At 40.9% G+C, this 57,671-nt stretch carries 50 protein-coding genes and 1 pseudogene (1 of these 51 running past the window's edge); 28 read left to right on the forward strand and 23 right to left on the reverse strand.

Features of this window, described 5'->3' with window-relative positions; genetic code table 11:
* The first annotated feature begins 86 nt into the window (after positions 1-86).
* Together G563_RS0106900 and G563_RS0106905 are read left to right on the forward strand one after the other, a co-directional pair.
* Positions 87-2,405: an FdhF/YdeP family oxidoreductase gene (locus G563_RS0106900; protein WP_028664672.1), complete on the forward strand. Its 2,319-nt coding sequence runs from the start codon at positions 87-89 to the stop codon at positions 2,403-2,405.
* A 245-nt stretch (positions 2,406-2,650) separates the two neighbouring features.
* On the forward strand, positions 2,651-6,394 hold the full coding sequence (locus G563_RS0106905) for a putative Ig domain-containing protein (protein ID WP_028664673.1): 3,744 nt from the start codon (positions 2,651-2,653) through the stop codon (positions 6,392-6,394).
* Positions 6,395-6,563: 169 nt separating this feature from the next.
* Here the strand turns inward: G563_RS0106905 and G563_RS0106910 are convergent, their stop codons facing one another.
* From G563_RS0106910 to G563_RS0106930, 5 genes are all read right to left on the reverse strand, one after another.
* Positions 6,564-7,469: a sugar phosphate isomerase/epimerase family protein gene (locus tag G563_RS0106910; protein ID WP_028664674.1), complete on the reverse strand. Its 906-nt coding sequence runs from the start codon at positions 7,467-7,469 to the stop codon at positions 6,564-6,566.
* Positions 7,470-7,552: 83 nt separating this feature from the next.
* Complete coding sequence (locus G563_RS0106915) at positions 7,553-8,836, reverse strand: Gfo/Idh/MocA family protein (protein ID WP_028664675.1); 1,284 nt, start codon at positions 8,834-8,836, stop codon at positions 7,553-7,555.
* 323 nt (positions 8,837-9,159) lie between these two features.
* Positions 9,160-9,999: a helix-turn-helix domain-containing protein gene (locus G563_RS0106920; protein ID WP_028664676.1), complete on the reverse strand. Its 840-nt coding sequence runs from the start codon at positions 9,997-9,999 to the stop codon at positions 9,160-9,162.
* Positions 10,000-10,016: 17 nt separating this feature from the next.
* Entirely contained in the window at positions 10,017-10,562 is a 546-nt protein-coding gene (locus G563_RS0106925) for a cupin domain-containing protein (RefSeq protein WP_028664677.1), read from the reverse strand.
* A gap of 136 nt (positions 10,563-10,698) precedes the next feature.
* Positions 10,699-12,126, reverse strand: coding sequence for an alanine/glycine:cation symporter family protein (locus tag G563_RS0106930; protein ID WP_028664678.1), 1,428 nt, complete (start codon positions 12,124-12,126; stop codon positions 10,699-10,701).
* Between the two features lie 73 nt (positions 12,127-12,199).
* Here G563_RS0106930 and G563_RS0106935 point away from each other — a divergent pair, with 73 nt between their 5' ends.
* Complete coding sequence (locus G563_RS0106935) at positions 12,200-14,635, forward strand: PDZ domain-containing protein (protein ID WP_229598451.1); 2,436 nt, start codon at positions 12,200-12,202, stop codon at positions 14,633-14,635.
* Between the two features lie 49 nt (positions 14,636-14,684).
* Complete coding sequence (locus G563_RS0106940; protein WP_169579730.1) at positions 14,685-16,628, forward strand: tetratricopeptide repeat-containing sensor histidine kinase; 1,944 nt, start codon at positions 14,685-14,687, stop codon at positions 16,626-16,628.
* A 34-nt stretch (positions 16,629-16,662) separates the two neighbouring features.
* On the opposite strand, the gene G563_RS0106945 is transcribed toward G563_RS0106940, so the two are convergent.
* From G563_RS0106945 to G563_RS0106965, 5 genes are all read right to left on the reverse strand, one after another.
* Positions 16,663-18,363 carry a T3SS effector HopA1 family protein gene (locus G563_RS0106945; RefSeq protein WP_028664681.1) on the reverse strand — a complete coding sequence of 567 codons (1,701 nt, stop codon included), beginning with the start codon at positions 18,361-18,363 and terminating at the stop codon, positions 16,663-16,665.
* Positions 18,360-19,418, reverse strand: a complete 1,059-nt coding sequence (locus tag G563_RS0106950; protein ID WP_028664682.1) for a phosphotransferase family protein — start codon at positions 19,416-19,418, stop codon at positions 18,360-18,362. Before G563_RS0106950 ends, G563_RS0106945 begins: the two co-directional genes overlap by 4 nt.
* Positions 19,418-19,834: a hypothetical protein gene (locus tag G563_RS0106955; protein WP_028664683.1), complete on the reverse strand. Its 417-nt coding sequence runs from the start codon at positions 19,832-19,834 to the stop codon at positions 19,418-19,420. Before G563_RS0106955 ends, G563_RS0106950 begins: the two co-directional genes overlap by 1 nt.
* Positions 19,835-20,025: 191 nt before the next feature.
* Positions 20,026-20,823, reverse strand: coding sequence for a queuosine precursor transporter (locus tag G563_RS0106960; RefSeq protein ID WP_028664684.1), 798 nt, complete (start codon positions 20,821-20,823; stop codon positions 20,026-20,028).
* 16 nt (positions 20,824-20,839) lie between these two features.
* Positions 20,840-22,837 (reverse strand): thioredoxin domain-containing protein, encoded by a 1,998-nt coding sequence (locus G563_RS0106965; protein ID WP_028664685.1) that lies wholly within the window; start codon positions 22,835-22,837, stop codon positions 20,840-20,842.
* A 207-nt stretch (positions 22,838-23,044) separates the two neighbouring features.
* On the opposite strand from G563_RS0106965, the gene G563_RS0106970 reads away from it, so the two are divergent.
* Genes G563_RS0106970 through G563_RS0106980 form a run of 3 tightly spaced genes read left to right on the forward strand, consistent with a single transcriptional unit; the run spans position 23,045 to position 24,399 of the window.
* Positions 23,045-23,470 carry a DoxX family protein gene (locus G563_RS0106970; protein ID WP_037326077.1) on the forward strand — a complete coding sequence of 142 codons (426 nt, stop codon included), beginning with the start codon at positions 23,045-23,047 and terminating at the stop codon, positions 23,468-23,470.
* Between the two features lie 4 nt (positions 23,471-23,474).
* A complete protein-coding gene (locus G563_RS0106975) occupies positions 23,475-23,957 on the forward strand; it encodes a glutathione peroxidase (protein WP_028664687.1) in 483 nt (160 codons plus the stop codon).
* Position 23,958: 1 nt separating this feature from the next.
* Positions 23,959-24,399, forward strand: a complete 441-nt coding sequence (locus G563_RS0106980; RefSeq protein ID WP_028664688.1) for a MarR family winged helix-turn-helix transcriptional regulator — start codon at positions 23,959-23,961, stop codon at positions 24,397-24,399.
* Between the two features lie 28 nt (positions 24,400-24,427).
* Here G563_RS0106980 and G563_RS0106985 read toward each other — a convergent pair whose 3' ends face one another.
* Complete coding sequence (locus G563_RS0106985) at positions 24,428-24,745, reverse strand: winged helix-turn-helix transcriptional regulator (RefSeq protein WP_028664689.1); 318 nt, start codon at positions 24,743-24,745, stop codon at positions 24,428-24,430.
* Positions 24,746-24,998: 253 nt separating this feature from the next.
* Between G563_RS0106985 and G563_RS0106990 the strand changes: the two genes are divergently transcribed.
* Both G563_RS0106990 and aac(6') read left to right on the forward strand, forming a co-directional pair.
* Positions 24,999-25,919 carry a DsbA family protein gene (locus tag G563_RS0106990; RefSeq protein ID WP_028664690.1) on the forward strand — a complete coding sequence of 307 codons (921 nt, stop codon included), beginning with the start codon at positions 24,999-25,001 and terminating at the stop codon, positions 25,917-25,919.
* 64 nt (positions 25,920-25,983) lie between these two features.
* On the forward strand, positions 25,984-26,433 hold the full coding sequence (gene aac(6') / locus G563_RS0106995; protein ID WP_028664691.1) for an aminoglycoside 6'-N-acetyltransferase: 450 nt from the start codon (positions 25,984-25,986) through the stop codon (positions 26,431-26,433).
* Here the strand turns inward: aac(6') and G563_RS0107000 are convergent.
* Both G563_RS0107000 and G563_RS33905 read right to left on the reverse strand, forming a co-directional pair.
* Positions 26,428-26,925 (reverse strand): GNAT family N-acetyltransferase, encoded by a 498-nt coding sequence (locus G563_RS0107000; protein WP_028664692.1) that lies wholly within the window; start codon positions 26,923-26,925, stop codon positions 26,428-26,430. The genes aac(6') and G563_RS0107000 overlap by 6 nt on opposite strands.
* Positions 26,926-26,993: 68 nt before the next feature.
* Positions 26,994-28,184 carry a PQQ-dependent sugar dehydrogenase gene (locus G563_RS33905; RefSeq protein WP_037326080.1) on the reverse strand — a complete coding sequence of 397 codons (1,191 nt, stop codon included), beginning with the start codon at positions 28,182-28,184 and terminating at the stop codon, positions 26,994-26,996.
* A 167-nt stretch (positions 28,185-28,351) separates the two neighbouring features.
* On the opposite strand from G563_RS33905, the pseudogene G563_RS0107010 reads away from it, so the two are divergent.
* Positions 28,352-29,479 (forward strand): annotated as a pseudogene (locus G563_RS0107010) (NAD(P)/FAD-dependent oxidoreductase); the annotation flags it as partial.
* 92 nt (positions 29,480-29,571) lie between these two features.
* Here the strand turns inward: G563_RS0107010 and G563_RS0107015 are convergent.
* Positions 29,572-30,876, reverse strand: a complete 1,305-nt coding sequence (locus G563_RS0107015) for an SUMF1/EgtB/PvdO family nonheme iron enzyme (protein ID WP_028664694.1) — start codon at positions 30,874-30,876, stop codon at positions 29,572-29,574.
* Between the two features lie 337 nt (positions 30,877-31,213).
* Between G563_RS0107015 and G563_RS0107020 the strand changes: the two genes are divergently transcribed.
* A complete protein-coding gene (locus G563_RS0107020; protein WP_157585127.1) occupies positions 31,214-32,611 on the forward strand; it encodes a hypothetical protein in 1,398 nt (465 codons plus the stop codon).
* Here the strand turns inward: G563_RS0107020 and G563_RS0107025 are convergent.
* Both G563_RS0107025 and ruvC read right to left on the reverse strand, forming a co-directional pair.
* Entirely contained in the window at positions 32,589-33,599 is a 1,011-nt protein-coding gene (locus G563_RS0107025; protein WP_028664696.1) for a WD40/YVTN/BNR-like repeat-containing protein, read from the reverse strand. The two genes, G563_RS0107020 and G563_RS0107025, sit on opposite strands and share 23 nt — an antisense overlap.
* 145 nt (positions 33,600-33,744) lie before the next feature.
* On the reverse strand, positions 33,745-34,335 hold the full coding sequence (ruvC, locus tag G563_RS0107030) for a crossover junction endodeoxyribonuclease RuvC (RefSeq protein WP_028664801.1): 591 nt from the start codon (positions 34,333-34,335) through the stop codon (positions 33,745-33,747).
* A gap of 52 nt (positions 34,336-34,387) precedes the next feature.
* Here ruvC and G563_RS0107035 point away from each other — a divergent pair, with 52 nt between their 5' ends.
* The 3 genes from G563_RS0107035 to G563_RS33910 are packed head-to-tail and all read left to right on the forward strand — an operon-like array spanning position 34,388 to position 37,217.
* The gene (locus G563_RS0107035; RefSeq protein WP_169579731.1) at positions 34,388-35,347 is read left to right on the forward strand and encodes a lysylphosphatidylglycerol synthase domain-containing protein; all 960 of its coding nucleotides are present in this window, start codon (positions 34,388-34,390) and stop codon (positions 35,345-35,347) included.
* Between the two features lie 12 nt (positions 35,348-35,359).
* Positions 35,360-36,493, forward strand: a complete 1,134-nt coding sequence (locus tag G563_RS0107040) for a glycosyltransferase (RefSeq protein WP_028664698.1) — start codon at positions 35,360-35,362, stop codon at positions 36,491-36,493.
* A 34-nt stretch (positions 36,494-36,527) separates the two neighbouring features.
* Positions 36,528-37,217, forward strand: a complete 690-nt coding sequence (locus G563_RS33910) for a polysaccharide deacetylase family protein (protein ID WP_051210807.1) — start codon at positions 36,528-36,530, stop codon at positions 37,215-37,217.
* 28 nt (positions 37,218-37,245) lie between these two features.
* Here the strand turns inward: G563_RS33910 and G563_RS0107050 are convergent, their stop codons facing one another.
* Positions 37,246-38,970, reverse strand: coding sequence for a GMC oxidoreductase (locus tag G563_RS0107050; RefSeq protein ID WP_028664699.1), 1,725 nt, complete (start codon positions 38,968-38,970; stop codon positions 37,246-37,248).
* A 143-nt stretch (positions 38,971-39,113) separates the two neighbouring features.
* Here G563_RS0107050 and G563_RS0107055 point away from each other — a divergent pair, with 143 nt between their 5' ends.
* The 6 genes from G563_RS0107055 to G563_RS33915 all read left to right on the forward strand — a co-directional run bounded on the left by G563_RS0107055 (position 39,114) and on the right by G563_RS33915 (position 44,183).
* Positions 39,114-39,962, forward strand: coding sequence for an AAA family ATPase (locus G563_RS0107055; protein ID WP_028664700.1), 849 nt, complete (start codon positions 39,114-39,116; stop codon positions 39,960-39,962).
* A 13-nt stretch (positions 39,963-39,975) separates the two neighbouring features.
* Complete coding sequence (locus G563_RS0107060) at positions 39,976-41,184, forward strand: vWA domain-containing protein (protein ID WP_028664701.1); 1,209 nt, start codon at positions 39,976-39,978, stop codon at positions 41,182-41,184.
* Between the two features lie 56 nt (positions 41,185-41,240).
* Positions 41,241-41,945 carry a 16S rRNA (uracil(1498)-N(3))-methyltransferase gene (locus G563_RS0107065; protein ID WP_028664702.1) on the forward strand — a complete coding sequence of 235 codons (705 nt, stop codon included), beginning with the start codon at positions 41,241-41,243 and terminating at the stop codon, positions 41,943-41,945.
* Between the two features lie 127 nt (positions 41,946-42,072).
* On the forward strand, positions 42,073-42,477 hold the full coding sequence (locus G563_RS0107070; RefSeq protein WP_028664703.1) for a LytR/AlgR family response regulator transcription factor: 405 nt from the start codon (positions 42,073-42,075) through the stop codon (positions 42,475-42,477).
* Positions 42,478-42,577: 100 nt separating this feature from the next.
* Positions 42,578-43,249: a DUF4159 domain-containing protein gene (locus G563_RS0107075; protein ID WP_028664704.1), complete on the forward strand. Its 672-nt coding sequence runs from the start codon at positions 42,578-42,580 to the stop codon at positions 43,247-43,249.
* 136 nt (positions 43,250-43,385) lie between these two features.
* A complete protein-coding gene (locus tag G563_RS33915) occupies positions 43,386-44,183 on the forward strand; it encodes an acyl-CoA desaturase (protein WP_051210808.1) in 798 nt (265 codons plus the stop codon).
* A gap of 72 nt (positions 44,184-44,255) precedes the next feature.
* Here G563_RS33915 and G563_RS0107085 read toward each other — a convergent pair whose 3' ends face one another.
* Entirely contained in the window at positions 44,256-44,786 is a 531-nt protein-coding gene (locus G563_RS0107085; RefSeq protein ID WP_028664705.1) for a 5' nucleotidase, NT5C type, read from the reverse strand.
* 148 nt (positions 44,787-44,934) lie between these two features.
* Between G563_RS0107085 and G563_RS0107090 the strand changes: the two genes are divergently transcribed.
* Entirely contained in the window at positions 44,935-46,773 is a 1,839-nt protein-coding gene (locus tag G563_RS0107090; RefSeq protein ID WP_084650787.1) for a T9SS type B sorting domain-containing protein, read from the forward strand.
* 58 nt (positions 46,774-46,831) lie between these two features.
* Here the strand turns inward: G563_RS0107090 and sucC are convergent, their stop codons facing one another.
* Positions 46,832-48,055: an ADP-forming succinate--CoA ligase subunit beta gene (gene sucC, locus G563_RS0107095; protein ID WP_028664707.1), complete on the reverse strand. Its 1,224-nt coding sequence runs from the start codon at positions 48,053-48,055 to the stop codon at positions 46,832-46,834.
* A gap of 301 nt (positions 48,056-48,356) precedes the next feature.
* Between sucC and G563_RS0107100 the strand changes: the two genes are divergently transcribed.
* Positions 48,357-49,070, forward strand: coding sequence for a DUF1361 domain-containing protein (locus tag G563_RS0107100; RefSeq protein ID WP_028664708.1), 714 nt, complete (start codon positions 48,357-48,359; stop codon positions 49,068-49,070).
* A 6-nt stretch (positions 49,071-49,076) separates the two neighbouring features.
* Here G563_RS0107100 and G563_RS0107105 read toward each other — a convergent pair whose 3' ends face one another.
* Positions 49,077-49,856, reverse strand: coding sequence for a class I SAM-dependent methyltransferase (locus tag G563_RS0107105; RefSeq protein WP_028664709.1), 780 nt, complete (start codon positions 49,854-49,856; stop codon positions 49,077-49,079).
* A gap of 323 nt (positions 49,857-50,179) precedes the next feature.
* The gene (locus G563_RS0107110) at positions 50,180-50,899 is read right to left on the reverse strand and encodes a GntR family transcriptional regulator (RefSeq protein ID WP_028664710.1); all 720 of its coding nucleotides are present in this window, start codon (positions 50,897-50,899) and stop codon (positions 50,180-50,182) included.
* Between the two features lie 96 nt (positions 50,900-50,995).
* Between G563_RS0107110 and nuoK the strand changes: the two genes are divergently transcribed.
* The 3 genes from nuoK to G563_RS0107125 all read left to right on the forward strand — a co-directional run bounded on the left by nuoK (position 50,996) and on the right by G563_RS0107125 (position 53,498).
* Positions 50,996-51,310, forward strand: a complete 315-nt coding sequence (gene nuoK / locus G563_RS0107115) for an NADH-quinone oxidoreductase subunit NuoK (protein WP_028664711.1) — start codon at positions 50,996-50,998, stop codon at positions 51,308-51,310.
* Between the two features lie 84 nt (positions 51,311-51,394).
* Positions 51,395-52,684: a GWxTD domain-containing protein gene (locus G563_RS0107120; RefSeq protein ID WP_028664712.1), complete on the forward strand. Its 1,290-nt coding sequence runs from the start codon at positions 51,395-51,397 to the stop codon at positions 52,682-52,684.
* A gap of 7 nt (positions 52,685-52,691) precedes the next feature.
* Entirely contained in the window at positions 52,692-53,498 is an 807-nt protein-coding gene (locus tag G563_RS0107125; protein WP_028664713.1) for a sugar phosphate isomerase/epimerase family protein, read from the forward strand.
* 81 nt (positions 53,499-53,579) lie between these two features.
* Here the strand turns inward: G563_RS0107125 and sppA are convergent, their stop codons facing one another.
* On the reverse strand, positions 53,580-55,337 hold the full coding sequence (gene sppA / locus G563_RS0107130) for a signal peptide peptidase SppA (protein ID WP_028664714.1): 1,758 nt from the start codon (positions 55,335-55,337) through the stop codon (positions 53,580-53,582).
* Between the two features lie 311 nt (positions 55,338-55,648).
* Here sppA and G563_RS38415 point away from each other — a divergent pair, with 311 nt between their 5' ends.
* The 3 genes from G563_RS38415 (at position 55,649) to G563_RS0107145 (ending at position 57,573) form a co-directional block, all read left to right on the forward strand.
* On the forward strand, positions 55,649-55,963 hold the full coding sequence (locus G563_RS38415) for a hypothetical protein (RefSeq protein ID WP_169579732.1): 315 nt from the start codon (positions 55,649-55,651) through the stop codon (positions 55,961-55,963).
* On the forward strand, positions 55,942-56,604 hold the full coding sequence (locus G563_RS0107140; RefSeq protein WP_028664716.1) for an ATP-binding cassette domain-containing protein: 663 nt from the start codon (positions 55,942-55,944) through the stop codon (positions 56,602-56,604). Before G563_RS38415 ends, G563_RS0107140 begins: the two co-directional genes overlap by 22 nt.
* 162 nt (positions 56,605-56,766) lie before the next feature.
* On the forward strand, positions 56,767-57,573 hold the full coding sequence (locus tag G563_RS0107145) for an enoyl-ACP reductase FabI (RefSeq protein ID WP_028664717.1): 807 nt from the start codon (positions 56,767-56,769) through the stop codon (positions 57,571-57,573).
* Between the two features lie 73 nt (positions 57,574-57,646).
* On the opposite strand, the gene G563_RS0107150 is transcribed toward G563_RS0107145, so the two are convergent.
* On the reverse strand, positions 57,647-57,671 hold the end of the coding sequence (locus G563_RS0107150) for a 3-keto-disaccharide hydrolase (RefSeq protein WP_028664718.1). Its footprint extends 671 nt past the window's final position; the window shows 25 of its 696 coding nt (coding positions 672-696); its start codon lies beyond the right edge, outside the window; the stop codon is at positions 57,647-57,649.

Genomic DNA, 57,671 nt, shown 5'->3' on the forward strand with positions numbered 1-57,671 from the left:
AGTTGTTTGTCATTACATTGACCAAAAATAACGCTTTTAGCACTTTTTAACCCTAATTTGCCCTGTCGGGCTTAATATATTTTCAGATGAAAAAAATAGAAACAACCCATACAGAGCTTACTCCCGAGGAGTTTACGGGGCTTAGTACCGAAGCCCCTAAAGAGGTAGCGGTAGGATTGCCCGCAGTGGTTAGTTCTTTTAAGCATGTATTGGGTGAGATGAATATTGGTCGTGGGATGAAAGCATTGCTCAACCTCAACCAAAAAGATGGCTTTGATTGTCCGAGTTGTGCTTGGCCCGACCCCGATGATGAGCGGTCTGCTATTGCCGAATATTGTGAAAATGGTGCAAAAGCCGTAGCCGAAGAAGCTACCACAAAACGCCTGACTGAAGACTTTTTTGCCCAACATTCTATTGATGAGCTAGGTACATGGAGTGACTATGAGCTAAGTCAGCGGGGGAGGATTGCGCAGCCTATGTACAAACCTAAGGGCGCAAGCCACTATGAACCTATAAGTTGGGAAGGAGTATTCAAGAAAATAGCTACCCATTTAAATCAATTGCCTTCTCCTGATGAAGCTATTTTTTATACATCTGGACGAACCAGTAATGAGGCGGCTTTTTTGTATCAACTTTTTGTAAGGGAATTTGGGACAAATAATCTTCCAGATTGCTCCAATATGTGCCACGAGTCGAGTGGGGTAGCCCTCAAAGATACGGTGGGTATTGGCAAAGGTTCGGTCAAATTGGAAGATTTTTATAAAAGTGATTTGATTATCATTGCCGGCCAAAATCCGGGTACGAATCACCCTCGGATGCTCTCGGCGCTGGAGAAAGCTAAAAAGAGTGGGGCCAAAATAATATCGGTCAATCCGCTTCGCGAAACGGGCCTTGTTGCATTTAGTAATCCTCAAACGGCTGCGGGCTTGCTAGGAAAAAAAACACCCCTCTCTGATTTGTTTTTGCAAGTGAGACTCAATGGCGACGTGCCGCTTTTCAAAGCGATTTTAAAACTTCTTCGTGAAGCCGAATTAGAAGGCCGCGAAGTATTTGATTGGGCGTTTATCCGCGAGAAAACGGCTGGAATCGAAGACCTCTTAGAAGATTTGAAAAATTATGATTTGGGGCAGTTGGTACAAGATGCAGGACTGAGTTTGGCCGAAATTAAGGAGGCGGTGGAAATGATTATTGCTTCCCAAAATATCATCATCTGCTGGGCAATGGGCCTGACACAGCACAAAAACGCGGTTGATAATATTCAAGAAGTGGTAAATTTACTCTTACTAAAAGGCTCTATTGGGAAGCCTGGTGCGGGCACTTGCCCCGTACGCGGGCATAGCAATGTGCAAGGCGACCGTACGATGGGAATTTGGGAAATGCCACCCAAAGAATTTTTAGATAGTCTTCAAAAAAGATTCGGTTTTGAGCCTCCTACCAAGCATGGATACAATGTGGTCGATGCCATCAAAGCCATGCACGAAGGTAAAGCTAAGGTGTTTTTTGCGATGGGTGGGAATTTTTTGTCGGCTACCCCTGATACGGTTTATACCGCACAAGCCCTAAGAAATTGCTCACTGACAGCCCACGTATCAACTAAGCTCAACCGTAGCCACTTAGTAACTGGCGAAGAAGCACTCATTTTGCCCTGCTTGGGTCGTACTGACCGCGATATTCAAAATGGTGAGGTGCAATTTGTAACTGTCGAAAACTCAATGGGTGTAGTGCATCAGTCTAAAGGGAATCTAAGTCCTATTTCTGAGCGTATGCTGAGCGAGCCAGACATCGTGCGTCGATTGGCAAAAGCTACGCTTGGGGCTAAGTCTAGAGTGGAGTGGGATAGGCTTTTATCACATTATGATCACATTAGAGAGGCGATAGAGCAAACCATTCCCGGATTTGAAAATTATAACGAACGAGTAAGAGTGCCAGGAGGATTTTACTTACCCAATGGTGCCAGGGAGGGAGACTTTAAAACTACTACAGGCAAGGCCAATTTTACTGTGAATCGGTATACCCCTTTTGTTCTTTCTTCAGATGAATATTTGATGATGACCATCAGAAGTCATGACCAGTATAATACTACCATATATGGTCTGAATGACCGCTATCGCGGTATTCAAAATGAGCGACGTGTGGTAATGATGAATGAAAAAGACATGGAGAAAGCAGACCTAAAAGCAGGTGATGTGGTGGATTTGTACAATTATAGTGGGCGGCACAAACGCGTGGCCCACAAGTTTATCATTGTGCCTTATTCTATTCCAGAGAAATGCCTTGCTACCTATTTCCCGGAGACCAATGCTTTGGTACCCATAGATAGCTATGCCGATAAAAGTATGACCCCAACCTCCAAAACGGTCGTGGTTCAAATTAAAAAAGCCCCTAAATTCAAAAAGATATTCTAAAATAATAACGTTAATGAACCTTTTCAAAAACTATGCCATCGGGTTTAAAACCTATTGAAAATAGTGAAAATCTTTTTTTAAGGTTTTCCTAAAAGGTTAAATTGGTTTTGTAATTAACATATATTCAGGGTGTTAAGCCGTTTAATAACTTTTTGAGAGTTATTAAACGGCTTTTTTCGTGTCTCTTGCATGGTTTTTGACAATGAATAGGCAAAAGCCCCTTTATTCAAAAAACATATTCTAAAATGGTTCAACGTTTAGTACTCTCTTGGGTGCTTGCGTGGGTTATGTCTATCGTAGCCTTCGCAAACTCGCACCCCTTTCACACCCCTGTAAGTAATCCTTCATTAACAGACGAAAATCAACGTTATTTATGTATCGCTCTCCTCAATACCACCGAAGGTGCGGAGTTTGGATTAGACGTAATTCGGGAAGGTGCAAAAAAAGGTTGTAATGCAGTCATGGTGACTGTTAGGTGGGATGTAGTATATTATACTCCCAGTAGTTCGGCCAATTGGGCTCAATACGACAATCAGATTAGATTAGCCAAAGAGCTAGGACTCAAGGTATTCCTTCGGATTCACTTGGCGCGTTGTTGTAATCGAAACGAAGGATATTGGGAAGAGTCAGAATCGGCACGTGACGAGCGTGGAAACACCCTCAAAGAAATCTTCAGTATGTCGCACGAGCCATCGCTTCAAAAAGCCCTTGGGTTTGTGAGAGAAGTATGTCAGCGATATAATTCTGATCAGCAAAACGGCCATATCCTTTGCCTTGCGGCTACTACTACTACTACCCAAGAGTCTGGTTATCACTACGAAAACTCCGCAAATGGGGGAAATTATACGGCTATGTATGATTATAGCCCAAGCATGATTACTGGCTATCGGGAGTGGTTGCTACAACGCTACGGAAGTCTTAGCAAAATTAATAGTGAATGGAAATCTGACTACAACAATGTAAATGATATTCAGCCTGTTAATTCATCATACCCTCACTCAGAAAATAAAAGATGGTCAGATTGGTACGTATTTAGGCATAATGCACTCAAAAAGTTTTTGGATGGAGTGAGCAGTTCTGCTAAAGGTGTGAATGGTTCTTATAAGGTTATTAATGACTTTGGGTCAGTGCACGATGGTTTGAGCTTCCGGAGAGCTACTTTTGCTTTCAAAGATTTGGCCCGTAATACGGATGGTACCAAAATCAATGATTCTCAATATTTCTCCCATTATTTTAGTGCGGATGTACTGCGTAGTAATATGGGGACAGGCAAATGGATTATGAATGAAGCTTTCCGCGAGCCGGGTCTTTCTCAATATGGTATGCAACTCATGCTTAGTGAGCATTTTGAGCGCGGTTGTAAATTGGTCAATATCGTTGCTAATAATACAGATGATATCAATTGGTATTCACCAGGTATTACATGGGTACTCAACAATTGGCTTAACAAACCCATGACCCCCATTGTACCAGTCCAATCTATGATTGTGAAGTTGTCGGAATTGGTTCGGACAGGTGGGTATCCCCAAGCGGGATATTCGAGTCGATGGGATGAAAAAAAGAAAGATGGTCCCGTAGAAGTACGCTTAGTAGAAGATTTATTGGGCGAGCCTGAGGTCAATCAGCCTCCCGTTGTAAACTCTCCTTTGCCCAACTATACCTTCACGGCAGGGTTTGATGCTTCTTATACGATTCCTGATAATGCTTTTAAAGACCCCGACGGTAGTATTGAGTTTTATCAAGTAAATGGTTTGCCCAATGGCTTATATTTTGAAAATAATACTATAAAGGGAAGTTCATCTGAAAGAGGAATCTATCAAATTACGGTCAAAGCTACAGACTTGTATGATGCTTCTGTAACTACAACGTTTACATTGACTATTACGGATCCTATTGTTTCTAAAGTGAATCTTTATAAAGCTGGCAATTTCCAGACCCGTGTTTTGCTCAAAGAACTCAAAAACGGTGATACACTCAATCTTAAAGAACACACATATCCACTTAATTTTTTTGCTGATGCAGGTTCGAATATGGAAGCCGTGGTAATGAAACTAGCAGGCCCTGTGAGTCGTAATCAAACAGAAACAGATAAACCTTTTGGACTTTATGGCGACAACGACGGAATTAATCTCAAAGTAGGTAGCTATGAGCTTACAGTAGAGGCGTATAGCTCCCAAAATATATCGTCTTTAACGGCATTGGGAAAAACTTCCCTTAAGTTTGTGGTGATTGATAAAGAATTAAATATAGCGCCTAGGATTGTGAATCCTGTGGCTGAACCACAAGCGGCTATTGGCCGTGCTTTTGACTGGAATTTTCCAAGCAATGTTTTCCAAGATGTTGATGGAAGTATTGTTAAATTAGTTTTTACGAATCTTCCTGCTGGATTGAAAGCTGTAGATTGGAAGATTAGTGGTACACCTACGCAAATAGGGACTTTCAGAGTCACCGTGGAGGCGATCGACAATCTTGGGGCCTCAGCCAAAACTACCTTCAACATTAAAGTAGCGGCTTATAATCAGGCTCCTACAGTAGTGAGTACTATCCCCGATCAGTCGGTCTTGATTCAGCAACCTTACGAATATACCATACCTCTTACTTTGTTTAAGGATGAAGATGGATATATAGTAAGGATTATCGCGGTCAATACGCCTCCAGGGATTAGTTTTCAAAATGGAAAACTTAAAGGTGTACCTACCTCAAGCGGCATCTATCAAATTGGGATTCGGGCCATTGACAATGAAGGTGCTTGGGGAGAGTTTTCATTTCGACTTACTGTGAAGGGAGCTGAAAGCAACCAGCCGCCTATCGTGGTGAGCACTATCCCAGACCAAAAAACAGTGGTAGGTAGAACCTTTACTTATACCATACCCGCTGTTGCTTTCAAAGACCCCGATGGAGGAGCGATACGTTTTGAAGCCCAAAATCTACCTATTGGTTTAACATTGAAAGATGGCATCGTCAGTGGAGTTCCTTCTACTGCTGGCGAGTTTAAGACTACAATCAGAGCCATTGACAACTTAGGTGCTAGTGTTCAGACTTCTTTTACGATAGGGGTAACTTTGACCAATGGTAATATTCCTCCTACGATTGTGACGGCTTTGGCTGACCAAAATGCCGTGGTAGGACAAGAATTCCATTTCTTCATTCCACTTACTTCTTTTCGGGATCCTGATGGGGCACTATCATCTATTGTGGTTCGTAATTTGCCACAAGGGCTTGTATATCAGGGAGGAGAAATTACGGGAGTGCCTGAGTTGACGGGTAACTATACTGTTCTTGTCAAGGTTTTTGATAATCAGGGAGCTTCTGTGGATGCCTATGTAGTTATCAAAATCACTAATCCCGTAGGAAGTGTAGCATTCAATTTTGGTTTGTACAAAGCGGGCGGCTCTATGTCGCGGCGTCTGATACGTACGATTCAAGATAATGACAAAATCTCTATGAGCGAATTGCCTTCTTTTATCAATATTTTTGCCGAAGGCAATACCGTTATAGACCGGATTGTCTTTGAAATGAAAGGCCCCATTAATGTTAATTTTACTGATGCTACTTCGCCTTTTGCTGTATTTGACGACAACGGAGGCTTTGGCACAGCACTAGGAGTGTACAATTTGAAAGTGAGAGCTATTAAAAACAACCAAACAATTGGCGAAAAAGCGATTACTTTCGAAATCACGAAAGGGTCAGGCGGTGGTGGTAGCGATTTTACTAATGCCGAAAGTGAGCTTTGGGCACCTTACCCCAATCCATTCACTGAATCTATTACATTGAATATCCCTTCTGAATACGAGCCTTCGGATACTCATTTTTCATTGATAAGTCTTATCGGCGAAAGGCGACCGGTACCAGATGTGCTTTGGTTGGGTCAAAAAGCCGTGCTGAATGTATCTTCTTTGCGCTTGCCTCAAGGGATATACTTCTTACAAGTAAATAACAACAACTTTAATTTTGTACATAAAACCCTCAAATTGGTAAAAGTACAATGATTCTAAAAATCCTATTTATTGAATAACAAGGGGACAGTAGTACAAAAAAACTCGCATCAAACGACGCGAGTTTTTTTAATTTACTTCACTTATAGTAATAATGCAAAACAGGCTTCCCAAGTTTTATGCAGAAAGCTTGGAAGGGCTTGCTTCAAAACTTGTTTACATTTTACATTGCTTTGAAAATGCCGTCCATTTTTTGACTAATGACTTCGAGGCGTTTTCGGTCGCCGCCAGGTACTTCTGCCGATGCCCATCCCGAATAACCGATTTTGGCAAGGGCTTTGTTGACCACGGGCCAGTTGCAGTCGCCTTCCATGAGTTCTACATTAAACCCTTTCCATAAGCCTTCGTCTTGTTGTTTTTTACGGCTATATTCTTTGATGTCTATTTTCATGATACGCTTACCGAGGGTTTCAATCCAATGCTCCGGCCAGCCATATCGTAGCACATTGCCCACGTCAAAATACCATCCTACCAAAGGGTGGTTGATTTCGTCTACATAGCGAGCCGCTTCTACGGGGCTGATGAGGAAATTGTTCCAGACATTTTCGAGGGCGATTTTAATGCCTGTTTTTTCAGCTACTGGTATCAATTTACGGATTTCGGCTTGGGAGCGTTCATAAGCTTCTTGATAGCTAGTAGATTCGTTCACAACGCCTGGTACCAAAAGGACAGTAGTGCCACCGTATAGTTTACAGTCATGGAGTGCTTTTTCCATGGCTTTTGAGCAAGCTTCTCTCACTTTAGGATCGGCGCTTGATAAAGGTGATTTCCAGTGCATCGAGTTGACTACTCCCGGAAGTTCGAGGCCCGTTTTATCACGAGCGGCTAGTATTTCTTTGATGTCGTATTCGTTGGGGCAATCAAACTCTACTCCATCAAAGCCAAGGTCTCTCAAAAGCATGAATTTGTCAAGTATCGAAAGGTTTTCGTTGACCATTCCAAATTTCAGGCTTTTTTTAATCAGTGGCTGAGCCACGGGCGCTTCGGTGATTTTGGCCGTAGCATCTACGCCAATCACCGCCGCTGAAGTGGCTAGTACGGTATTCTTTATAAATGTTCGTCTTTGCATGGGAAAGAAAAATCAAAATGCCCGTTAGCAATGATTGTTTTTTGAAACAAGGCAGTGCTTAACGGGCAAGAAGGAATTTAATATTAATAAAAAGGAGTAAAGCCAGGCCGTGCCACTTCTACTTTAGGAGCGACCATATCAAAACTTACGGAATCAGGGCCAAGTTTTTCGTTAGATTTCATGGCCTCTTCCCAAGTAATTTTCTTTCCAGTATAGGCTGCCATCCGACCCATGATTGCAATCATCGTACTGTTGGCCATCCATTCGCCGTTGTTGATAGGCTTGCTGTTGCGGATAGAAGCAAACAGTTCGTTGTGCTCTGTTTGATACATATCGTTTTGAGGACCTGAATATTCCCACGGATTTTGTCCTTCAATTTTGTGAGTAGGGCGTGAGCAGTTGGCCATCGCTCTTCCTTTGGTTCCGAAAGTTTCTACCAAGTAGCTACGCTCGCAGTTTTCTTGTTGGCGAGAGAAATGGAATCCTTTGGCTCCGTTAGGATAATCGTAGGTAATAGCAAAGTGGTCAAAAATATGACCAAACAAAGGGTCAACACGTACTTGACGTCCACCAGTACCTACAGCACTTACAGGAAGCACATCTCCCATTGCCCACGACATCATATCGAGGCTGTGCACGGCTTGCTCTACGATATGGTCACCTGCGAGCCATGTATAGTACATCCAGTTGCGGAGTTGAAACTCCATATCGGTCCAGCCTTCTTGGCGCGCAAAAGACCAAGCTCCACCAGTGTTGTAAGTATTGTAAATACTCATTACTTCGCCAATCGCACCTTCGTTGATTTTTCCAAACACCGCACGTTTGGGCTCATGAAAACGCCAGCAGAAGCCCGAGACAAGCGAAAGATTTTTTTGTTTGGCGAGTTGAGCTAGCTCGATTACTTTTCTTACGCCAGGAGCGTCTACTGCTACGGGTTTTTCACAAAATACGTGTTTGCCTGCTTTGATAGCGGCTTCGAGGTGTTGGGGGCGGAAAAATGGAGGAGTAGCCAATAGCACTACATCCACGCCCGAGTCAATCACTTTTTGGTAGGCATCAAAGCCTAAAAATTTGTGGCCATCGTCCACTTTTACTTTGTCTCCGTGTACCTTTTTGAGACCTTCGAGACAAGTATCAAATCTTTCAGGGAAAATATCACCAAGTGCGTGTAATACAACGTTTGGGTCAGCCTTGAGTGCTTGCATTGCCGCTCCAGAGCCTCTGCCTCCACAACCTACCAAACCCACTTTGAGGGTTTCGCTGTTGGTACCTGCAAAAGCCTTGTTAGGAACAATAATAGAAGGAAGTGCAGTGCCTGCTAAAGCAGCACCGGCTAATTTTAACACATCGCGACGTGAGGTGTGCATATTGGTTGTAGTTTAAAGGATTTAGAATGGAGTAAATATAGGAAAAAACCAATAATTTTACCCAGAAAAAATCCGACGCCATTATTTGGTATTTTTCTACTTTCACCCAAATATCCTATTATTTTTTAATATATATTCAATATATAACCATTTTTTTTAAAAAGTTTTCGATATGTGGCCTTTTTCATGAATTAATCAAGGATTTACAATATTCTATAATTTATCTATATTATTAGTGGATTTTTTTCTCTTCTTATAGCATAATTATTGTTTGTCTAAGAGTGAGCTTCCAATAACTCACAAAACGAAAATAATGCTCCTCATTAAGTTTCAATCTTCCCAAAGGCCCGCTCGGGTGCTTTACTTTCGTATTGGAGAAAAGTATTAGGAGTAAGGTTGGTAAATTCTTTGAAGTCTCTGACCAAGTGTTGATAATCATAGTACCCAAGCTCCATCGCAATCGATAGCCAATCTTTTGTGGGATTGGCGTTTTTGAGTCTCATGGTGTTTTCGAAACGGGCCACGCGTGCGTACAACTTTGGGCTTATGCCTTCGCGTTCGAGAAACTGTCGGTAAAATTGCCTGGGTGACAAGCAAGCTTGGTCGGCTAGCCAATCTAAGGAAACAACGGAAGGTTTTTGAAGAATAAAATGACTTACTTTGTCGATAGGGCGTTTCGACTTTTTTTCATTTTTGATTAGATACATTAAAAAGTTTTCCACAATCGCAATCATCTCCGTATAATGGCTCGTATAACTGAGGCGTTCGTTGACGAGACGAATTTCTTTGGTAAAAACTTCTTCGGCATCTATGAATTTATTGGTAAGTTCATGGGAAGGGATACCCGTAATCCTAAACAATGCACCTGGTTGGAATTGTACTTGTATGACCATAAAATCCCGCCCTACGTGTCGATTGGTAGCGATTAAGTGCTGACCATATAGTCTTGAGCGGCTACTTTCTATCAATTTTCCATCAAATCCGTATTCAACCTTCTCCGGGTCTTTTGGAAAAAACGACAGACAATTTTCGGCGCGAGGCCAGTAGGGTTTGACGGGAAGGTGCGTTAGGGATTTTGGAAACTCGCATCCTACAACCTGCAACAGCCTTACGTGGTCTCGTAAGGCTGGGCTGGGGAGTCGGTAATCATAAATGGCTACCATCGCGTCAACACTAAAGGTTATTTTAAAGACAGACCTGGCCCTAAAATCGTCATGCCGTGAGCCTCATGAATTTGCTCGGCTTGCTGCAAGGTGGGAGGAGCTTTGAATTCGTTCATTTTTAAAAAAAATGCTTCCATTTTTCCGGCAGGTTGTACATAATAAAGAATTTTGCTTTTGTCTGAAAGTTGTATCCAAGTATGAGGGATTTTGCGAGGGGCAAAAACGGTGTCTCCTGCCTTGACGTTAAATTTTTCGTTTCCTACTTGAAACAAAAACTCCCCTTCAATGATTGAAAAAATCTCATCTTGGTCGTGGTGTACGTGTAGAGAAGGTCCTAGTTTCTCGTTGCCAATATACTCAAAAACAGCCAGTTGTCCATTGGTATCTTTGCCAGAAATTTTGATGTCGTTGGGGTTGATTCCTTTGTAGGGTGTATGTGTCCCAAAACGAGCTTCACCCGATTTTACCACAAATGGCTTGGGAGGATTGACCATAGTTGGGAGGGCAAAAGGGGGGGTATTAAGGGCAAAAGGGGCGATTGTTAAGAATTTTCTGCGTAACATGGGTCATTTATTTAGGATGTTTTGTAAGACAAATTTCCTATCCTTGGCGCAGATTTTGGTGGGAAAAAATGGACATTTTTTCCGAAATTATGTATTTGTGAGCTACTTATATTTCAAGTAGCTCACGTGTATTATTTTAGTCATTGTCCCACTGGTCGGTATTTTTAATCCCTAGTTTTTTGGCATTAAAAACAGGGTCGATACCTGCTTTGCGTTGTTGTTCGTAGTCCTTAAAAGCTTTGAGGGCAGGCTTGCGGAGTAAAATTATAGCAATGATATTGAGCCAAGCCATCATTCCTACCCCTATATCGCCCAAGGTCCAAGCCAAAGCGGCAGTTTTGATAGAGCCATAGAAAGTCGCGACCATAATCAGCACTCTTAGGGCTTGCACCATCCATTTTTTGTCTCCTTTGGGAAGAAGGTAGCTTAGGTTGGTTTCGGCAATGTAGTAATAGGCCATAATGGTCGTAAACGCAAAAAACAAAAGTGAAACAGCCACAAATCCACCGCCTATTGCTGGAAAGTGTGTATTGACGGCGGCTTGGGTAAACTCCGACCCAATCGCCATACCAGGGACGTTTTCGATGATAAAGCCACCCGAAGGATTGACAACATTGTACTTGCTTGTAAACAATATCATAAACGCCGTAGCGGTACACACAAAAAGTGTATCTACATAGACCGAAAATGCTTGTACAAGGCCCTGTTTGGCAGGGTGGCTGATTTCGGCGGCTGCCGCAGCGTGAGGTGCGGTACCTTGACCGGCTTCGTTGGAGTAAATTCCTCTCTTGACACCCCAAGAAATGGCCATCCCAAACACACCCGCAAAAACAGGCTCCAAATCAAAAGCCGACCGTATGATAAGATTGACTACTGCCGGAACTTTGGTGATATTGAGGGCTATGACGATGAGGGCCATCAATATGTATCCACCTGCCATAAATGGCACCACAATCTCGGCCACTTGCCCAATACGCTTAACACCGCCAAAAATGATTAAACCCAATAGAATCGTAACAATCGCTCCCGTGATTTCGACGGGAATGTCAAAAGCTGCTTTGGCACTAAGAGCGATACTATTACTCTGCACACCGGGCAAAAACAAGGCAGTACTCAAAATCGTCGCAATCGCAAACAAAGTGGCGTACCACTTAATCCCTAAACCTTTTTCGATATAAAACGCTGGCCCGCCTCGGTATTGACCATCTTTGACTTGTTTGTAGATTTGACCTAAAGTGGCTTCGATAAAAGCCGATGATGCCCCCAAAAATGCAATTGCCCACATCCAAAACACGGCACCCGGTCCGCCCATTGCAATAGCCGTGGCTACGCCGGCGATGTTGCCCGTACCGATACGTCCCGAGATAGCGATTGCAAAGGCTTGAAAGGAAGAAACGCCTTTGTCGGATGCTTTGCCGCCAATTAAGAGCTTAATCATATCGCGGATATACCGCACTTGTAGAAACTTAGTAACAAAAGAAAAATAAACACCCGCCCCTAGGCAAAGTAAGATTAGGGCATTACTCCAAATAATGTCGTTGATAGCAGTAACAATTTTTTCCATTGAGTTTTTTCAGTTAGGTAGTTAGGTTTGTGGCGAAATGGTTTTTATGGTTATAAATAATGTACTCAAAGAAATGAAAATAAAACGAAAGGGTGGTGAAGGTATTAGAAAAATCATGATTTATACTCAAAAAATGGTTGTATTGAGCAAAATTTTGGGTATTCAGCAGACATGTCTCCTTGTTTTTCTTGGTACAATATCGGTAGTGAATGCCCAGGTAAATTATTATGTATCTCCCAATGGCAACGATGCGCATAAAGGAACCCTACAAAAACCTTTTAAAAATATTTCGACTGCTATTGATGTAGCACAAAAAGCCCCAGCAAAATCGGTGAAAATTCACCTTTTAAAAGGAAAATATTATCTTCCAAAAACGATAGTAATCGACGCTTCTGCAACCACCACCAAGCAATTGGAAATAGGAGCATATCAAAACAATAAGGCCATAATCAGCGGAGGGCGTCGCTTACAGCTACAATGGAAACCTTACCAAAAGGGCATTTATCAAGCGTCGGTTCCAGAAGGTGTTTCATTTGAGCGGTTGTTTGTCAATGGACAATTACAACACTTAGCAAGGTATCCTAATTATGATGCAGAGTCGCGTGTTTTTAAAGGAACGGCCCCTGATGCTATCTCAAAAGAGCGAGTAGCTCAGTGGAAAAATCCTGTAGGAGGATATGTGCATGCGCTGCACGCGGGCGAATGGGGAGGGTTTCATTATGTGATTAGAGGAAAAGATGAAAAAGGAGAACTGACTCTCGAAGGAGGCTGGCAAAACAACCGCCCTGCTGCTATGCACAAACAATTTCGGTTTGTAGAAAATATTTTTGAAGAATTGGATCAACAAGGAGAATGGTTTTTGGATAAGGCAAAACACGTTCTTTACTTCTTGCCACCCTCTGGTGTAAACCTCGCTACTGCACTTGTGGAAGTATCTCATCTTAAAAATGCCATTGAATTGCGTGGTACAACTACCACACCTTTACGCAATGTAAGTTTTAAAAACCTGCATTTTGTTCATACAGAGCGTAGTTTTATGGAAACCAAAGAGCCGTTGGTGCGAAGTGATTGGACTTTTTACAGAGGAGGTGCTCTACTTTTTGACCAAACCGAAAACTGTAAAATAGAGGATTGTCAGTTTACTGATTTGGGTGGCAATGCTATTGTTTTTAGCAATTATAATCGAAACGATACCGTGAGTGGCTGTCATATTCATCGTATTGGGGCGAGTGCGGTGGCGTTTGTTGGAAATCCAAAAGCAGTACGTTCTCCTTCTTTTAGGTATGAGCTATCAATTCCGTACGAAAAGCTTGACCAAACACCCGGCCCGCAGACCCAAGATTTTCCGCAAGAATGTGCCGTCGTTGATAATTTGATACATGATGTAGGCCAAATCGAAAAACAAGCTACCGGGGTACAGATAGAAATGTCGGCGGCAATTACAGTAAGTCATAATAGCATCTACAATACCCCGCGTGCGAGTATCAATATCGGCGATGGCGCATGGGGCGGCCATATTTTGGAATACAACGACGTGTTCAATACCGTTTTAGAAACTGGCGACCACGGGGCTTTCAATTCTTGGGGACGCGACCGATTTTGGTACGCCAATCGAAAATATATGGATAGCCTCGTGGCGGTACATCCAGAATTGATACTGCTTGATGCTCAAAAAACAACGATTATACGAAACAACCGTTTTCGTTGCGACCACGGTTGGGATATTGACCTTGACGACGGTTCTTCCAATTACCACATCTATAATAACGTATGTCTCAATGGCGGTTTGAAACTGCGAGAAGGTTTTTATCGCACCGTTGAAAACAATATCATGGTCAATAACTCTTTTCATCCGCACGTGTGGTTTCAAAACAGCGGCGACGTATTTCGCCACAATATCGTGATGAAAAAATATTACCCGATTCAAATCAAGGATTGGGGAAAATCGGTCAATCACAATTTATTTCCTGACACAGCTTCCTTGAATCTTGCCCGTCAAAATGGCACCGACGCGCAAAGTCTAGCGGGAAGCCCAATGTTTGAGGATGCTTCGAAGGGAGATTATCGCGTAAAAGCAGGCTCACCTGCCTTTGAAATTGGATTCAAAAATTTTGAAATGACAGCCTTTGGCGTTCAAAAGCCTTCGTTAAAAAAACAAGCGGCCACGCCATTGATTCCTCCTTTGTTTGACACTCAACTTGGAATAGACAAAAACGCAAGTGTCTCATTTTTAGGGGGTATTCTCAAAAGTGTAGAAGGGCTCGGCGACCGCTCGGCCTATGGATTGCCCGACGAAACGGGTATCATCGTTATGTCGGTAGGAGCAAATAGCTTACTCACCAAGTCAGGTCTGCAAGACAAAGATGTGATACGAATGGCCGACGGTAAAAACGTCAAAACTCTTCGTGAGTTTTTGGAGATTTATCAAGAAATCAACTGGCACGGAAAAATGAATCTTGAAGTGATTCGAAATCAGCAGTTGGTCAAAGTGGTATTGTTGTTGAAGTGATATTTTGATATTTTCGTTGATGAAAATCGTTGTGATGATACCCTTTGGTATGACTCGTACCCTTACGCTAAGTATTAATCGATATTTATGGATAGTCTTTTTGGTTTTACCACTTTTAGGTAATGCCCAAAAATCAACTACTGATAGTCTTCAAAAAGTACTTATCTCACTGCCGCCTGCAGGTAGGTCGTTTGGGAGCGATACTACTAGGGTAGGGGTACTGTGTGAGATGGGTAAAGCTGTAACTCCAGATAAAAGGACTCAATTTTTTGAAAAAGCTAATGATTTAGCTAATAGACGCAATTGGTTTCAAGGGCAGATGAGAACCTATTACTATTTAGGAGAAAACTATGGACTATTAGTGAACTATTATAGAGGAGCGCAATGCCTTTTTAAAGCACTTACAATTGCTGAAAAATTAAAAGATGCTGAGATGGGTTGTAAAATATTGTATGTATTAGGAAATTATTATAATTTGATGAATGATCCTAAAGAAGGTTTGAAACTTCATTTAAGGGCATTTAGTCAGCTACCTCCAAAATCCCCCCAAAAAGCCAAATTATTGAATATTTTAGGGACAGACTATTATTCTTTAGGAAGACTTAAGGAAGCAGAATTTTATTTTAGAAAAGGATTAGTCATAAGTCGTCAAGCTAAATTATCTATCATAGAAAGTTATTGTGTTGCTAATTTGGCATTTTTGTCTCTTGATAAAAATAATTTTTCAGAAGCGTCCTATTATTTTAAAATATATGAGTCTATTTTAGATAAATTTAACATGTCTAAAATAGATTTACATATAGGTCTTACTAAATTATATGTCAAGGAAAAAAAATATGATAAGGCAAAAAAAGAGGCTTTGATGTTATATAAAATGGCTATTAAGTCTCAGAGTGATAGTGAGTTGTCTGCGGCACATGAGAATATGTATGAGTTTTATAATAATATAAGTGACTCTAAGAAGGCTTTGGAAAGCTATCAACAATGGAATAAATTTAAAGAAAAAGTAGATAAAGATATGAAAAATAGACTTTTAAGTGCTTTGAAGTTTGAATACGATAACGAAAATAATTTGATAAAGATTCACTCTCTTGATAGTCAACTTTCAGATAAACAGAATGAGTTAAAAATTCTATTAATAGCAATTTTGTCTTTTATATTAATTATCATAATATTGTTTTGGAATAATAAAATATTGAAAGGAAAAAATTTGCAAATTGAAATGCAAAAAAAAGAACTTTATAAACTGAAAGATGAATTAAATGTTTCGAACAAAAAACTTCTTGAGTTAAATGAATCACTTGAAATTAAGATAGAAAATAGAACTAGTGAGCTAAAATTTGCAAATGAAGAATTGATTCGAAAAAATAATGAAATTCAGATAGCATTTGTAACTGGAAAAAAGCAAGAGAGAGAAAGAGTAGCCTCAGAACTCCATGATAATCTGGGTAGTACAATATCGGGATTGTTGTGGCAATTACAAGGAATAACCCTTGATAATTTAACACAACATGAACAGGAAATACACGAAGCATTAGTGGAACGAGTAAGTAGTGCTTATGATGAAATCAGACATATTTCACATCATTTATCTCCCAAAGAGTTAGATAAAGGTTTTGAACAGGCACTTCAAAAGTTGATTGGTGATCTTAACCGAAATAATAAAACTATTTTTTTGTTAAAAGGGAATTTGCCCAAAAATCTTCTTTCGACTTCTAAAGAGAATGATATGTATAGTATATGCCTTGAAATTATTAATAACATAATTAAACATGCAAAAGCTTCTGAATGCACGATAGAACTCGAAGCGCAACAGGCATCTTTTAGAGTAAGTATAAAGGATAATGGTAGAGGGTTTGTTGTGGGAGATCAACAAAATATGGGCAAGGGATTAATCAATATTAAAAAACGGGTATTAATGCTAGAGGGAGACTTAAATATTATATCTTTACCTAGCCAAGGTACATTAATTACAGTTTCAATACCATTATAATTTAAAAAATATTATTGATATGATGGAGTTGATATTAAAACTTTACAGGCTTCACAAATTGAGGGCTATATACTCGTAAGAAAAAATATCCAAGACCTGCATACCCATGCTTGAGCGTCGGACAAAAAAAATCTGTACCTAGTCCGTTTTTTAAAGGCCTTTCTTTGTCGAGGAAATGAGTTTTGATATTTTGCCTAGCTAAATTTGCATTTTGATTGCTAACCCATCTATTGATAAGAGTTCCCTCCGATAAGGCCTTAAAAGTTTCTTTGTCTATTAGGTCTAAATCAATTTCGTCTAAGGTGTTTTCATTAGTCCAAAAATGAAAAATTCTGTTTTTGCGAAAATATCGACTCTTTAAGGGCTTTCGTTTATAGACGTTTGTCTTAACGTCAATATCATTTAAACCTCCTAAGGTTTTTTTGAATATAGGGTCTTTATACGCATCGTATAAAGTAAGTAGAAACAATTTTATCCCAGCTCTCCCATCAGCTAAAGAGTTGTCTAATAGGCGATAAGTAACTATATTTTTATCGTTTTGGTAATTTAGCCAGTTGCAATGCTTATCATCTATCCAAATTGCTTCTTTACAAAGAATGTGCCCTACTTCTATAGCCCCTTGAAGAAAAAAATTAATCTTTTTAGGTATTCGTATAGGAAGTTCAATAGGACTAAATACTAAATCATATGGGAAATTTGAATGAGGATTAAGGTAGAATGAATTCAAATTTTGATATTGTTGTCTTATGATTTCTAAACCTCTTATAATTCTCATTTTTTTTTCGACTACATTTTCCACAGCCAGCCTCGCAATAATTTCTGCAATTAATTTACTTCTGTTTTGCCCTACGCTTTCAGCGCTTGGGGTATCAGGTTCTTCTGCAAAACCTATTCCCTTATACAATTTATAGGTGAAAATAGGGACAGGTTCACGTAAATGACTGTGATATTTTAAATATACAGATTCTAAAAAATATTTTATATAGAAAAAACTTTTTTGGTCAGAGTACAATATGACAGAATCACTTCTGTTGAAGTCTTCCTTCTGAGATAAAATTTTTATGGTATAAGGGATATTTTTAGGGTCACAGTATAAATAAACATCTTCTATGAAATTTTTAATGATATTCCAATCGGGTTGAAAATTGAGATAAAATCGAATGATTTGCCTACCATCTGACTCCTGTAATTCTCGGCCATTAATAAATTCAAACCCACTTTTACCTTCTCTTACATTTTTAAAACTTTTTGTTGGAAAAAAAATGGAATGCACTGTTTCAATAGTATCATTGGGCGCCACTTTCCAGTCACCCTCAAATATCCATTTTCCAGAATTTACCGCAATTTTCTGACTACCTTTGGTTAGAATTGCTACCGAATCGCCAACAATTTCTTTGGATTTCGCCATCCAGTATTGGCTTTGCCACTGAGGGTTAGTAAAATATTCAATTTCATTGAAATTAATTCCCAAACTCCCTTTTTCTGTTTGAAGCGTAGGATAAACATAAAATTGTAATCTTATATAATCAGCGAGTAACTTAAAGTCTTCTAGTTGAAGAAAAGGGGATGCTGAAGTAAGTTTTCCTCTCAATACAGGGAGATTATGAGAAGAATCATAAACAGGACCTTCTAAAGAAATACTAGTCTCTTGAATATTCAGCGATACATTGTCGATTATAAAAGCAATCGCCTTTTCAAAATCATTTTGAAAATGAGGGAAAATCTCTTGACTCATAAAGATAATGTTAAAAAATCAGCTACTTGTTTAAACAAATCTGAGGTACATTCAGAAGGGTTAACCCACAAGTGTTGTAAAAGTATTGCACCAGCATATTTAAAAATAAGTTCTTTTTCGTAGATACTTATAGAATTATTAAAATAATGAGTTAGCAATTGTTCAATACACTCATCACATTCTTGTTGAATTAAAACAACCATTAAGGGTTTGAATTTCATAAGTATTAGGGAAGCTACAAAAGAAGCTATATCCCAAAGGGGGTCGCCCACCAAAGCCATTTCCCAGTCAATCAATGTAAGAATTGGGGCAGCTTCAGAAGATGATGTACTAATCAGTATATTAGAAGGTTTTAAATCTCCATGTAGCAGGGTCTGTGGGCGTTCAAGCCAACTTTTTCGCAACGCTCCCAAAGATTTGATTAAATCAGGGGATTCTTGTAAAAATGCTAAAAAATCCTTCTTGTTTTCGTCTCCATGATAAGAAGCTACATTAATTAAGTTATTATCAATATTGAGTGGAAAAGGAATAGACTTGTCAAATTTAGCTAATACTGAATCGTTATCTTTTTGTAAAAAATATTGATGCCATGCTCTCAGGTTTTTTGCCAAAATTTGAGAAAATTTGAAAGCTCGCGGTTTATTAGAGGCAGTTTGTAACAAAAAATTATAGAGAGACTTACTTTCATTGTCAAAAACAAACACTGTAACTAATAAAGAAGAGTCTATACATAAGCGTTTAGGTAATAAAAAAGCACCTTCAACGGGATTTGTAGTAAATGTATCAAAGAAAAAGCGTTCTGTATTAAAAGTAAAATAGAAACTTTCTTCCCAACTCGGGCATTGCTTGATGAAATATTGGCATATATTACCTGCCCCATCGGGGCAGGTAACTAGTAAAGTATTGTTGCGAGTTTTTCCCGAAAAATTCTCTTGAACTTCAAAATTGGAATTGTTGAGAGATGAGAATTTTATCAGGCTTATACCTGATTCTTTAGACTGATTTCGCAGATAGCCTAAAATATTATAACCAGTCAATAATACCCGATAGTTCATTAAGGTAGAGCGGTATATCGAGGAGCGTTGTGACCCGCACGTTGTGATACGGTACTTTTGATTGTGTCGCTGACAAAACCGGGAATGCTACCTAAGTCAGCAAAAGTACTTGCTTTTAGAGCATTACTCCCTTTGTTGAAGTAATAAAAAAGAGCTTCAGCTTTGAAAAGACATTGCACAAGTTTTGTGGGGTCATTGTTGATTCCTTGACCTAAGTAGAAAAAAACTTCACCTTTTTCATCCTTAAAATGAATGGCTTTGTTTGTGTGGGCTTCACCCTCTTTTTGGGAAAAATAAAGGGTTATAAAATTATGCTGATCGCCTAATGCTTCTCTCAATTGATTCTGTATTTCTACTTCTGTACGTCTAGCATAACCATTGACAATAACAACAGGTTGAACTGATATTTCTGGCATATATCTTTAGAAAGTTTGGTTTAAGGTGTATTTTAGAAAGCAGTACAATCTTAGTAAATTACTGATGTGTTTTCAACCAAATCGTAAAGAATTGATTGGAAAAGTTATCTAGTGGTTTATCCGACTTAATTACTTTATCTTATGTGTTGGATAGATTGATGATGAATTGCCCCATCATCTAAAGCTTTTTTCTACACCGCCGTAAAACTCGCTGCCGCCGCTTCGTTGGCCATTTGGTGGGCGTTTTCTTTGCCTAAATATTGATCAATGAGGTAATGGGCTACGTACAAAATGGGCGTCATCAAGAGCGCTACGATACCTTTGTAGATATAGTTGATGCTACCCACTTGGGCTACTTGGGTCATGGACCAGTTGCCAAATACATAAAACGCAATGAAAATCACCACGAAACTATCAATCAGTTGTGAAAATAAAGTAGAACCTGTCGCCCTGAGCCAAATATGCTTACTTCCCGTGCGGCGACGCAACCACGAAAAAATGGTGACATCTAGTATTTGCCCAATCAAAAAAGCAATGATTGAACCTATCATGATACCCAATCCTTGCCGAAAAATGGCGTTGAAAGCACCGTCTATGTTCATGGCATTGCCGAGGCTGTCTTTGCCGTTGACTTCTAGCCAAAATTGCGCGGGTGGGAGAGAAGTAGTCGCATAAATCGCCATGTACATGTACGCAATAAAAATCGCGGTGAGGTAGGAGATACGGCGTACTCCTTTTTTGCCAAAATACTCATTGATAATGTCGGAAGTAATAAATACCACGGGCCAATTGACCACTCCCGCCGACATGTTGAAATCAAGTTTTGTCCCAAAAAGAGGGAGTTGAGCTGGTGAAGTTCCGAGCAAGGCTTCTACCGAAAATATTTTTACACCGATGATTTCTGCGATGAGGGCATTGGTCAGAAAAAGACCACATAAAAACAAGAAAAGAAATTGTTTTTTTTGCTCAAAAGTACTGTTGGTGGACATACAAAGGTGGGGTAAATTAAGGATGATTCAACTGTTTCCAAGCGGCTTCAATATCATGAACAGGTAATTGGCACGTTTTGTTAAAACACACATACAAGGTTGTTAAATTATTTTGGGCTGTGCGTTGTTGGAGTAGTGGCAAATCGGACGTCGTAGTGGTGCCCACTATGATTTTATTGGGAAAATAGCGCGACTCAAAGGCCTGTCGATATTGCTCGGCTTCGGGACCTACAATGGCGATTTCGGCAGTAGGTTGAGACCTTAGAGCGTACAGGGCAGCCCAGTTGGTAGCCCATTGAACATCAGTGAGTAGGGCACGTTTCATTTTGGAAAGCATCCAATCCGCCAGTTTTACGTAGTCACCATAGTCAAATAGTGTTCCTAAGAGATACAAGTTGTGAGCCATCATAGAATTGGAAGCAGGGATGACATTGTCAAAAATTTCTTTTTTGCGGGCTATCAAATCAGTGGCAGTGGCGTCGGTAAAATAGAAAAGTGCTTCGTCGGCATCATAAAAATTCTCGACGGTGTAGGCTGTAAGTTGTAGGGCTTCGTCGAGCCATGACTCCTCAAAAGTAGCTTCATATAAACCAATGTATCCGTCGATGACAGCCGCATAATCTTCCAAAAAACCCACAATCGTGGCCTTGCCGTTTTTATAACTATGCCAAAGCTGGTGATTGTCATGGGTCATTTTATTTTTCAGAAAATGGGCATTGTTGAGCGCCAATTCTTTAAATGATTCTTCGCCAAATACCCGATACGCATCAGTCAAGCCTTTCAAAATCAGTCCATTCCATGAAGCTAGGGTTTTGTCGTCCAATCCCGGACGGATACGTCGTTGTCGGGCTTCAAAGAGTTTGTTTAAGGCTTTTTGATACTCACTCTGCTCAACTTTTTGTAATTCGAGAGGAGACGTAAGGTGCAAATGATTGTAGCCATGTTCCCAGTTTCCAGCCGCTCTCGTGTGGTAAAGTTTTGAAAACCAACCAAAATCTTCTCCTAAAATGGACTCTAATTCGGCCTGAGTCCAGATATAAAACTTCCCTTCGATACTTTCGCTATCGGCGTCAAGTGCGGAATAAAAACCTCCGTCGGGACTTAACATTTCGCGCTCAAGCCACGCGATAGTTTCATAGACTCTATTTTTGTATAGTTCGTTTTTGGTGAGGGCATACGCTTCGGCATAAATACTCAGCAGTTGACCGTTGTCATAGAGCATTTTCTCAAAATGTGGAATAAACCATTCATCATCAACCGAATACCGCGCCCAGCCACCTCCTACGTGGTCGTAGATACCTCCAAGCGCGATACGATTGAGACTCAATTCAACTTGGCGCAATGCCTCGGGATGTTGGGTAAGAGCATGATAACGGAGCAAAAATTTGTATATAGAAGGCATCGGAAACTTGGGTGCTCGGTCCATTCCACCTTTTTCGGTATCGAAATGTTGTTTCATTTTTTCAAACATCTCGTGCAAATCATCGACCGAAAAGACCCCCTCACTTCCTTCTAAATTGTATTTGTCTGACTCTTTGATGAGCATATTTTCGGTAAAACCTTGAGCCGATTTTATCAATTCATCATGGTGATTGTCAAAGGCATTTTTAACACTTTTGAGTAGTTGAACCCAGTTTTGAGGTGGTAAGTACGTAACCCCATAAAAAGGCTTGGCGTCGGGCATCAAAAATACATTGAGAGGCCACCCGCCGCGCCCTCCCATAGCGTGGAGGGCATCCATATAGATGGCATCTACATCGGGGCGCTCTTCGCGGTCCACCTTGATACATACAAAATACGCATTCATCACTGCCGCAACTTCTTCTTTTTCAAAGCTTTCGCGCTCCATCACATGGCACCAATGGCAGGCCGAATACCCGATGCTTACCAAAATAGGCTTGTTTTCGGCACGGGCTTTGGTGAGTGCATCCTCTCCCCAAGGATACCAATCAACGGGATTGTGGGCGTGCTGGAGCAAATACGGGGAGGTTTCGTGAAGGAGGCGATTCGACATGTTGTATGGGTGAGAAAACTGAATGAGTTGTTTTTTGTGAAAATAACTAAATTCTAAAACTAGAAAGTTCATCGCTCCTTTTTCTTTCGGGGGATGATATGCCATTTAAGGTGAGGTAATATTCAAAAAATAAGAAGTAGGTTGGAGCATAGCTGAAAAGTTTATACTTTTACATCGCAAACGATTTAATCGTAAAAGATTTTTAATATGATAAATGCAAAAACTTCCGTTACGCAAAACATTTTAAGAGGGCTTCTGGGGGCACTGATGATGCTTGCAGGCATTGGGCACTTAACCTTTCAAAGGGGTGAGTTTCAGGCACAAGTGCCTCATTGGGTGCCTTTAAGCAAAGACTTAGTAGTGATTTTGTCGGGTGTGGTCGAAATTGCTTTGGGCGCGGCTATGCTTTTTTTGACCAAACAAAAAGTAAAAGTAGGGTTGGCTCTTGCGGCTTTTTATGTGCTTATTTTTCCGGGCAATATCGCCCAATACCTCAACGGTATCAGCGCTTTTGGGCTAGACACTGACCAAAAAAGATTAATCCGTTTGTTTTTTCAACCCGTATTGATTGTATGGGCTCTGTGGTCAACGGGGGCTTTAAAATTTCTTTTATCCATCAATAAAAATAAATAACAGCATGACAACCAATCAATTTTATGATTTCACCGCCAATGATATCAAAGGCAAAAGTGTCTCTATGGAGAGCTTCAAAGGGAAAGTAGTGGTAGTAGTAAATACCGCTAGCAAATGTGGTTTGACACCTCAGTTTGAAGGGTTAGAAAATTTGTACCAAAAATACAAAGACCAAGGGCTGATCATACTAGGGTTTCCTTGTAATCAATTTGGTGGACAAGAACCCGGTACAGCCAACGAAATCGAAGAGTTTTGTCAGTTAAATTATGGCGTAAGTTTCCCGATGTTTGCCAAAGTTGACGTGAATGGCAAGGAGGCACACCCCATTTTTAAATATCTGAAATCGGAGCTTGGTGGTTTTCTGATTGATGATATCAAATGGAATTTTACTAAATTTGTAATAGACCGAAACGGCAAACCCGTGGAGCGTTTTCGCCCAACGGCTGAGCCCGAAGAACTCGAATCTACTATCCAAAAACTCTTGTAATATGAACGATGATGAGCGTTTGTATTTGGACAATCAAATCTGTTTTCCGCTGTATGTAGTTTCTCGTCTTACGATACGCGTTTATACTCCTCTGCTCGAAGAGCTAGGTATTACTTATCCCCAATATTTGGTTTTGTTGGCATTATGGCAAAAAGACGAACAATTGGTAGGGGAGTTGAGTAAGGTTTTGTATTTGGATTATAACACACTGACACCGCTCCTGAAAAGGCTCGAAGAAAAGCAATTTATCAACAGAAGTCGCTCTAAATCAGATGAAAGAAGTGTGTATATCTCGCTTACAGATACTGGTAAAGCACTAAAAAATCAGGCAGCTTGTATTCCTGACAAAATCATAGAATCGCTCGATAAAGGAGATATGAACATGGACGAAATTGTGGCGTTTCAACAAACGCTTTTGAAAATAATGAAGACTATTGGTTGAAAAATTCTTTTGTGATAAAGAATTCATTTTAGGCAAATACCAACTGCTCCAATTGTCGAAAAATGGGAATCAATGATTTCCCTTTTTCTGACAAATGATACTCTATATGAAGGGGTTTGAGTTTTACTACTACTTTTTCTAATAGACCCTGTTCTTCCATTTCTTTCAGAGCCACCGCGATTGACTGTTTGTTGGAGCCTTCTAGCTGACGCAATAGCGCATTGAATCGTACGGGGCCTTCGAGGGCAAAACGAAATATCTGAGGTTTCCACTTGCCAGTGAGCATTTTCAAAAGCCCTTCGGCGGGACAACTGTTATCGGTATGAGTCTGTGTAGGAGTAGTCATCTTTTTCTGACTAATTGATTGGTATGTTTCTAGTTTTCAACTTTGCACCCAAGTTACTAATCTTACCAAGTTTGCCTATCACATATTTTTGAAACTTGGTAAGTTTTATAAGATAAACATGAGTGAAACTTCCCAAGTTTACCAAACTTTGGAAGTTTAGAATGCTACTTAAAGAGTAAACAATGATTTGAGTAAATAAATTTTAAAAGGTGGATATTCTGATGAATATGACCTAGCTAACACTAAAACAACCATGGAAACAAATCTTAATCCTTTGCTGTGTGATACTGAAGAAGGTATTTGCGAATTGCCTACTAATCAGACCGAAATAAAAGTAGAAAAAGACACAGTACTCTCAAAAAATGTCAAAGTACTTTATTTCACTGACCCTATCTGTTCGTCATGTTGGGGGATTGAACCACAGTTGCGAAAGCTCAAGTTGGAGTATGGGCAAGACGTTGAAATAGAATACCACATGGGGGGGCTATTGCCTGATTGGAGTTACAATAGTGGAGGTATCAGCAAGCCTTCGGATGTTGCGCCACATTGGGACGAAGTGAGCGTGCATTATCAAATGCCTATCGACGGAGATGTATGGCTCGAAGACCCTCTACATTCTTCTTATCCTCCTTCAATCGCCTTCAAAGCAGCTCAAAAACAGGACAATCATAAAGCAATTTTGTTTTTGAGAAATCTGCGGGAAATGCTGTTTTTGCAAAAGAAAAATATCACTCGTTGGGAATACGTAGCGCAGGCCGCTCAAAAAGCGAGTCTTGACCTCGGTCAGTTGAAGGATGATTATGAAAACAAAGCAAAAGATTGGTTTCAGGCCGATTTGGATTTGGCTAGGAAGCTGGGTGTGAGGGGGTTCCCAACTTTTATGATTTTAGACCAAGCCGCTAATCATCAGGTGGTGTATGGGGTGAAGCCTTATTCTGTTTTTGAAAAAGGGATTTTAAATGCTTATCCTCAGGCCCAAAAGAAATCTTATGCCAAAGATTGGGAAAGTTTGTTTGGCTACTACCCCACGCTTACTACTAAGGAGTTTGCGGTATTGGGTGAAATTGCGGTTCCAGAAGCCCAACAGCTTTTGGATAGTTTGGTAGAAGCAAACAAGCTCACCAAACTTATGACCAAAAACGGCGCACTTTGGACACTTAAAACCCTAGGGTAAGGTATTGCATTTCGGGCAGTGTTGGGTATATTTATCGATATAAATGTTTGCAAAAACCACAACTATGACGTCAGTAATAGTAGAGACCCTTTCGGGAAATAATACCCAAGATTTGGCTCAACTTTTCCTAGAACTCTGGCCCGAGTGTGACTTTGAGGAAGAATTGGAGAGCTGTCAAGAAATAGCGCACTCAGATACTGAGACGGCTTTTTTGCTTAAATCAGGTGAAATCTACATTGCTTTTATTCATGTCTCTCTGCGAACAGATTACGTAGAGGGTGCTGCTCAGTCGCCCACAGCTTATGTGGAAGGAATATTTGTGAAAGAAGGTTTTAGGCAGATGGGCTTGAGCAAAAAACTCTTACAACTCGCCGAAAAGTGGGCCCTTCAGAAAGGCTGCGTCCAACTAGCTTCCGATGCCGAAATCAGCAATACCGCAAGTATTGATTTTCATAAAAAAGTAGGATTTGAAGAAGTAAACCGAATCGTATGTTTTATTAAAGAACTCTCATAGAGGCTTTTCCATGATAAAATCTTGCATCAAAAAACCGTCTCCGATGTCAATATCCTCGCTTCCGACGATTTGAAAACCTACTTTTTCATAAAATCCCACCGCCTTGTTGTGGCGGTTTACGTTGAGTAAAAGAGAAAGGTCGTTGTGTTGGGTAGCTCTAGCCCCAATTTGGGCAATCAGAGCCGCACCTACGCCTTTGCCTTGGCTGGCGGGTAATAAATAAATTTTGTGAATTTTTGTTTTATGAAGACCTTGATAATGAAGCTCATAGGATGCATAGCCTAGAAAACCGCTTTCATCTTTGGCCAACAAAAAAACGTGCCCTTTTTCGGTAATTTGTTGCTTGAGCGAATCTATGCTATACATCCATTCAAGCATGTATGAAATCTGCTGGGGTGAGAGGATTTCGCCAAAGGTAGAAGGCCACGTTTCGTGGGCAATGCGGTTGATTTCGGGTAAATGTTCTTCTGACGCAACAATAATTTCTAACATAGAGATAAATAAGGGCGGTTTATTTTGAAAAGCAATTTTTGTATTTCAAAGTTCCGCCCTTCTCAATCTTACTTCAGCTCTAAAAGGTGTATTTTGCCAGTTTGGTGGTTGAGAAGATAGAGTTCACCCGCTTCGTCTTCGCCAAAGGAAGAGAGCGACCCTACCAAACGCGTCAGGAGTTTGTTGGTTGCTTGACGAGAATTTTCGTCGTAAGTAAGCGCCCAAATATTGCCACTTACATAATCGCCATAAATGTACTGCCCTACAATAGACGTAAGTTTGGCACCGCGATATACATAGCCTCCCGTGATAGAACGGCCTTCGGAAGTGCCATAATCAAAAACAGGCTCTACAAAGCCAGTACGGTTACAATTGTTGGCAGGGCTATAGCATTCCTTTCCTTCGGTAACACGCCAACCGTAGTTGCCGCCTTTTTCGAGAATATCAATTTCCTCACGGGCATTTTGACCTACATCCGCAATCCATACGCGGCCTGTGCTTCGGTCGGAGGTAATTTTCCAAGGATTGCGTAGACCATAGGCATATATTTCGGGACGAGCGCTTGTCATTCCTTTGAAAGGGTTATCGGCCGGAATGCCGTAGTTTAGACCTGATTCTTTGGTATTTACATCAATTCGCAAGATTTTGCCGAGCAAATTAGCCCGATTTTGGGAGTTGTTTTGAGGGTCGCCCCCTGAGCCGCCATCCCCAGTGGCGATATAAAGAAAACCATCTTTGCCAAACAAGATAGCTCCGCCGTTATGGTTGGCGTAAGGTTGGTCGAAAGTAAGCAGTATTTCTTCGGAGTTGGCGTCAGCGGTGGTTTTGTTGGATTGAAAACGCGACACTACCGACTGTAATTGGTTGTTGAAGCGGCGAGTATAGTTGACAAAAACTTGACCATTGGTTTTGAAATCAGGGTGAAAAGCCAACCCTAGCAGCCCAGTCTCGCCTCCCGAACTCACTCGATTGCTGATGTCCAAGAAAGTCTGGCTTTGATTTACATTGGCTTCGTTTTGAAAAACACGTACTACACCACGCTGCTCTACCACAAAAATCCGATTGGTACCATCGGCAGCGTGAGTCATTTCGACGGGGCTATTGAAGGTAAGGCTACTAAAAACCGGATTGACTTGCCAAGTGGCATTGGGGGCAGGATTGGTAGTGGGAGGCGTCTCGCTCGATTTGGTACAAGCACTCAGTAAGGTGACGATTCCTAACACTCCCCATAAATAGAATACAAAAGAGTTGATTCTCATTGTTGATAGAATTTAAGTGTGGGACTTTTTGAAAGTATTTTAAAATACTGTGCCATTCTTAAAACGAAAACTTACTTTATTTATACATTTTCAAAACTACATTTTGCGTACTTTGTTTTAAATCCTAGAGGTTTACCGATGATGGACAATCTCTTCAACAAAATCAACCAGGCATGTATGATGTAGTCGTAGTAGGAGGTGGTTTAGCGGGGCTTATTAGTAGTATAGAGCTTGCCCGTGCGGGTTTTTCAGTAGTTGTGATTGAGCGTAAGCATTATCCTTTTCATCGGGTATGTGGCGAATACATTTCCAATGAAGTAAGACCTTATTTAGCACATTTAGGACTAGATTTAAAGGCCTTAGGTGTAAAAGAGATTACAGATTTTAGGTTTACTTCTCCTTCAGGGCGCGCGCTAGATACTCAACTTGACTTGGGAGGGTTTGGTGTGAGTCGATTTCGGTTAGATTTTGCGCTTTACCAATTAGCGCTTCAAACAGGAGTGGAGTTTTGTTTGGGGGAGACTGTCAATGAGGTCACAGAGGATTTAGGAAATAGTTTTGAAGTACATATTCAATCAGGCCGAGCGATTGTGGGCAAAGTAATACTGGGGAGCTTCGGTAAAAATTCGAAAATGGATAAGGCCTTGAAGCGAGATTTTGTTCATGAAAAATCCCCCTATATTGGTATAAAATATCATATTAGAACCCAATTTTCCCAACATTTAATAGCTCTGCACAACTTTCAAGATGGGTACTGTGGTATTTCGGCGATTGAGGAAGACAAATATTGTTTGTGTTATCTTACCACTCGCGACAATCTACGTCGCTATCGGGATATTGCGGATATGGAACAAAATGTACTTTGGAAAAACCCGCATTTACGGCGTATTTTCAACGAATCAGAGTTTTTGTATGAGCGTCCAGAGGTCATCAATGGTTTTTCATTTGCCCCTAAACAAACCGTCGAAAACCATATTTTGATGGTGGGTGATGCGGCGGGGCTAATTACTCCGCTTTGTGGCAATGGCATGGCGATGGCAATTCATGGGGGGAAAATAGCAGCAGAGCAAACAATGTTGTTTTTAGAAGGAAAAATTTCTCGTTCACAACTTGAAAATGACTACACAAAACGTTGGAAAGAGCAATTTGCAAGTCGGCTTTGGGTGGGGCGCACCGTACAACGCTTGTTTGGGGATGAATGGCTTTCCGAACTATCGCTGCGTATTTTTCAGAATTCAAAACCTATGCTTAAGTGGGTAATCAAGCAAACCCACGGCAAGGTGATAGCAGTATAAATGATGAGATATGTACCCAATTAAAAAGCGGAGGGCATTGCTGCCTCCGCTTTTTAAGTATATTAAGGTAATAAATGAGGAACCTGAGATTGTTATTTGTTTCTTCCTGTTGAAATCATGGCGCAACGGAAGCCAATCATCGCCGTAGCTGAATCTTGGTCTAGGAAGCGACGAGTACCAGGTGAGAGCCAATAAGCTACATCGTTCCAAGAACCACCTTTGTAGACGCGAAGCTTATCGTTTACAACGGAGTTGCTATTTTTAGAATCGTAGCGTTTTGATTCATCCAAGAAACCATCGCGACGGAGAGGGTTCAAGTCTTTGAAATCCATATATGACAATGGACGATAAACGTCGTATACCCATTCGTTTACGTTACCCGCCATATTGTAGAGACCAAAGTCATTTGGTGGATATTTGTAAATCTCTTCAGTAATGATAGCACCGTCGTTTGATTTACCAGCGATACCGGCGTAGTCACCACGAGCACGTTTGAAGTTAGCCAACATCTCCCCTTTGTGTTTGCCACGAGGGGTACGCAAAGAAGAGCCATCCCAAGGATAGATACGCTGATTTGATTGGTTTTCGTCGGCGTATTGGGTTCCAATCATTGCTTTTGCAGCATATTCCCACTCAGCTTCCGTTGGAAGGCGATAGTTGGGCAATACATACCCACTTTCTACCGCAGGGCGAGCAGGTGTAGAGGCCATCATAGCTTCAGACTCAGCCAATGCTTGTCCTTTTTTCTTACTCTTTCTGCTTGTAGAAGGTTTTTTACCTTTGCCGTTGGCTTGTTTGGCCAAGTTGGAGTTGACGAAACTAGTACGCCAAGTAGAATAGTCATTGGCTTGTACCCACGATACACCTACTACTGGAAACATCCTAAAACCAGGGTGGCGGAAGTAATAGGTAACATAAGAATCATTGAATGACAACGGATCGTACCAAACGGTCGTATCTGGTAGCGCACGTGCATGTACCTCCGCCGAAGAGTCACGCTGAATGTAGTGCAAATACTCTAGATAATGTAAGTTGGCAATCTCAGTTTCATCCATGTAGAAAGACTGTACACTGACCGTGCGCTCGCGGTTGTCACGAGTGTTCATGACATCCTCCTCTAGCGCTCCCATAGTAAAGCGTCCACCTTCGATAAAAACGAGGTTGGGACCTACTACCTGTGACTTGTAAGGCATCACCACAAAACCATCAGACTCTTGAACATCTGCTCCTTTCTTCCCTTTCTTGCTACCTTTACCACCTTTGGTAGCAAAGTTTGCGTTGGTCGCCGTACTTTTCTTACCCGGGTTGAGGCTTGAAGGGTGCTTAGACTTACACGCGCCCAGTAATACCACCGCTGCTAGTACACAAGTCGCCGCTTTCATACTTAATTTGACCATCTAGATTAAATAGTTAACCGTTATTTGTAAATCGTGAAATCTTATAATGTCGAACAATGATAAGGCAAAAATACGATTAATGCCTAAAATACAATGAAAATTCTATCTAATGGCATTATCAATAACTTTGCCAAACTTACAAAATACAGATAGAGATTCTGTTGTTTAAGGCGAATTGGCTTATTTTGTTGGACTAATAACGAAGATAATTTTGGGCGTATTGTTTATGGAAGTGAGATTTTCGATAAAATGTATAAAAATAAAGTTTTGGGGGAGAAAATGCCCAAAGTACCATGCAAAAAACCTTATTTTTGGAGCTAAATGGTGCTTTGTTTTATTGACTAGTCTTCTATTTAGTAAAAGTCTTTCTGCCCAACATGTGGTTGTCAATGCCGATACCATCCGACAGACTTTAGAAAAATCGCTGAGGTATTTACAACACATTCAGTGCCAACAAACTACAGAGGGCCAAGTTTATAAAGGAGAGTGGCCTGCTTACATGCAAATGCACACGCGGTTTTTGTTGCTTGGCACTCGCAACAAGTATCAAGATTCCAATAGCTTTACTACCTCTGGCATTCATAACATCTTGTCAGAGATGTATTTATCCGACAGTTCTTTAGGCCAGATTAAACCCATGCTTTTGCTGGCTTATCCCGAAATTTTGAGCTATGCGACGGCTCATAGATTTAATTTTTGGAAAAAACTTCCTCCAAATCGTGATTTACAAAAAGGCCCCGAACCTGAGCCCGTGCCTTTGGTGAGGCGTCCGACTCATTACAAACTAAAATCAAGATATATCAACAACGCTGCCAATGTAGAAAATGATGCAGACGATACGGCTTCGGGAAATCTGGCTATTTGGTTTCATAATCAGATTTTTGGAGCAAAAGACACGCTAATTGCGGCTAGTGAATTTGACAGCTACCTTGATCAAAACCGTAAAAATCGGCATTGGTACAATTATCTTTTCAATGGTATTCCTGAGTCGGGAGCTTATATGACATGGCTTGGCAAAGAGGCAGATTTCAAAAAATGGAATATCCTGAAAACGATTGGTCACAACAAAATTTTCTTTTTGAAGAATAGTATTTGTTATCCTAAGCCCTATCAGCCTTATATTCCTTATGGCACAAACGACCTCGATGCGGTGGTCAATGCGAATGTACTTACCTATTTACAAAAAAATGGAACGCTATCAAGTAGCATAGGTAAAGAAGGGGCGCACCGATTCATAGAACACCAAGCTCTGTATAAGCGTTGGCGGAGAGCGGCGCACTACTATCCTAATCGCTATCATTTTCATTATGCTGTTTCGCGGGCTTTGGTTGCAGGTGATACCGCCCTTAAGAATACCGCTCATCTCATGCTTCAACATCTGCTAAAATCGCAGCAAAAAAATGGAAGCTACGTAAGTCGAAGGAAAGTAAATCACCGCGATAAAATTCAATCTACGGTCTATGCCCTTTTGAGTTTGCTTAATTTTAAATCAGTAGGGCTAGAGGTGGCTCCTTACTATATTGATCAATCAATTGCTTTTTTGTTGAGCCAGCGGCAGTTTGGACAAAATCATGTTTACTGGAAAGGAGGGGTGTTTTTTTCGGGAGGTACAGTGGTAAGAAATGCCCTCTATTTTACTTCCGAAGCTTACACTACGGCACTTGTAGCGCAAGCATTGCAGAAATATTCTTTGCTTCAAGCAGTATCGCCGATTAGTGCGGTTGATGGGCGCTGATTGAAGGAGTTGCAATCGTGATATGAAGTAAAGTTTGCGCACTTCCTATGGCGAGCGCGGTGTTCGGAGAGGTAAAAATAGCTTCGTAAATACTAAATTCGTCGTTGAGTTTGACCCTAAATGTTTTGAATGTATCGGTTTTATGGCTCAGTATTACGTGCCCATTGCAAGCCGTATAAAGATCATATTGCTCATTTGAAACCCGTCCCCATACCAAGCCTGATTGTGGGATGATGTGCTTTTTGGTGTTGTAGTGGATTCTGCCTTTTTTGCCAATCCATCCACCCATAGCAACAAAATCATTCTCATTATCAAATTGTATTTCGTGAAAAATACTGTTGCCAATTTTTTGCTTACGCTTCCATTTCTCATCTTCAAAAGCGTATAAATGAGTTCGATTTGGAGTATACATGAGGGCATACACCTTTTGATTATGGGGGTTGAATTTAACACACCATACCATTTTAAAGGCATTATTGTACACTTTTTGCCAAGTTTTGCCACGGTCGATTGTCTTTAAAATAAACCCTAGCGGAATGGTTTTTTGGGAATGAGCAATGGCCGAATTGCCTCCGCATACAAAGGCCGTGGAATCATTGACAACTGCCATATTGTAAAAACAAGCCTTCTCATAGCCTTTTACCTTGATTACTTCCCAATGCTTTGAAGAGAGGTTGTGTTTGTAAATGATTCCTTTGTCGGCGCAAGCGATTAAGTTTTGCTCGTCAAATCGATCTATTTTGTAAATGTCGACGAATTGATTGGGATAGGAAATATCAGAAAGGTTTCCTAGCGCATCGCTAGACTTTAAGGTGCCATATTTGCCACCAATCCAGTACTGATTGCCTACCGGAATGATGTCATAATAAGAAGAATCCTTAAACGTTTTTCCTTGCTGAAGTACTTTGATGTGTACTTCTTGGGAAAAAGACGCTAAGGAGACGAAAACAAAAATACAAACAAGCGTTATTTTGGCTGTAAAGTTCAACTATATGAGTTTTTCTAAGGTTTCGGTTGAGGTACTTATTTGCAAAAATAGTCAAGCAGCTTTTTTTTACAAACTCTATATATGACAACTGAGGCAGGTTTTACCACTATTGCCCTATAAAAATAGACTTACGGTACAATTGTCTCTATTTTATTCGATTAGGGTTTTCGCTTACGAAGGCACTCCATCCTCCTTTTTTTGCTCCTTTTTTCTTAGCCGCTGCCGACGGGAGCGAATTGGCATGATAATGATGACAAATAGCAATAGCAACGGCATCAGTAGCATCGAGGTATTCGGGTTGAAGCTCAAGTTTAAGAATACTTTGAAGCATAAAAGCTACTTGTTCTTTGGAAGCGTTTCCATTGCCAGTTACCGACATTTTGACTGTCTTTGGGGAGTATTCCACAATCGGGATGCTACGATTGAGAGCAGCTGCCATAGCCACCCCTTGTGCTCTTCCTAATTTGAGCATTGATTGGGGGTTTTTTCCGTAAAAAGGATCTTCAATTGCCATTTCATCGGGCAAAAACTCTTCGATAAGTTGGGTGATTCTGTCAAAGATTTTCTTCAGTTTCAATTCATGACTACTATATTTGTCAAGTTTTAATACACCGTATTGGAGCAATTCAATGCGCGGTCCCACAACACGGATGACTCCGTAGCCTGCAATACGGGTGCCTGGGTCAACACCTAAGATAATTTTTTCGGTCGGTAGATTAGACATTTCTTTTTGCATGATGCAAAGTAACACCCCTTCGCGGTATTCTTGGATTATTTCTCTCAAAAAAATGGCTTGGGTGTTTAAATGGGGGCTTTTGGTGGCGATGTTGGGGTATTTGTATATGACAATCCAACAAAAAGGCCAAAGCTTACAAGATGTGTATTGGCAGCTTCGCCAAAACCTGAATCGGGAGCATTGGGTAGAATTGGTAATAGTGGGCTTGTTGACTCCTGTCAATTGGGCATGTGAGAGTAGAAAATGGCAGTTGTTGGCGCAAAAAGTAGAAAAAATCAATTTTTTTGAATCATTTAAGGGGGTATTGGCTGGACTAGCTCTAGGATTTTTACTTCCAAACAACGTAGGCGATGCTGCTGGTAGAGTGCTTTCGCTTCAAAGCCACCAACGGCTTTCGGGAGTAGGGGCTGCATTGTTGGCCAATGGGCTTCAATTTTACGTATCGCTGATATTCGGAACGCTGGGTATAGGGTACTTGGTAGTATACGTGTCGGCTTTTCAAAACAGTGCGGCTTGGCTACTTTTAGGAGTATTGGTGTCGACAATCGTGGCAGGGATTTGGCTGATTATCAAACGGAAAGAGGCGACGTTTTATCTCGAAAAATTTCGGTGGTTTCGGTGGATAGCACCTTATGTAGAGATTATCTCACAGTATAGTATTGGCGAAATCGTGGCAGCTTGGCGCTGGGCAGTAGGGAGGTATGGGGTGTTTACACTCCAATTCTTCTTATTGCTTCAGGTATTCAAAGTTACATTGCCTTTAGGAGCATCTATATCAAATATTTTTTTGGTGTTTTTTGCGAAAACATTGATTCCTGCTCTCAATTTTCTAGGTGATTTGGGGATTAGGGAGGCTTCTTCTTTGTATTTTTTTAGTTTTTATGAGGTAGCTCCTAGTCAAATTGTAGCGGTGACATTGACGCTGTGGTTTGTTAATATCCTTCTACCAGTATTGCTGGGTGTAGTATGGGTGATGAAATTGAAATGGTGGGGCAATGATTTCAAACCATAATCGTAAAAAGATATGATAATTGTCGGGGGAGTGGCGGTGTTGATGTATGCGGTGGCGTGTATATGGCTTTGCATGATGTGGAATCGTATCAGGTTGCAGCCATCACCCAAAGAAAATAGTTTACCTCTGGATTTTAGATTGTCGGTTATCATTCCAGTTCGCAACGAAGCGGCCAACATACACGTATTATTAAGTGATTTACAAGGGCAATGCTTAGCCAAAAAATATTTTGAGGTGATTGTGGTGGATGATGCTTCTACGGATCGTACTGCCGAAATTGTGGAAGACTTTGCGGCAAAAAATGACTTGGATTTAAAATTGATTAAGCTTACAGACAAGCCTGTGAACGCGCCCAAAAAAAGGGCAATAACGGAAGGCTTGGCGATAGCAACGGGGCAGCTTATTGTTACAACTGACGGAGATTGTAGGGTAGGAGAGCGGTGGCTGGAGGTATATGCTCAGACTTATATCCAGACAAAGGCACACTTTATCAGTGGGCCGGTGACATTTGTAGACGAAAAAAATAGCTTTCATGTGTTTCAGACCATCGAATTTTCGAGTCTCATAGGAACTGGTGGGTGCTTGCTTGAAGCGGGCTATCCTACGATGTGTAATGGGGCAAATCTGGCCTATGAAAAAAAAGCCTTTGAAACAGTGGGAGGGTACAGCGGTGTAGACCAAATTGCTTCAGGAGATGATGAGTTTTTGTTACAAAAAATCAATCAATTTTATGGTGGAGGCGTCTATTTCCTTAAAAATCAGGCTGCTATTGTACAAACTCAACCCCAAGAAAGCTGGAAGGCTTTTTATCAACAACGTATCCGCTGGGGGAGCAAATGGGCTGTTAATAAAAGAGTCGCTACTATGGTAGTTGCCATTTTTGTATTTTTAGTAAATACTTTTACATTACTAATATTAACTTCTACATTAATAGATGATTTTCAGGATAAACTATTTAATGCAATTTTAATTGTTAAATTTTTGCCAGAATTTTTGTTTTTAAGTTTGATTATCAGATTTTTGAAAAAAAATAGGTTGATTCCTTATATTCCTTTAGTACAACTTTTTTATCCAATATATGTACTATTGTTTGGGATAGTTTCCCAACGAAAAGGATATGAATGGAAAGGTCGAAAATTGAAATAAAATAAGATACCAATCTCCCTAAAAAAAACAGCCCATGATTCCATTGTTTGTACATAAGTCTCCTCTTTTACTAAAGGCAATCTACGCGCCTTTTGTGTGGAATATTCCGACTCAAGAGAAAGTGGTATACCTTACATTTGATGATGGCCCCATACCAGAAGTGACGGAGTGGGTGCTAGAGCAACTCGCTAAATATCAGGCAAAAGCAACATTTTTTTGTATTGGTGATAATGTATACAAGCACCCTGAGATTTTTGCAAAACTCGTAGCCCAAGATCACAGTATTGGCAATCATACTTTCAATCATCTTAATGGTTGGAAAACCTCTGATACCATGTACTGGGAAAATGTAGGTAGATGTAATGATATACTACCTGTGGAGACCAACTTGTTTAGACCTCCTTATGGACGCATCAAACTAAGTCAGGCCAAGCCTCTTTTGGAAGACCATCACATTGTAATGTGGGACGTACTCACGGGCGATTTTGAGAAATACCTTAGTCCTGAGCGCTGCTTAGAAAAAACCCTGCGCTATACTAGCCCAGGGTCGATTGTGGTGTTGCATGATAGTCATAAAGCATGGCGAAACATGAGCTACGTGTTGCCTCGAATACTAGAGGATTTATCAGAAAGAGGATATCGTTTTGATGCCCTTCCTCAGCAAGCACCTTTGTCCGAAAAATTGTCGTACAGTCATACACAAGCTCTAAAAACCCAGCATTGAATTGGGGAAGTGATTGTAATTTAATAAATTAGAGATTTTGCTTTTTCATTTCTTTGACGGCATAATCGGCGGCTCGTGCCGTCAAAGCCATATAAGTTAGTGAGGGATTTTGACAAGCCGAAGAAGCCATACAAGCACCGTCAGACACAAACACATTTTTGCAAGCGTGTACTTGATTGAAGCCATTTAGTACGGACGTCTTGGGATCGCGGCCCATGCGAGCAGTGCCCATCTCATGGATAGCAAGTCCGGGTGCTTGGTGATTGTCAAAAGCGGCGGTTACTTTAATACCTGCACGATGCATCATTTCTTGCGCCTGTTCGATTGCATCCAATACCATTTTGTCTTCATTCTCATTCCACCGACAGTCGATTTTGAGGGTAGGTAAGCCCCATTTATCTTTTTTGTCGTGGTCGAGTTCTATTTTGTTGTCGATGTGTGGAAGCATTTCCCCCATGCCTGTCATGCTGAAAGTCCAACGACCAGGGCGGGTCATGCTTTCTTTAAACTCGCTCCCAAACTCCAAATTTCCAGAGCCACGCTCCCAACCTTGCCTTCCTGCGCCGCAGGCATAGGCATAGCCCCGTACAAAATCTTTTTGGCGGTCGTTGCCTAAATTGCGAAAACGAGGTACATAGGAGCCCGCAGGACGCCGCCCGAAGTAATATTGGTCATCAAAATCACGACCTTCATAGACGCCACTAACTCGGATACGATAGTTGTGGTCCATCAGATAGTGCCCCAAAGCACCGCTATCGTTGCCTAGTCCGTTTGGAAAACGATCCGAAACAGAGTTCATCATGATAGCAGTACTGTTGAGGGTACCAGCATTGACAAAGATAATACGGGCATAATATTCGGTCATAGCAAGGGTATTGGCATCAATGACTCTGACGCCCGTAGCTTTTCCTTTTTTGTCGTCATAAATGATAGAATGTACGATAGAAAAAGGCAACAGTGTGAGCTTGCCAGTTTTGACGGCGGCAGGCAAAGTAGAAGACTGAGTGCTAAAATACGCTCCAAAAGGGCACCCACGGCTACACCAGTTGCGAGATTGACAAGCCGAACGCCCTAGAGCGGTATGAATAGCCGAAGGCTTGCTCAAATTGGCAGTTCGGCTGATGATAAAGTGACGATCGTTGTAATATTTGGCAACCGTTTTTTGGAAATGTTTTTCTAAGCAATTGAGCTCAAAAGGGGGCAGAAATTCGCCGTCGGGCAGGGTTTTAATTCCGTCTTTGTTGCCTGCAACCCCAATGAATTTTTCGACATAGCTATACCAAGGAGCCATGTCTTTATACCTAATAGGCCAATCAACGCCAATTCCTTCGCGGGCATTTTCTTCAAAATTGTCTTCATTCCAGCGCTGAACCCACCGCGCCCACATGAGTGATTTGCCCCCAACTTGATAGCCCCTTGTCCAGTCAAAAGGTTTGACTTGAGTATAAGGATGCTCATCGTCTTTTACAAAAAAGTGATTGCTATATTCGTTGGCAGCGGGCCCTGTTTTGCGTTGGATAGGCACCCGTTCGGCGATTTCGAGCGGAAGCCGCCCCCGATGAGCCATTTCCCAAGGAGCCGACATGGTAGTGGGATAATCGGTGACGTGTTTTACGTCACGGCCACGCTCCAGTACGAGGGTTCGTAAACCTTTTTCGGTCAGTTCTTTAGCGGCCCATCCACCACTGATTCCCGAGCCAATGACAATGGCATCGTAAGTATTATTTTTTTGCGCGTCGAGGTTGAGATACATTCTGGGATAATGTTTAGCTAAACTTATTATAATAAGTCTCAGCGTTGTTTTTTATACCTCTTGTTGTTTCTTGTTTTTACGCAAAAAGAAAAAATGATACGCCTAAAAAGCTTAATTTGCGACTACTTAAAGAATCATAGTTTATGACTCCCTCTTTTGAAGGTACCGAAAAATACGTTGCTACGCGCGAGTTGGCCGTGGCGGTCAATGCCTCAGTAAGTTTACAAAAACCCCTACTAATCAAAGGTGAGCCGGGTACTGGCAAAACCATGCTGGCTTATGAAGTGTCAAAAGCTTTGGGTAAACGGCTCATTACGTGGCATGTCAAATCTACCACTACGGCGCATCAGGGCTTGTATGAATATGATGCTGTGTCACGTTTGCGAGACTCACAGCTAGGTGACAAACGAGTATATGAGGTCGAAAACTACATCAAAAAAGGGAAATTGTGGGAGGCTTTTGAGTCCGATGAGCAGGTGGTGCTGCTGATTGACGAAATTGACAAAGCTGATATCGAGTTTCCAAATGATTTGCTTCAAGAACTCGACCGCATGGAGTTTTTTTGTTATGAACTCAACCGAACTATTGCTGCCAAACAGCGACCTATCGTGATTATTACTTCCAACAATGAAAAAGAGCTTCCTGACGCATTTTTGAGGAGATGTTTTTTTCATTTTATCCGTTTTCCTGACCGGCTCACCATGCAGCAGATTGTGGAGGTACACTATCCTGAGCTTGACAAAGAACTGCTAGAGCGTGCTTTGAAAGCGTTTTTTGCGGTCAGAGAGGTCAAAGCCCTCAAGAAAAAACCTTCTACTAGCGAGCTGATTGATTGGATAAAATTGCTTTTGTGGGCCAAAGTATCTTCCGACGACCTCAAAGACTTGGAGACCATGCCCGAAGTGCCACCATTTTTGGGAGCTTTATTGAAAAACGAACAAGACCATGACTTGTATGCGGCTCTCCGAGCCAAAGGTTTTAAACCTTACTAACTCTCACTAAGCTATGTTTCTTGATTTCTTTTTATTGCTCAAAAAACACGCCCTACCTGTCTCAGTGGGCGAATACCTTGTATTGTTGGAAGGATTGAAAAAACAAATCATTGAGATGAGTGTGGAAGAGTTTTATTATTTCAGTCGAACTGCTCTCATCAAAAATGAAATGCACTATGATTTGTTTGACCGACTTTTTTCGGAATATTTCAAAAATGCGCAGTCGGTACAAACCAAAATCCTTGATACCAATCTCCCTCCCGAATGGTTTGAAAATGCGCTGATGCGTGAGCTCACAGAAGAAGAAAAGGCCCTAATTGAGCGTATGGGCGGATTAGATAAGTTATTTGAAAGGTTTCAAGAATTGCTCCAAAACCAAAACGAACGACACGACGGTGGCAATACTTGGATAGGTACGGGTGGCACTTCGCCTTTTGGTTTTAATGGCTATAATCCAGAGGGGTTTCGACTAAAAGGCCCTTCTTCTGGCAACCGAACGGCGGCTAAGGTTTGGGAAAATAGAGAGTATAAAAACTACGACGAAGAGGTAGAACTCAATACCCGAAACATAAAAATGGCTTTGCGCCGCCTGCGCATCTTGACCCGTGAAGGACGAGAAGAAGAACTTGATATGGATGCCACGATCGAAGGTACTAGCCGAAATGGTGGAATATTGGATATACATCTCCACCCTTCTCGCAAAAACAATGTCAAAGTGCTGTTGCTATTGGATGTGGGTGGGTCGATGGACGACCATATTGAGCTGTGTTCAGAGTTGTTTTCGGCGGCAAAGTACCAATTCAAACACCTTGAGCATTATTATTTTCATAACTGTGTTTATGAAACACTGTGGCGCGACAACAGCCGGCGGCATTCGCGAGTGCCTACGCTAGAGGTCTTACACAAATACAACAAAGATTATAAAGTGATTTTTGTGGGGGATGCTTCTATGGCTTCGTATGAAATTACGCACGCCAAAGGTAGTGTGGAGCATTACAACGAAGAAGCCGGACTAACGTGGCTCAATCGCTTCAAAGAGCAATATCCGCATTTGGTTTGGCTCAATCCTGTGACAGTGGCAGATTATTGGCAATATACCCACAGTATTAGTATCATTCGTGAATGGACCGACAATCGGATGTTTCCACTCACATTGGCAGGGCTTACTCAAGCTATGAAGTGTTTGAAAAATCCTAAAATAAAGTTTGAGAATAAAATTTAATAGCCCCAGCACATCTTTGCTAAGATTGTATCATTTTCTAAATCAGAGTGTTTTATATGCATTTATTTTATCAACCCAATTTCTCCGAAATCACAGCCCTCACCGACGACGAAGCCTTTCATGCTGCCAAAGTATTGAGGCTGCGTCAGGGAGAAAGCGTACAAGTCACAGACGGGAAAGGAAGCTGGTATGAAGCCGTGGTTCAATCAAGTACTCCTAAAAATTGTATTCTTAAAGTTACAAATCAAATACTCCAACCACCACGAAAATACCATATTGAAATAGCACTTGCTCCTACCAAAAATATGGATCGTATTGAGTGGTTTGTGGAAAAAGCCACCGAAATAGGCATTGACAAAATATCGTTTTTTTATACCAAACATTCCGAACGAAAGACGCTAAAATTGGAACGTATCCATAAAATAGCCGTGTCTGCGATGAAGCAATCTTTGCAAGCGTATCTACCAGAGGTAGCAGAAGTAGGAGATTTTGAGAAATGGATTGTGAGGCAATCCGATGCCAATACTCAAAAATGGATAGCACATTTGCCCGAAAACGAAGTACCTCCTCACTTACTCAAAGCAGCTACGTCGGGCGAGCATTATACTGTGTTGATTGGTCCCGAAGGCGATTTTGCAGCCTCAGAGATTGCACTAGCTCAAATTCATGGATTTAGGATGGCTACTCTTGGAAATACGCGTCTACGTACCGAAACCGCCGCTTTGGCGGCTTGTCAGGTATTGCACCATGTCAATATCTAATACGCTTCAAGAATAAATTCGCCACGGTTCACTTGCTTAATAACACGATTCACTACTTCTTATTTGATTTGCGGGGGAGAGATGTATCACCTTTGAAGCATCAAAAACAATCTAATACTCTCCCGTTATGTTACAGCCACAACTCTTGCCTTTACCTCTCGTAGAAAAAAAATCAGTTCATCGCCTTTGTTTACACGTAGGAGGGATTGTCAGAATGATGGATACCCAAAACATCATGTATCTTCAATCTGAAGTAAACTACACGCGTTTTTTCACGAAAGATGGAAAGGCTTATTTGGAAGCAAAAACCCTCAAGCACTTCAATGGCGTATTGGAAGGCTCCGATTTTATCAGAATTCATAAGTCATTTTTAGTAAACAAAAATTTTATTGTTGAAATGACGCCCGAATTTGTCGAATTGCGCAATGGTGTACAGTTGCCCGTATCGCGCCGCAAACGCCGTGCGTTGAAAAAAAACCGAGCAATCACTTCCGTTTTTTCTTCTTTTACCAAAATGGATAAGTGGTACTAAATTTGATAGAGATTCGTTGTAATTGTTGCACAAACTTGCGTATTAGATTAGTTTGCGTTAAGTTAGTGAAACGGTTTAAAACCCTTAGATAAAGGCTACAATGAATCTCAAAAAATCAGTTTTATCCACCTTAATTATTGTCTTAGGAATAGTATCGGCAGCTCATGCGCAGTATGCCTACAAAATTGCAAAACTCAAATATGGCGGCGGCGGTGATTGGTATGCCAACAAAACGTCCATGCCAAATTTGATTAAATTTTGTAATCAAAACCTAAGGATGAATATTTTTCCTGAAGAAGATATTGTAGAACCTGGTAGCCCTGATTTGTTTTCCTATCCTTTTATTCACCTCACTGGGCACGGAAATGTGCTATTTTCGGATTCCGAATCTCGTAACCTGCGCAAATACCTGATTTCGGGTGGATTTCTGCATTTAGATGATAATTATGGTTTAGATAAATATATTCGCCGTGAAATGAAAAAGGTATTTCCCGAACTAGAGTTTGTGGAAATACCTTTTTCGCATCCTGTATATCACCAAAAATTTCAATTTCCCAACGGACTCCCAAAAGTGCACGAGCATGATTCTAAAACCCCACAGGGTTTTGGATTGTTTTGGGAAGGTCGGTTGGTTTGTTTTTATAGTTATGAGTGTGATTTGGGAAATGGGTGGGAAGATCAGAGTGTATACAACGACCCCGAAGAACTACGTCAACAGGCTTTGCGAATGGGTGCCAATTTGGTACAGTATGCACTTACTGTAAATCAATAAATTAACTTGCCTATCCGTTTGATTCAAACCCAAAACGCAAGGAAGCGAAATTTCGCCTCAAAAAGGTTGTTTCTACCAAAAGGTTTCCTTAGTTTTGTACAAGTTTAAAATCATTAAAAATAACCTACTTCATTACATGTACGTAGTTTTGGCCGCTTTTTTTGGGCACTGGTATCTTTCTTTATTTTGTCAGACGTTTTTTTTGCATCGCTATTCTGCCCACAAGATGTTTACGATGAATAAGTTTTGGGAGAAGTTTTTTTACGCCCTTACTTACATCTCGCAAGGGTCTTCTTACCTAAGTCCTCGTGCGTATGCTATCTTGCACCGTATGCACCACGCTTTTAGCGACACCGAAAAAGACCCTCACTCTCCTCATCATACCGAAAATGTATTCACGATGATGTGGAAAACCAAAGATCTTTATAACGCAGTTTTGAATCGCAAAGTTAAAGTAGAAGCACGTTTTGAGCGTGATTATCCTTATTGGGAAAAACTCGAAAAACTAGGCGATTCGTGGATTTCACGTTTAGGATGGGGGATTTTATACTCGTTGTTTTATATTTTTGCCTTCATTTATTTAGATATGCACTGGGCATTTTTCTTGTTGTTGCCTATTCACTATTTAATGGGTCCCGTACATGGTGCTATCGTCAATTGGAGTGGTCATAAGTACGGTTACCAAAATTTTGACAATAAAGACGAATCAAAAAATTCCCTTGTTTTTGACTTGTTGATGATGGGGGAGTTGTTCCAAAACAACCATCATAAACTTCCAAACCGGGTCAATTTTGGTACTAAATGGTTTGAGTTTGATCCTACTTATCCAGTGATTAAGTTTTTGAGTTGGACCAAAATCATCAAGATGAAAGAATCGAAGGTAGGGGTAGAAGTGCCTAAACCAAAAGAAGCTTCTCCCACGCATTTGTTTTAGCAATAAATATCAAGATACCAAACAAAAGCCCGACGCATACACGTCGGGCTTTTGTTTGGTAGTTAATCAAGCTCAACCCAAAAGTTGCAAGATTTCTTCCCAATTCATGACACGTTGGTAGGCCGTTTCTTCGAGATTGTGAGCAGCGTTAAAAAGTAACCCCTTTCCTTTGAAGGTTTTTAAGTTGCGGGGCATATCGTCGATAAGGTAGTCACCCGACAAAACACTTTTGTCGCCACAAAATACAATGTGTGTCCACGGAATAAAATCAAAATATTGGCGTAGCCAATCATACTTTTCGCGGAAAGAATTTGGAAACTCAAGCGCGGCAGTAGCTACAAAAATTTCATATTTTTTGCTCAACTCAAGTACAGCTTCGCGGGCGTTGGGGATGAGTGGAATATCGCTAAAAAAACCTGGAGCTTGGATAATATGGTAAAGCCGTTGGCTCAGTTCAGTGGAAAGGATTTGATGAAATGCTACTTTGTTAAAAGCTTCGCGTGAAAGACCAGTTTCAAATTCGTTGAAAACAATGTCGGCGAGTTTATCGTGCGTAGCAGCTAATACATCGTCTTGGTCTAAAATGAGGCGGGGTTTTGACATAAAATGATAGAAGATTGTTTACAGTATCAACCACGAAAATTTTTGAATAATTCCGCTTTTTGACAATTGTTGTAAGCAAGTCTATCTTAGTTCCAACATAAGTTGTTGATTTATTGTTATTTTTGTCAAAAGACTCATCTTGTTTGGTATGTCAAGGCGCTTCCTTTTAATGGGTGTATATTGGGCATTCTACTTTATTTTATCAGCTAAAGCAGCTGCCAAAATATCTCATGAAACTACGGTAGTATGCAATACCAATATAAGCAAGCCCATTACTTTTGTTTCTAAAGTCGGGCAGCCTCAAAAAAGGCTTCAGGCCACTATATGCTATGACAGTACTGTGCAGCTCAATGCAACTAGTTTTTTAGCAAACAGTACATTTCAATGGACTCTCGACGATGTGTTGATTCCAAACGCTAAAGATTCGATTTTAATAGTTAAAAACAACCAAATTGGGAATTATAAATGCTTGGTTTCGACACCTCTCTATTGTCCTGAAATGGTAGTTACACCGGGAATTGAGCTTGCTCTTTTTCCTAAACCTAATATTAGTATTTCAGAGGGAAATTTGACAGGCAATCCTTGCCAAGGTGGAACGGTCAAATTAAGTGCAGCTGTAAGTGGAGATGGCGCTTTTTTTTACCAATGGCTTTTTGAAAATCGACCTGTCCTAAGTGCGACTTCTAATACTTTGGAAGCAGTAGAGACGGGAAATTATAGCTTGAAAATAACTGATCCTAATGGCTGTGCCTATCTTTCGTCTTCCTCTATCGTAATCACAAATACTCCTCCTAAAGCAGATTTGAAAGCTGCAAGAGCAGGGTTTTGTAAAGGCGGTAAAGTTACTCTAAATGCTACTCATGGGCGGACTTATATTTATCAGTGGTATCTTAACGGGCAACCTATAAGCGGTGTCAAAGATTCACTAATAGCTACACAGCCAGGAGTTTATAAGGTGAAAGTAACCGCTCCCAACAACTGCACCACCGAGTCGGAGGAAGTAAGAGTGATTCAATATGAAGAACCTGTGGTGGAAATTGAGGCGAGTGGTAAAGAACTTTGCCCTGGGGCTTCGCTCTTACTCAAGGCAAAGGGTAAGGATTTGAAAGCTTTTGTATGGCTGCTAAATGGACAAGCAATAGAAGGGCAAACACAAGCCCAAGTTGTAGCGACTCAAGCGGGAAAATATACAGTTGCAATAAGAGATACCAATCGGTGTACAACTGTTTCTAGCGTATTTGAAGTATCAATGGTAGATAAAGTGGTGGTCCAGATGGATTCCATTCCCCCCTTTTGTAGTGAGATACTGAGGCCTGTCAAGTTGAAGGGAAGCCCTGAGGGTGGTATATTTTTGGGGAAAGGCGTGGTAGATGGAGTATTTGATCCTATTAAAGCAGGAAAAGGAATGCATACCATCGTGTATGTCCTAAACGGTTCAGTAGAGTGTTTGAATGGAAAAGCAGAACAGACTGTGGCAGTAGTGGCACCGGCCAAAGTAGAGTTGGGTGAAAAGCGTAGCTTGGTAAGAGGAGCGAAATTAAAGATTGACGTCAATTTAGGCGAAGGATATATCTATGAGTGGACGCCCTCAGCGGGCATCGAAAATCCGACGAGTTTGTCTCCAATTTTCAGCCCAGAGACTACTACAATGTATCATTTAAAAGCTATTGGACCAGTAGGCTGCTTGGCCGAAGATAGCATAATGATTGAGGTATTAGGGCCTCTTTATATCCCCGACGTATTCACGCCAAATAGGGATGGCCAAAATGACATGTGGATATTAAAAGGATTAGATCAATATCCAGAGATAGAAGTGATGGTGCTTAATAGATGGGGAGAAGTGGTATTTTTTGGTAAAGGAGACACTCAACTACCCTTTGATGGTACTTTTCAAGATAAACCTCTTTCAGATGGAGTGTATAGCTATGTGATAAAAACACCCTCTCATCAGTATGAATGGCGGGGGAAAGTATGGCTGATGAGGTAAATAAAAAAGCAACTGACAGAGAGAGCTATCAGTTGCTTTTTTATTTTAAGAGATATTACTACAATCCCAAAGATTTCAAGACTTCGGTTACTTTAGCGGCAGCTTCTTTGAACTCAATAGCAGAGTAAACTTTCAAGCCAGATTCATTGATGATACGTGCTCCTTCTTCGGCGTTGGTACCTTGCAAGCGCACAATGATTGGTACCGGAATATCCCCAATGGCTTTATAGGCTTCCACAACCCCCGTTGCTACGCGGTCACAGCGAACAATTCCACCGAAGATATTGATAAGAATTGCTTTAACGTTAGGGTCTTTTAAAATAATACGGAAACCAGCTTCTACTGTTTTGGCATTTGCCCCACCGCCTACATCGAGGAAGTTGGCAGGCTCACCGCCCGAAAGTTTGATTAAATCCATTGTACCCATAGCCAAACCCGCACCATTGACCATACAACCTACGTTACCGTCAAGCTTAACGTAGTTGAGGTTGTTTTCGCCTGCTTCTACTTCAAGAGGGTCTTCCTCATTAGTATCACGCATATTGGCGAGGTCTGCATGGCGAATCAGGGCATTGTCGTCCAAATTAACTTTGGCATCAACGGCCATGATTTTGTCATCAGAAGTTTTGAGTACGGGGTTGATTTCAAACATCGCCGCATCAGACTCCCAATATGCAGTATAAAGAGCCGAGACAAACTTAACCATTTCTTTGAAGGCATTGCCCGACAAGCCAAACGCAAAAGCGATTTTACGAGCTTGGAAAGGCTGAAGGCCTACGCGAGGGTCTACCCATTCTTTGATGATTTTTTCGGGAGTATGTTCTGCTACTTCTTCGATGTCCATACCACCTTCAGTACTTGCCATGATTACGGGGCATCCTTTGGCGCGGTCAAGCAAAATAGAAATATAATACTCTTTAGGTTCAGAAGCGCCAGGATAATAAGCGTCTTCGGCCAAGAAAATTTTGTTTACACGCTTGCCCTCAGGGCCAGTTTGGTGTGTTACGAGAATATGTCCTAAGAGGTTTGTGGCGATTTCGCGTACTTGGTCGGGCGATTTAGCTACTTGTACACCACGTTGTTCTAAACCTTGGATTTTTCCTTTACCACGTCCACCCGCGTGAATTTGAGATTTCACAACAACGAACTTTGAGCCAGTCCGTTCGGCGATGCTACGATATGCTTCTACAGCCCGTTCTGGAGTATCTACTACGATGCCGTCTTGCACACGCACACCGTACTTTTTGAGTATTTCTTTACCTTGATATTCGTGAATATTCATATAGGTATTTTGGGTGAGTTGGTGAGATTTTTATTTTCCGTGCCAAATTACAGAAAATAACTGAATGGAAATAGGATTTTTTAGGTTTTAGCCTAGGGGCAGTTGCTAAATACTTAGAAGGCTTAGATTCTTCTCAAACTGAAAAAAAGAAAAAGGAAAGGAGTAAAACTAGGTTTGTTCTCTAAAAAAGAAAATATTAGATTTATCATAGGATTTTGGACTATTGCACAAACTTTTTAGTTGTAATGTTAAAATCAGGATAGATTTTGGGCGTTCTTTATACAACCAAAACATTTATATTTTGCTCAAACGTTTAATTGATCGATTGTGGAAATACCATCTCAGTATCTCTGAGCCACCTATTATTACGTTAGAAGGGCTTTATCCATTACTCCTATTGTTCTTGTTGAGTATGGTAGCTCTCACGTACCATATGATTAGGATTCAATTCAAAGAAGCGGTAGATTTTTCGTTGGATTGGAATCTTTTTTTAAGCTGGATTCCGCTTTTGGTCGCTTTTGTAGTAGATGTTTCTGTCAAAAGATTTGGCGCATTGCCCGTATGGGTAGGAGTGTGGAGTGTAGTGTGGGTACTGTTTTTTCCAAATGCACCTTATATGATTACTGATTTGGTGCATCTGTCGGTGGATATGGGCAGTGACCTTACCTATCACGACATGATTATGCTATTTTTCTACGCCGAAGTAAGTCTTTTCAATGGACTGGTATCATTGTATTGGATGCATCGGTCTTGGCAAAAGACTTATACTAAAAATATTGGAAATGCCCTTTTGATGGTAAGTTTGCCATTAGCTGGTTTTGGGATTTACTTAGGTCGAATCAGAAGGTGGAATAGCTGGGATATACTGCACAATCCTCAAGAGCTTTTCAACGCCATCTGGCAGAGTTTAACCGACCGGACAGCGTTGGTATTGAGTCTTGAATTTGGACTACTGTTAGGGATATTGTATCTAGTATTATGGGCCGTTTTACGTTTTCGGGTACGGCCCCGTTAGAGAACCTTATACTTGTAGCATTACAATGCTTGTACCACCTATGTGTTTAACTCCTTTAAATAGAGGGTCATTTTTGTAGAATTCATTGAGTGCATCCCTAACTCCTTCCCAGTTAGTGTAATCATGCCATAGGATAATTCCGCCTTTTTTGACGAGTTTGAGGGCGCGGTCTGTATCACTAAGCACATATTCATAGGCATGAGAACCATCCACAAACATCAAATCGATGGAGTTGTAGTAGGGTGAAAAATCAAAAGTAGCCGAGTCTCCAAACAATTGTTGGATATTTTTTTTAGCAGGATGATTTAGGAAACGCCCTCCTGATTGAGTTTTCTTTACATAAGCCTCTTCCGTTTTTTCGATTTGCATTTTGGTATTGCCGAGGTCTGCGGCGGGGAGGTCTAAAGTGAAAATTTGAGCGTTGGGAGCGTTAAGAGCTATATTTAGGGTAGTACGTCCCTCAAAAGTTCCAATTTCAAAAACCCTTTGAGGTTGATACTTTTGAATAATTTGGCAAATAACTTTCAGTTCAAACTCAGTGATATGTCCAAAACCACATTCATCGACGCCTTCATAAATGGCTTGGTCGTTGCCATTGATTGCTAATACATCCGTTTTAGGAATGATATAGGGGTCGATTGGGAAAGCATGAGGATCGTTGTTATGATTATAGACATTATATAAGTCCATTAATCGTTTTCTTTCGGTAGGATTGAAAAAGCTTGTAGTAAAAGTATATGCCAAACGACGCGTTGTACCAAGATATAACTTGATGAAATCGACCATAATGTATTAATGTAAATGGAGTAAATTGATATTAGAAAAAGTATCAAAGATATATATATATTCTTAATTTATTAAGAAAAATATACTATGATGGTCGTACAATTATTTATAGTGAGTTGTTTCGTTTGGTTATTAATCTTTTTTGAATATCAAGAGTTTATTATTTTTGGTTAATGCAAACAACTCCTCTTATAATATTTGAAATAGGTCAAGTGTCTGAATATGAGGTGCTTTGTATTGTAGTGCTGAGTCGCAAGCATATAACAGTGGCTTCCCACTTTAGTGCTTAAAATTGGAAGAAAATTTTGTTTTAAGCTAGCAAATTAAAACCGCCCTTTCAGTAAATATTTATCGGTACAAGCATAAAGAGAAGAATAAATGTTAAGATGGGGACGATTTGTTTCGATGCACTTTTCTAATCTTAACACAGGCGTATTGGGCTTTATCTGCATCATTCGTGAAAGAGCCTCATCAGCCAAAGTAGCCCACACTTTCTCTTCGCCACGTTTTACGATGATACTGTATCGTTTACGAAGGGTGTCAAACAATGACTTGTTTTCGAGTTTGAGCTTATGAAATTGGGGAACTTCTTCGGCAGGAAGAGCGATTTTTTCAAAAAAAATGACTTCATTATCAACAAATCTCAGCCGTTCGAAATAGTAGTATGGGCGCTGAGGTTGAGCTGATACAAACAGAAAATCGGCAGGAAATACCTTTAGAATCGGCTTCTGAACTATTTCGGTGCGAATCGCCGCCGCGTCTACGAGTTGATCCGTGTGGTGTGGCTGAATTGATAACATTCCTAACCCAATCGGTACGGGCTGTACAATACTGCCTTTTCCTTGAAATTTCTTAATAAAACCTTCTTCAGCGAGCATCGAAAGTGCCTGCCGGACTGTCGGCTGAGTAAGGTTGTAAGCTTGTTGAAGCTCTTTTTCAGAAGGTAGGAGGCTCCCAATTTCATACACGCCTTGCAGTAATTGTTGGCGGAGAGTCTCGTATAAATGTTGATAATGAGGAATGCGGGCAATGACTTCAGACATAGGTTAATGTATTTGAACAACCAACAAAGAAATATAAGAAACACCTTAATTTAAAGATTAGGCTGTTATTTTGAATATTTTTCTTAACATTGCAATATGCAACCAATCGTTCCTATCCACTATTTTCTTCTAGTTGCGGCGGCTCTTTTTAGTATAGGTCTTGCCGTGATGGTGACCAAACGCAACGCAATAGCTGTACTAATAGGCTTGGAGCTGGTGCTCAATGCCGTAAATCTCAATTTGATAGCTTTTGCGCAGTATGACCCTGTCCAATCTGCGGGCCAAATGTTTGCGCTTTTTGTTATTGTAGTGGCGGCGGCAGAATCGGCCGTGGCATTGGCAATATTGTTGAAAGTATATCGATACTATCAAACTACTGATTTGGATAATATAAGTTCAATGAAAAAATAGCTTTTTCTTACGCTATTCGCTCAACTTTGTCGTTTAATAAAATAATCTAAGAAGATTTTTTCTTCTATTACAAGCAACAAGCCCATGAAGCGTTTTGTATATTTTATTATACTGATTGCACTGTGCCACCTAGCTCAGGCACAGCAAACTTCTAAGTCACGGTCAAAAAGAAAAAATGATAAGACCACAAGCACCGTAGTTTCGAACGGAGCCGAAGATATTACCATTTTGGGAATAAAAAGTAAATTTCTCAATAAAGACTCTAGTGTAGCGGTAATATACATGAGAATTGATTTGTCGCGCATCAATAACATGCCGGTTCGGTGGAAAGAGTTTGCTGATAAGTATACCATTAATTATGTACTTTATCCCGATTTTGCTTCGCGAGAGCGGTTGGGATACGGCAATATAGCCCTCAGTGAACAAAATGTGATTCAGATAGGGGCGGCCAAATTTATGGTTAATTTTGAAGTCAAACGTCCCACCAACTATGCCCAGGCTATCATGCTGGCTGAGGTGTCGGAGATAGGTACTACCAAGAAAGTACTAAACGATTTGCAGTTGAGGTTTAAAGACAATAAACTGAGCGATAGGTATACACTATTTGAAAAGACTGCGCAAGTACCTTTGCTTCAAAACTATATCAATGCCAACGATACCTTAGTGGTAAAAGATGTAAACAATACTAGGAAGAAACTCTTTGTTTCGCGGTATCGTCACGATTTTGATCCGGCTACCTCACCCATGAATACCAATCCCCGTAATGCACCTCGTACCTTGGGAGTAGATAGTACCTTTATGATCATGGCCAATACCCCTATTTCTTTCAAAGAAGAAGGGTTGTATTTTATGATGGAAGATACCACCGACGCTACAGGGATAGGTGTAGTGGTAGCCAATAGGCGGTTTCCAAAAATGACTCGACCGGCCGAATTGATAAGACCTGTGATGTATATGAGTCAAAGCCAAGAAATCAACGAGTTTTTGGCTACCAAAGATCCTAAAAAGTCTTTAGATAGATATTGGCTTTCACTTATGAATGGTAATGCTGATTTGGCGAAGCGTACCATTAGTGCTTTTTATCATCGAGTAGAAGAAGCCAATCGGTTATTTACAACTTATAAGGAAGGTTGGAAAACAGACAAGGGAATGATTTTTATCATTATGGGTTCGCCAGACCGTGTCCAACGTAGTAAAGACCGAGAGGTGTGGGTGTATTCGCAAAGGGCCAATTTCTCAGAAATCAATTTTACCTTCAATCGACGCCCTAATCAATTTGTGGATGATCATTATGAACTTCAACGCTACGTCGAATATCAGCCTATTTGGTATCCTATGGTAGAGGCGTGGCGCACGGGGGCGGTAAGAGATTAAAAATACAATGCTTATAAAGTTTTTTTGTCCGACTTGGGGGCTTGAAGCCCTACCGCTGGAAGAGGCTGCCAAAAAAGTGAAAGCAGCTGGATATGATGGCATGGAGATCGCTACTGCTCCTGACAAAGCTGCGGAGGCTATGGCTGTTATGAAATCGCATGGACTCGACGCTATATTAATGGCTTTTGGGGGTGGCAACAACTTCCCAGAGCATAAAGCTAAATATAAGGCTGATTTAGAAAAAATTGCTGCCTCTAAGCCGCTTCTTATCAATTGTCATACGGGTAAAGATTATTTTTCGTACGAACAAAATTGTGAACTAATTCAGGTGGCCTTTGATGTGCAACAAAAGACAGGCGTTCCAATTCTTCACGAAACTCATCGAGGGAGATTTACGTATAGTGCTCCTGCTACGCAACATTACTTTGTGACTTTTCCTGACCTTCGTCTCACCGGAGATTTTTCTCACTGGGTCAATGTGTCGGAGTCTTTGCTAAACGATCAAGTAGAAAATATGGAGCGGGCTATAAAACATACCGACCATATTCATAATAGAGTAGGGCACCCTGAAGGTCCACAAGTCAACGACCCTCACGCTCCTGAATGGAAATCGTGCGTAGATGCTCATTTGGCTTGGTGGGATAAAATTGTGGAAATTCATCGAAAAAAAGGCAGTAAGGTGTTGACGATTACTTCTGAGTTTGGGCCAGCGCCAGGTTATTTACAGACTTTGCCCTATACCAACCTTCCCGTGGCAAGTCAGTGGGATATCAATGTATATATGAAAGATTTGTTGAAAAAACGTTATCAATAGCAATTGAAGGTATAGCCCTAAAAAGAAATGGTTGGTGAATCGTTCACCAACCATTTCTTTTTAGAGAAAATATTTTCAGAATTATTTGATATTGATGTCGAAAGGCATACGAGCTTGTGTTCCTTCCATTTGTTGCAATTTTTTGAGGGTTTTGAGATAAGGTGCAAAATCTCCAAGTTGTTTTTGGAGCATTTGCTCTTCGGCATCACCAGTGATTTTGTTCATAAACTGCTCAAACACATTTTTTTGCGCAGGGAATTTTACCCGATATTCGCCTTCTTTCAATTTGGCTGCTTGAGCTGCTACCTGAATCGCTTTGTCCAATCCTCCAAATTCGTCAATCAGGCCATTGGCTTTGGCTTCTCTACCCGACCACACTCTACCTGAAGCCAAAGATTGAAGTTTAGCAAGAGGCATTTTTCGCCCTTCGGCTGCTTTGCGAGTGAAGGTTGCATAGATATTTTCGGTGCTTTTCTGAAGACGGTCATTTTCAAAAGGAGTCATATCTCGGGTTACACTTGGCCAATCTGCATGGGTATTGGTATTGACACGGTCGAAAGTGATGCCCAATTTATTTTTAAAAGTGTTTTCAAAATTGAATAAAACACTGAATACTCCAATTGAACCCGTAATAGTGTTGGGCTGAGCTACGATTTTGTCACATCCCATTGCCATATAATACCCTCCTGAGGCTGCTACATCCGACATAGACGCAATCACAGGTTTTACTTTTCGGGTAAGTTGGATTTCGCGCCACATTACATCAGAAGCAAGAGCACTTCCGCCTGGTGAGTTGATACGTAGCACCACCGCTTTTACCTTTTTATCTTTGCGGGCTTTACGAAGCTCTTCGGCGATGGTTTCAGAGCCAATGTTACCGTCACCACTTTTGCCAGAGTAAATAGCACCTTCTCCGACGATGACGGCGATACGGCTATCAGAAGGCCCTTCTTTGACTTGTTTTTCGGCTTTGGCATATTTGCTAAGGCCTACAAACTTGATTTTATCGTCTTCTTTGATACTGAGTTCTTTACGAAGAGCCGTTTCCACTTCGTCATAATACCCCACATGAGATACCAATTTGTATTTAAGGGCATCTTGGGGAGCATCTATCAATAAAGAATCGGCTAAATTTTTGAGCTTAGTTACGGGAATATTCCGTGATTTAGAAATATTTTCGACGGCATGGTCAAAGATATTATTGATCAAAACCTGATTTTGAAGTTTATTGGCATCGCTCATATTTTCGCGGAAGAAAGGCTCAACGGCACTTTTATATTCGCCTACTCTAAACACCAATGGCTTGATTTCTAACTTATCGAGGGTTCCTTTATAAAAATCATACTCCGCACTCAGGCCGTTCCACTCCATTCCTCCTGCTGGATTGAGGTAGATTTTATCAGCTACAGACGCTAAGTAGTATGCTTTTTCGGTCATGACTTCGCCATAGGCATACACAAACTTTTTAGATTTTTTGAAGTCCACAATGGCATCGCGTACTTCTTCGGCGGTAGCCCAGCCTACCGAAGGATATTGTACATCTAGATATACGCCTTTGATATTAGGGTCTAGTTTAGCATTGGCTAGAGCAGACTTGATATCGTTGAGACCGAGTACATTGCCTTGCCCGCCCGAAAACTCAGCGAAAGGGTTTTCGACGGCAATTTCTTGAATAGGGTTGTTGAGGTCTAATTTAAGAACGGAGTTTTTGTCGATGCTCGCTTTATCTTCCGATGACCCTAGCATTGAAGCAATGCCAATAAACAGAAAAAAACCTAGTACCGAAAAAATGAATAAACCTACGATTGTTGCAAATACGTATTTAACAAACTGCCACATATTTGGGATAATGACCGGGTCGCCGGCGCGATGGGTGAAATATTAGTTTCAAAGTATATTTTAAACAAATTTAGTAGTTTAGGAGGGTATCCTAAAATGATTATGTTAAATGGTATTTTCAGGTTACGAAAGGGAATATGGTTACACGGATTTTTTAGCTCTCTTAATCGTTCCAAAAGAGTTGTCTAGTTTTGGTCGGTTCGGTTTGGAATGGTACGATTGGGTATATAGATCAATTCTAAAACGTTAAATAATCTTAACGCGATTGTCTTCTAAAAAAGATAGACCTAGCTTGCCAAAAATAACAGCATATGGTCTCAATAGTATGGCTTTTCTATCGGAAATTTTGGATATTTACCCAGATGGTAGGTTGGGGAGGATGGCTGATGGGAGGGCTGCCCCTAGGCGAAGAAATTTGGGATTTGATAGGGGCTTTGTTTTGGCTAAAATTAGCCTCTTTTGGATTTGTATGGTATTTTATGAATACTTTTTCGAGAGAGCAATATATGTTTTTTCAAAACTTAGGCTATTCTATCAATGGCTTATTTATCAAAGCTTTTGGCCTAGATTTGGTGATTTTTTTCGGATCAATAAGTTTGGTTCAATGGAGCATTACGGTATTTTAGAAGCTGATAGCATTGAGCTAAGCTTTGAGAGTCGTAAAATTCTCCAAAGCATTCATCTCGCGATTCCTCTGGGAGCGGTGACGGCGATATTGGGTCGTAATGGAGGTGGGAAGTCTTGTTTGTTACAAATTATTTTTGGTACGCTTGAGGCTACTTATAAATCAATCCGTTGGAACAAAACCTACCTAAAATACCCATATCGCCAGAAAGGTTTAGTCCAATATTTACCTCAATATCCGCTGGTTCCTTCTTATTTGAGCTTGGAGCAGGGATTTAGAATGTATGGGGTAAAAATAGAGGAAACAGCATTAGGAGAACGATGGGAGCAACAAAAGAAAAAAACTTTTGGAGAGTTTTCGGGCGGAGAAAGAAGATTTTGGGAAACCCTGATGGTGTTGTTTTCTCCTAGCCAATTTGTTCTTTTGGATGAGCCTTTTTCCCACCTTTCACCTCTTTATGTAGAAGAACTTAAAAGATTGATTCAAATCCAAAAACATCGAAAAGGAATCCTCATAACCGACCATTTGTATCGGGATGTTTTGGAAATCGCTGACCGTACCTACTTGCTTCAAAACGGCACTACTTATTTGCTTCAAAACCCCTTACAAGAGCTGAAAGATAGAGGCTACCTTGCCCAATAAAGAGAAAGAGTTTGATTAAAAGTAGGTGGGTTGAGAAACAAAAAGCGCCACAATTTGCCCAAAAATTCGTTACTTTGCTCGGTGGCAATTCCGCTGGTTGAATTGCAGTGGGTGAGCGGTTAGTGATAACTGTAAACGCAGAATAAACAATAAACTGAAAAAATGGCAAACGGAATTTTACAAGGCAAACGCGGCATCATTTCAGGTGCGCTTGACGAGAACTCTATTGCGTGGAAAGTGGCTATGAAAGCCAAAGCAGAAGGCGCAACATTTACCCTTACCAATGCCCCTATTGCAATGCGTATGGGCGAAATCAAAAAATTGGCCGATGCATGTGAGGCCGAAATCATCCCTGCTGATGCTACTTCAGTAGAAGAGATTGAGAATCTTTACAACAAATCAATAGAAGTCTTAGGCGGGAAAGTTGACTTTGTACTTCACTCGATTGGAATGTCGCCTAATATTCGTAAAGGACGCCCCTACGGAGATTTGAATTATGATTGGTTCTTAAAAAGCGTAGATGTGTCGGCTCTTTCTTTTCATAAATTTTTGCAAGTAGCCGAAAAGCTCGACGCTATCAATGAATGGGGAAGCGTAGTGGCTCTTTCTTACATGGCCGCACAGCGTACTTTTCCGTTTTATACCGATATGGCAGAAGCCAAAGCCATGCTTGAGTCAATCGCCCGTAGCTATGGCTACCGCTATGGCAAAGCCAAAAATGTACGAGTGAATACTGTATCACAATCTCCTACCAAAACTACCGCAGGCTCAGGCATTGGAGGTTTCGATAAGTTTTATGATTTTGCTGACAAAATGGCTCCTTTGGGCAATGCTTCGGCCGATGACTGTGCAAACTATGTGGTGATGATGTTTTCGGATTATACTCGCATGGTGACGATGCAAAACCTATTCCATGATGGAGGTTTCTCGATGACGGGAGTCTCAGAAGAAATACTTCAAGGTGAGTAAATAAAGAGGTCTGTTACCCATAAAAAAGCCAGCGTATTTTTGTACGCTGGCTTTTTTATGAGCTAAGAAAATGCTACAATTCCCGAATTTGGATATTG

This window comes from Runella zeae DSM 19591, assembly GCF_000423565.1.
Lineage (GTDB): Bacteria > Bacteroidota > Bacteroidia > Cytophagales > Spirosomataceae > Runella > Runella zeae.

Bases quoted from the DNA above. Each gene is read 5' to 3' on its own strand.
- G563_RS0106900 (WP_028664672.1), top strand. From the start codon at position 87: ATGAAAAAAATAGAAACAACCCATACAGAGCTTACTCCCGAGGAGTTT.
- G563_RS0106905 (WP_028664673.1), top strand. From the start codon at position 2,651: ATGGTTCAACGTTTAGTACTCTCTTGGGTGCTTGCGTGGGTTATGTCT.
- G563_RS0106910 (WP_028664674.1), bottom strand. From the start codon at position 7,469: ATGCAAAGACGAACATTTATAAAGAATACCGTACTAGCCACTTCAGCG.
- G563_RS0106915 (WP_028664675.1), bottom strand. From the start codon at position 8,836: ATGCACACCTCACGTCGCGATGTGTTAAAATTAGCCGGTGCTGCTTTA.
- G563_RS0106920 (WP_028664676.1), bottom strand. From the start codon at position 9,999: ATGGTAGCCATTTATGATTACCGACTCCCCAGCCCAGCCTTACGAGAC.
- G563_RS0106925 (WP_028664677.1), bottom strand. From the start codon at position 10,562: ATGTTACGCAGAAAATTCTTAACAATCGCCCCTTTTGCCCTTAATACC.
- G563_RS0106930 (WP_028664678.1), bottom strand. From the start codon at position 12,126: ATGGAAAAAATTGTTACTGCTATCAACGACATTATTTGGAGTAATGCC.
- G563_RS0106935 (WP_229598451.1), top strand. From the start codon at position 12,200: ATGAAAATAAAACGAAAGGGTGGTGAAGGTATTAGAAAAATCATGATT.
- G563_RS0106940 (WP_169579730.1), top strand. From the start codon at position 14,685: ATGACTCGTACCCTTACGCTAAGTATTAATCGATATTTATGGATAGTC.
- G563_RS0106945 (WP_028664681.1), bottom strand. From the start codon at position 18,363: ATGAGTCAAGAGATTTTCCCTCATTTTCAAAATGATTTTGAAAAGGCG.
- G563_RS0106950 (WP_028664682.1), bottom strand. From the start codon at position 19,418: ATGAACTATCGGGTATTATTGACTGGTTATAATATTTTAGGCTATCTG.
- G563_RS0106955 (WP_028664683.1), bottom strand. From the start codon at position 19,834: ATGCCAGAAATATCAGTTCAACCTGTTGTTATTGTCAATGGTTATGCT.
- G563_RS0106960 (WP_028664684.1), bottom strand. From the start codon at position 20,823: ATGTCCACCAACAGTACTTTTGAGCAAAAAAAACAATTTCTTTTCTTG.
- G563_RS0106965 (WP_028664685.1), bottom strand. From the start codon at position 22,837: ATGTCGAATCGCCTCCTTCACGAAACCTCCCCGTATTTGCTCCAGCAC.
- G563_RS0106970 (WP_037326077.1), top strand. From the start codon at position 23,045: ATGATAAATGCAAAAACTTCCGTTACGCAAAACATTTTAAGAGGGCTT.
- G563_RS0106975 (WP_028664687.1), top strand. From the start codon at position 23,475: ATGACAACCAATCAATTTTATGATTTCACCGCCAATGATATCAAAGGC.
- G563_RS0106980 (WP_028664688.1), top strand. From the start codon at position 23,959: ATGAACGATGATGAGCGTTTGTATTTGGACAATCAAATCTGTTTTCCG.
- G563_RS0106985 (WP_028664689.1), bottom strand. From the start codon at position 24,745: ATGACTACTCCTACACAGACTCATACCGATAACAGTTGTCCCGCCGAA.
- G563_RS0106990 (WP_028664690.1), top strand. From the start codon at position 24,999: ATGGAAACAAATCTTAATCCTTTGCTGTGTGATACTGAAGAAGGTATT.
- G563_RS0107000 (WP_028664692.1), bottom strand. From the start codon at position 26,925: ATGTTAGAAATTATTGTTGCGTCAGAAGAACATTTACCCGAAATCAAC.
- G563_RS33905 (WP_037326080.1), bottom strand. From the start codon at position 28,184: ATGAGAATCAACTCTTTTGTATTCTATTTATGGGGAGTGTTAGGAATC.
- G563_RS0107015 (WP_028664694.1), bottom strand. From the start codon at position 30,876: ATGGTCAAATTAAGTATGAAAGCGGCGACTTGTGTACTAGCAGCGGTG.
- ruvC (WP_028664801.1), bottom strand. From the start codon at position 34,335: ATGCAAAAAGAAATGTCTAATCTACCGACCGAAAAAATTATCTTAGGT.
- G563_RS0107035 (WP_169579731.1), top strand. From the start codon at position 34,388: ATGGCTTGGGTGTTTAAATGGGGGCTTTTGGTGGCGATGTTGGGGTAT.
- G563_RS0107040 (WP_028664698.1), top strand. From the start codon at position 35,360: ATGATAATTGTCGGGGGAGTGGCGGTGTTGATGTATGCGGTGGCGTGT.
- G563_RS33910 (WP_051210807.1), top strand. From the start codon at position 36,528: ATGATTCCATTGTTTGTACATAAGTCTCCTCTTTTACTAAAGGCAATC.
- G563_RS0107050 (WP_028664699.1), bottom strand. From the start codon at position 38,970: ATGTATCTCAACCTCGACGCGCAAAAAAATAATACTTACGATGCCATT.
- G563_RS0107055 (WP_028664700.1), top strand. From the start codon at position 39,114: ATGACTCCCTCTTTTGAAGGTACCGAAAAATACGTTGCTACGCGCGAG.
- G563_RS0107060 (WP_028664701.1), top strand. From the start codon at position 39,976: ATGTTTCTTGATTTCTTTTTATTGCTCAAAAAACACGCCCTACCTGTC.
- G563_RS0107065 (WP_028664702.1), top strand. From the start codon at position 41,241: ATGCATTTATTTTATCAACCCAATTTCTCCGAAATCACAGCCCTCACC.
- G563_RS0107070 (WP_028664703.1), top strand. From the start codon at position 42,073: ATGTTACAGCCACAACTCTTGCCTTTACCTCTCGTAGAAAAAAAATCA.
- G563_RS0107075 (WP_028664704.1), top strand. From the start codon at position 42,578: ATGAATCTCAAAAAATCAGTTTTATCCACCTTAATTATTGTCTTAGGA.
- G563_RS33915 (WP_051210808.1), top strand. From the start codon at position 43,386: ATGTACGTAGTTTTGGCCGCTTTTTTTGGGCACTGGTATCTTTCTTTA.
- G563_RS0107085 (WP_028664705.1), bottom strand. From the start codon at position 44,786: ATGTCAAAACCCCGCCTCATTTTAGACCAAGACGATGTATTAGCTGCT.
- G563_RS0107090 (WP_084650787.1), top strand. From the start codon at position 44,935: ATGTCAAGGCGCTTCCTTTTAATGGGTGTATATTGGGCATTCTACTTT.
- sucC (WP_028664707.1), bottom strand. From the start codon at position 48,055: ATGAATATTCACGAATATCAAGGTAAAGAAATACTCAAAAAGTACGGT.
- G563_RS0107105 (WP_028664709.1), bottom strand. From the start codon at position 49,856: ATGGTCGATTTCATCAAGTTATATCTTGGTACAACGCGTCGTTTGGCA.
- G563_RS0107110 (WP_028664710.1), bottom strand. From the start codon at position 50,899: ATGTCTGAAGTCATTGCCCGCATTCCTCATTATCAACATTTATACGAG.
- nuoK (WP_028664711.1), top strand. From the start codon at position 50,996: ATGCAACCAATCGTTCCTATCCACTATTTTCTTCTAGTTGCGGCGGCT.
- G563_RS0107120 (WP_028664712.1), top strand. From the start codon at position 51,395: ATGAAGCGTTTTGTATATTTTATTATACTGATTGCACTGTGCCACCTA.
- G563_RS0107125 (WP_028664713.1), top strand. From the start codon at position 52,692: ATGCTTATAAAGTTTTTTTGTCCGACTTGGGGGCTTGAAGCCCTACCG.
- sppA (WP_028664714.1), bottom strand. From the start codon at position 55,337: ATGTGGCAGTTTGTTAAATACGTATTTGCAACAATCGTAGGTTTATTC.
- G563_RS38415 (WP_169579732.1), top strand. From the start codon at position 55,649: ATGGTCTCAATAGTATGGCTTTTCTATCGGAAATTTTGGATATTTACC.
- G563_RS0107140 (WP_028664716.1), top strand. From the start codon at position 55,942: ATGGAGCATTACGGTATTTTAGAAGCTGATAGCATTGAGCTAAGCTTT.
- G563_RS0107145 (WP_028664717.1), top strand. From the start codon at position 56,767: ATGGCAAACGGAATTTTACAAGGCAAACGCGGCATCATTTCAGGTGCG.